Origin of the sequence: Psychrobacter sp. UBA3962, from assembly GCF_002385225.1 — a bacterium.
GTDB lineage: Bacteria > Pseudomonadota > Gammaproteobacteria > Pseudomonadales > Moraxellaceae > Psychrobacter.
The window spans coordinates 57672-115342 of the sequence record NZ_DGDC01000010.1; the positions used below are offsets into that span (position 1 = coordinate 57672).

General features: G+C 42.7%; 49 protein-coding genes and 2 tRNA genes (2 of these 51 cut by a window edge). 22 read left to right on the forward strand and 29 right to left on the reverse strand.

From position 1 onward, the window contains the following. Positions 1 to 664, reverse strand: the beginning of a protein-coding gene (locus tag B3S92_RS02365; protein WP_296202336.1) for a cryptochrome/photolyase family protein. Its footprint begins 923 nt before the window's first position; 664 of the gene's 1587 nt are visible here — the first part of the coding sequence; the start codon lies at positions 662 to 664; its stop codon lies beyond the left edge, outside the window. A 161-nt stretch (positions 665 to 825) separates the two neighbouring features. Here B3S92_RS02365 and B3S92_RS02370 point away from each other — a divergent pair, with 161 nt between their 5' ends. From B3S92_RS02370 to B3S92_RS02420, 11 genes are all read left to right on the forward strand, one after another. Continuing rightward, positions 826 to 1476 carry a phosphoribosylanthranilate isomerase gene (locus tag B3S92_RS02370; protein WP_296202338.1) on the forward strand — a complete coding sequence of 217 codons (651 nt, stop codon included), beginning with the start codon at positions 826 to 828 and terminating at the stop codon, positions 1474 to 1476. Between the two features lie 111 nt (positions 1477 to 1587). After that, positions 1588 to 2835, forward strand: coding sequence for a tryptophan synthase subunit beta (gene trpB / locus B3S92_RS02375; protein WP_296202340.1), 1248 nt, complete (start codon positions 1588 to 1590; stop codon positions 2833 to 2835). Between the two features lie 108 nt (positions 2836 to 2943). Beyond that, entirely contained in the window at positions 2944 to 3768 is an 825-nt protein-coding gene (gene trpA, locus B3S92_RS02380) for a tryptophan synthase subunit alpha (RefSeq protein WP_296202343.1), read from the forward strand. Between the two features lie 141 nt (positions 3769 to 3909). After that, positions 3910 to 4782, forward strand: a complete 873-nt coding sequence (gene accD / locus B3S92_RS02385) for an acetyl-CoA carboxylase, carboxyltransferase subunit beta (protein ID WP_296202629.1) — start codon at positions 3910 to 3912, stop codon at positions 4780 to 4782. A gap of 66 nt (positions 4783 to 4848) precedes the next feature. After that, a complete protein-coding gene (gene folC, locus B3S92_RS02390; RefSeq protein WP_414706984.1) occupies positions 4849 to 6177 on the forward strand; it encodes a bifunctional tetrahydrofolate synthase/dihydrofolate synthase in 1329 nt (442 codons plus the stop codon). Positions 6178 to 6603: 426 nt separating this feature from the next. Beyond that, entirely contained in the window at positions 6604 to 8154 is a 1551-nt protein-coding gene (locus B3S92_RS02395; RefSeq protein WP_296202349.1) for a TolC family protein, read from the forward strand. A 70-nt stretch (positions 8155 to 8224) separates the two neighbouring features. After that, positions 8225 to 10864 carry a type I secretion system permease/ATPase gene (locus tag B3S92_RS02400; RefSeq protein WP_296202351.1) on the forward strand — a complete coding sequence of 880 codons (2640 nt, stop codon included), beginning with the start codon at positions 8225 to 8227 and terminating at the stop codon, positions 10862 to 10864. Between the two features lie 2 nt (positions 10865 to 10866). Then, positions 10867 to 12036 carry an HlyD family type I secretion periplasmic adaptor subunit gene (locus tag B3S92_RS02405; RefSeq protein ID WP_296202353.1) on the forward strand — a complete coding sequence of 390 codons (1170 nt, stop codon included), beginning with the start codon at positions 10867 to 10869 and terminating at the stop codon, positions 12034 to 12036. 207 nt (positions 12037 to 12243) lie between these two features. Continuing rightward, a tRNA-Val gene (locus B3S92_RS02410) sits at positions 12244 to 12319 on the forward strand. Between the two features lie 56 nt (positions 12320 to 12375). Next, positions 12376 to 12452, forward strand: a tRNA-Asp gene (locus tag B3S92_RS02415). A 324-nt stretch (positions 12453 to 12776) separates the two neighbouring features. Beyond that, positions 12777 to 14204 (forward strand): aldehyde dehydrogenase family protein, encoded by a 1428-nt coding sequence (locus tag B3S92_RS02420; RefSeq protein ID WP_296202355.1) that lies wholly within the window; start codon positions 12777 to 12779, stop codon positions 14202 to 14204. 155 nt (positions 14205 to 14359) lie between these two features. On the opposite strand, the gene B3S92_RS02425 is transcribed toward B3S92_RS02420, so the two are convergent. Further along, positions 14360 to 14872, reverse strand: a complete 513-nt coding sequence (locus B3S92_RS02425; protein ID WP_296202358.1) for an Rrf2 family transcriptional regulator — start codon at positions 14870 to 14872, stop codon at positions 14360 to 14362. A 141-nt stretch (positions 14873 to 15013) separates the two neighbouring features. Between B3S92_RS02425 and B3S92_RS02430 the strand changes: the two genes are divergently transcribed. Next, complete coding sequence (locus B3S92_RS02430) at positions 15014 to 15454, forward strand: CopD family protein (protein ID WP_296202360.1); 441 nt, start codon at positions 15014 to 15016, stop codon at positions 15452 to 15454. 51 nt (positions 15455 to 15505) lie between these two features. On the opposite strand, the gene B3S92_RS02435 is transcribed toward B3S92_RS02430, so the two are convergent. Continuing rightward, on the reverse strand, positions 15506 to 16738 hold the full coding sequence (locus B3S92_RS02435) for an NnrS family protein (RefSeq protein ID WP_296202363.1): 1233 nt from the start codon (positions 16736 to 16738) through the stop codon (positions 15506 to 15508). Between the two features lie 528 nt (positions 16739 to 17266). Between B3S92_RS02435 and B3S92_RS02440 the strand changes: the two genes are divergently transcribed. Next, on the forward strand, positions 17267 to 18034 hold the full coding sequence (locus B3S92_RS02440; RefSeq protein ID WP_414706985.1) for a HesA/MoeB/ThiF family protein: 768 nt from the start codon (positions 17267 to 17269) through the stop codon (positions 18032 to 18034). A gap of 44 nt (positions 18035 to 18078) precedes the next feature. On the opposite strand, the gene B3S92_RS02445 is transcribed toward B3S92_RS02440, so the two are convergent. Both B3S92_RS02445 and aroQ read right to left on the reverse strand, forming a co-directional pair. Further along, positions 18079 to 19377, reverse strand: a complete 1299-nt coding sequence (locus B3S92_RS02445) for an AarF/ABC1/UbiB kinase family protein (RefSeq protein WP_296202366.1) — start codon at positions 19375 to 19377, stop codon at positions 18079 to 18081. A gap of 165 nt (positions 19378 to 19542) precedes the next feature. Further along, the gene (aroQ, locus tag B3S92_RS02450; RefSeq protein WP_296202368.1) at positions 19543 to 20028 is read right to left on the reverse strand and encodes a type II 3-dehydroquinate dehydratase; all 486 of its coding nucleotides are present in this window, start codon (positions 20026 to 20028) and stop codon (positions 19543 to 19545) included. Between the two features lie 468 nt (positions 20029 to 20496). On the opposite strand from aroQ, the gene B3S92_RS02455 reads away from it, so the two are divergent. Together B3S92_RS02455 and B3S92_RS02460 are read left to right on the forward strand one after the other, a co-directional pair. Further along, on the forward strand, positions 20497 to 20712 hold the full coding sequence (locus B3S92_RS02455) for a cold-shock protein (RefSeq protein WP_037032066.1): 216 nt from the start codon (positions 20497 to 20499) through the stop codon (positions 20710 to 20712). 314 nt (positions 20713 to 21026) lie between these two features. Further along, positions 21027 to 22178, forward strand: coding sequence for a DEAD/DEAH box helicase (locus B3S92_RS02460; RefSeq protein WP_296202370.1), 1152 nt, complete (start codon positions 21027 to 21029; stop codon positions 22176 to 22178). Between the two features lie 141 nt (positions 22179 to 22319). Here B3S92_RS02460 and B3S92_RS02465 read toward each other — a convergent pair whose 3' ends face one another. From B3S92_RS02465 to ilvA, 7 genes are all read right to left on the reverse strand, one after another. Next, the gene (locus B3S92_RS02465) at positions 22320 to 23162 is read right to left on the reverse strand and encodes a sulfite exporter TauE/SafE family protein (protein WP_296202373.1); all 843 of its coding nucleotides are present in this window, start codon (positions 23160 to 23162) and stop codon (positions 22320 to 22322) included. Positions 23163 to 23223: 61 nt separating this feature from the next. Continuing rightward, positions 23224 to 23505, reverse strand: a complete 282-nt coding sequence (gene ccoS, locus B3S92_RS02470; RefSeq protein ID WP_296202376.1) for a cbb3-type cytochrome oxidase assembly protein CcoS — start codon at positions 23503 to 23505, stop codon at positions 23224 to 23226. Between the two features lie 170 nt (positions 23506 to 23675). Further along, positions 23676 to 24629 carry a YdcF family protein gene (locus B3S92_RS02475; RefSeq protein WP_296202379.1) on the reverse strand — a complete coding sequence of 318 codons (954 nt, stop codon included), beginning with the start codon at positions 24627 to 24629 and terminating at the stop codon, positions 23676 to 23678. Positions 24630 to 24650: 21 nt separating this feature from the next. Then, on the reverse strand, positions 24651 to 25805 hold the full coding sequence (murB, locus tag B3S92_RS02480; protein ID WP_296202382.1) for a UDP-N-acetylmuramate dehydrogenase: 1155 nt from the start codon (positions 25803 to 25805) through the stop codon (positions 24651 to 24653). Between the two features lie 116 nt (positions 25806 to 25921). Next, the gene (locus tag B3S92_RS02485) at positions 25922 to 26422 is read right to left on the reverse strand and encodes a low molecular weight protein-tyrosine-phosphatase (protein ID WP_296202385.1); all 501 of its coding nucleotides are present in this window, start codon (positions 26420 to 26422) and stop codon (positions 25922 to 25924) included. Positions 26423 to 26701: 279 nt separating this feature from the next. Then, positions 26702 to 27130 (reverse strand): RNA-binding S4 domain-containing protein, encoded by a 429-nt coding sequence (locus B3S92_RS02490; RefSeq protein ID WP_296202388.1) that lies wholly within the window; start codon positions 27128 to 27130, stop codon positions 26702 to 26704. Positions 27131 to 27221: 91 nt separating this feature from the next. Continuing rightward, positions 27222 to 28775, reverse strand: a complete 1554-nt coding sequence (gene ilvA / locus B3S92_RS02495) for a threonine ammonia-lyase, biosynthetic (RefSeq protein ID WP_296202390.1) — start codon at positions 28773 to 28775, stop codon at positions 27222 to 27224. 343 nt (positions 28776 to 29118) lie between these two features. Between ilvA and rpiA the strand changes: the two genes are divergently transcribed. Beyond that, on the forward strand, positions 29119 to 29778 hold the full coding sequence (rpiA, locus tag B3S92_RS02500) for a ribose-5-phosphate isomerase RpiA (RefSeq protein WP_296202392.1): 660 nt from the start codon (positions 29119 to 29121) through the stop codon (positions 29776 to 29778). Between the two features lie 155 nt (positions 29779 to 29933). Then, on the forward strand, positions 29934 to 30767 hold the full coding sequence (locus tag B3S92_RS02505; protein WP_296202394.1) for an alpha/beta fold hydrolase: 834 nt from the start codon (positions 29934 to 29936) through the stop codon (positions 30765 to 30767). 122 nt (positions 30768 to 30889) lie between these two features. Here the strand turns inward: B3S92_RS02505 and argF are convergent, their stop codons facing one another. The 6 genes from argF to B3S92_RS02535 all read right to left on the reverse strand — a co-directional run bounded on the left by argF (position 30890) and on the right by B3S92_RS02535 (position 38055). After that, positions 30890 to 31810 carry an ornithine carbamoyltransferase gene (gene argF, locus B3S92_RS02510; RefSeq protein WP_296202396.1) on the reverse strand — a complete coding sequence of 307 codons (921 nt, stop codon included), beginning with the start codon at positions 31808 to 31810 and terminating at the stop codon, positions 30890 to 30892. A 201-nt stretch (positions 31811 to 32011) separates the two neighbouring features. Beyond that, complete coding sequence (gene alr, locus B3S92_RS02515) at positions 32012 to 33157, reverse strand: alanine racemase (RefSeq protein WP_296202399.1); 1146 nt, start codon at positions 33155 to 33157, stop codon at positions 32012 to 32014. A gap of 167 nt (positions 33158 to 33324) precedes the next feature. Further along, positions 33325 to 34968 carry an ABC1 kinase family protein gene (locus B3S92_RS02520; protein WP_296202401.1) on the reverse strand — a complete coding sequence of 548 codons (1644 nt, stop codon included), beginning with the start codon at positions 34966 to 34968 and terminating at the stop codon, positions 33325 to 33327. Positions 34969 to 35243: 275 nt separating this feature from the next. Beyond that, positions 35244 to 35954, reverse strand: a complete 711-nt coding sequence (locus tag B3S92_RS02525; protein WP_296202403.1) for a ubiquinone biosynthesis accessory factor UbiJ — start codon at positions 35952 to 35954, stop codon at positions 35244 to 35246. 75 nt (positions 35955 to 36029) lie between these two features. Then, positions 36030 to 37112 (reverse strand): bifunctional demethylmenaquinone methyltransferase/2-methoxy-6-polyprenyl-1,4-benzoquinol methylase UbiE, encoded by a 1083-nt coding sequence (gene ubiE / locus B3S92_RS02530; protein ID WP_296202404.1) that lies wholly within the window; start codon positions 37110 to 37112, stop codon positions 36030 to 36032. A 262-nt stretch (positions 37113 to 37374) separates the two neighbouring features. Further along, positions 37375 to 38055, reverse strand: a complete 681-nt coding sequence (locus B3S92_RS02535) for an FFLEELY motif protein (RefSeq protein ID WP_296202406.1) — start codon at positions 38053 to 38055, stop codon at positions 37375 to 37377. A 372-nt stretch (positions 38056 to 38427) separates the two neighbouring features. Here B3S92_RS02535 and B3S92_RS02540 point away from each other — a divergent pair, with 372 nt between their 5' ends. Together B3S92_RS02540 and B3S92_RS02545 are read left to right on the forward strand one after the other, a co-directional pair. Then, a complete protein-coding gene (locus B3S92_RS02540) occupies positions 38428 to 40089 on the forward strand; it encodes an ATPase (RefSeq protein ID WP_296202409.1) in 1662 nt (553 codons plus the stop codon). 236 nt (positions 40090 to 40325) lie between these two features. Further along, positions 40326 to 41939, forward strand: a complete 1614-nt coding sequence (locus tag B3S92_RS02545; RefSeq protein WP_296202410.1) for an inorganic phosphate transporter — start codon at positions 40326 to 40328, stop codon at positions 41937 to 41939. Between the two features lie 81 nt (positions 41940 to 42020). Here B3S92_RS02545 and B3S92_RS02550 read toward each other — a convergent pair whose 3' ends face one another. Beyond that, positions 42021 to 42536, reverse strand: a complete 516-nt coding sequence (locus B3S92_RS02550) for a hypothetical protein (RefSeq protein WP_296202411.1) — start codon at positions 42534 to 42536, stop codon at positions 42021 to 42023. A 365-nt stretch (positions 42537 to 42901) separates the two neighbouring features. Between B3S92_RS02550 and recJ the strand changes: the two genes are divergently transcribed. Continuing rightward, positions 42902 to 44713, forward strand: a complete 1812-nt coding sequence (recJ, locus tag B3S92_RS02555) for a single-stranded-DNA-specific exonuclease RecJ (protein ID WP_296202414.1) — start codon at positions 42902 to 42904, stop codon at positions 44711 to 44713. Between the two features lie 131 nt (positions 44714 to 44844). Here the strand turns inward: recJ and B3S92_RS02560 are convergent, their stop codons facing one another. From B3S92_RS02560 to mrdA, 10 genes are all read right to left on the reverse strand, one after another. Further along, positions 44845 to 45480 carry a trimeric intracellular cation channel family protein gene (locus B3S92_RS02560; protein WP_296202417.1) on the reverse strand — a complete coding sequence of 212 codons (636 nt, stop codon included), beginning with the start codon at positions 45478 to 45480 and terminating at the stop codon, positions 44845 to 44847. A 190-nt stretch (positions 45481 to 45670) separates the two neighbouring features. Further along, positions 45671 to 46114, reverse strand: a complete 444-nt coding sequence (locus tag B3S92_RS02565; protein WP_296202419.1) for a ClpXP protease specificity-enhancing factor — start codon at positions 46112 to 46114, stop codon at positions 45671 to 45673. Between the two features lie 28 nt (positions 46115 to 46142). Further along, entirely contained in the window at positions 46143 to 46757 is a 615-nt protein-coding gene (locus tag B3S92_RS02570) for a glutathione S-transferase N-terminal domain-containing protein (RefSeq protein WP_077450953.1), read from the reverse strand. Positions 46758 to 46911: 154 nt separating this feature from the next. Beyond that, positions 46912 to 47631: a cytochrome c1 gene (locus B3S92_RS02575; protein ID WP_296202423.1), complete on the reverse strand. Its 720-nt coding sequence runs from the start codon at positions 47629 to 47631 to the stop codon at positions 46912 to 46914. Beyond that, complete coding sequence (locus tag B3S92_RS02580; protein WP_208608047.1) at positions 47631 to 48836, reverse strand: cytochrome b; 1206 nt, start codon at positions 48834 to 48836, stop codon at positions 47631 to 47633. The genes B3S92_RS02575 and B3S92_RS02580 overlap by 1 nt, the downstream gene beginning before the upstream one ends. A gap of 23 nt (positions 48837 to 48859) precedes the next feature. Then, on the reverse strand, positions 48860 to 49444 hold the full coding sequence (gene petA, locus B3S92_RS02585; RefSeq protein WP_028859265.1) for a ubiquinol-cytochrome c reductase iron-sulfur subunit: 585 nt from the start codon (positions 49442 to 49444) through the stop codon (positions 48860 to 48862). 307 nt (positions 49445 to 49751) lie between these two features. After that, positions 49752 to 50138, reverse strand: coding sequence for a 30S ribosomal protein S9 (gene rpsI, locus B3S92_RS02590; RefSeq protein ID WP_028859266.1), 387 nt, complete (start codon positions 50136 to 50138; stop codon positions 49752 to 49754). Positions 50139 to 50159: 21 nt separating this feature from the next. Continuing rightward, on the reverse strand, positions 50160 to 50588 hold the full coding sequence (rplM, locus tag B3S92_RS02595) for a 50S ribosomal protein L13 (RefSeq protein ID WP_028859267.1): 429 nt from the start codon (positions 50586 to 50588) through the stop codon (positions 50160 to 50162). A 263-nt stretch (positions 50589 to 50851) separates the two neighbouring features. Further along, a complete protein-coding gene (locus B3S92_RS02600; RefSeq protein WP_296202430.1) occupies positions 50852 to 51625 on the reverse strand; it encodes an RsmD family RNA methyltransferase in 774 nt (257 codons plus the stop codon). 114 nt (positions 51626 to 51739) lie between these two features. Continuing rightward, entirely contained in the window at positions 51740 to 53728 is a 1989-nt protein-coding gene (mrdA, locus tag B3S92_RS02605; RefSeq protein ID WP_077450949.1) for a penicillin-binding protein 2, read from the reverse strand. 301 nt (positions 53729 to 54029) lie between these two features. Here mrdA and B3S92_RS02610 point away from each other — a divergent pair, with 301 nt between their 5' ends. Both B3S92_RS02610 and B3S92_RS02615 read left to right on the forward strand, forming a co-directional pair. Further along, entirely contained in the window at positions 54030 to 55358 is a 1329-nt protein-coding gene (locus B3S92_RS02610) for a DUF445 domain-containing protein (RefSeq protein WP_296202432.1), read from the forward strand. Between the two features lie 473 nt (positions 55359 to 55831). Continuing rightward, positions 55832 to 57671, forward strand: the 5' portion of a protein-coding gene (locus B3S92_RS02615) for a heme lyase CcmF/NrfE family subunit (RefSeq protein ID WP_296202435.1). 113 nt of this gene lie beyond the right edge of the window; 1840 of the gene's 1953 nt are visible here — the first part of the coding sequence; the start codon lies at positions 55832 to 55834; its stop codon lies off the right edge, out of view.

Here is a 57671-nt window from a genome sequence, read left to right on the forward strand (position 1 = left end):
TTTCTAAAAATAGCCTAAGCATTTTTTGACGCAAATCCTCAATAGAGTCTAAAATCTGCGGCAAAATATCCGAATCTGGCTCATTGTGATTAAGCTTTGCAAGCGGGTGCAAATTTACTAGGCCTTTGTCTAAAATGCTCTGCCACTTTTTATAAAACGGGGTGAACACTTTATACATAGTGTCCTCATTGGTAGTGACTGAGCCAGGCGGCAAGATACATTGATCATGATAACGATGAAAGGCGATACCTCTCTTGCTAAGCTGCTGTTCAAGTGCGCTATCTCGCGCCATTTCATTAACTTCATACTCATAGTTGCTAGCAATATGGCTAATGTTATGCTGCTGACAAAAGTTATCGATGGCGTCTACACACTGGCTATAATTAGGAGCTTGTAATAGGTGTAGCTCAATATTTAATTGAGTCAACAAAGACTCTGCTAATTTCTTTAAACTGCGAAAAATAAAATCCACTTGAGCCAAAGACATAGCGTGCTCAAGCCACTGCTCAGGGGTCACCACAAATAAGGCTTTTATATGGGGTTGATCTGCCCCTTGATTTGCCATCTCAGTTAAAGCAGAGAGTGCGGTGTTGTCCTCAAGGCGCAGATCACGTCGAAACCAAATAAGGTAGGGGGTTTGGGGAGTGGGGGCAATGGCAGGCATCGGGCATCCTTCATGGGCTTATATTCTTGATAACTATTAATATTGGCAGTTATCGGCTTTAAATGGGGTAAGTTAGTGTAAGCACTGCTAAATTTGCCAAAAAGTATGCTACGATAAGTTTGATTTGGCAGTTTGAATTTGGTAAAAGGATTACAGGGTCAATGCAGGTTAAATTTTGTGGGTTCACCCAAGCCAGTGATGTCCAGCAAGCGATTGAGCTAGGGGCTGATGCACTTGGCTTTGTATTTTATCCTCCCAGCCCTCGCGCTGTTACTGCTGAGCAAGCCAAGAGTTTGCTGCAGCAAGTACCAGCCTTTGTAAGTGTTGTGGCACTGGTGGTGAACATACAGCCTTCAGAGCTTGTCGCCTTGGCCGATAGCGTGGACTTTGATGTGATTCAGTTCCATGGGGATGAGTCTGCTGAGCAGTGTCAACAACTGGCAAGAAGTGTTAATAAACGTTGGGTGAAAGCACTTCGTATCAATCAAGATACCCATGATTTACAAAATATTCAGTCCCAAATTAAAGACTACGCTCAAGCCGGAGCAAGCAGTATCTTATTGGATGCTTATCATAAAGACGCCTATGGTGGTACTGGAGAGCGCTTTGACTGGTCATTAATACCTAAAGACAGTGCGCTGCCTATTATTCTGGCGGGAGGATTAACGCCTGATAATATTGGTGATACCTTAAAACTGCCTATTCAAGCCGTTGATGTCAGTGGTGGTATTGAGTCTGCCAAAGGCATAAAAGATGCTGGCAAGATGGCGGCCTTTATCCGCGCTGTAAAAAGCACACGATGGCGCAGTTAACTTCACATTCCAAGTACCTAACTACTGTAAAAAAGTCAGTTAACAATAAATCATTAACAAGACAGCTCATTGCATTGTTGTAATTGTTATATAAGTAGGGTAAAACCAAATATGAAAACCTTTGATAATGTACCACACAATGATGAAGTAGAAAGCATTACCGATTTCAATCAGTATCCCGACGCCAGTGGTCACTTCGGTATTCACGGTGGCCGCTTTGTCTCTGAGACGCTGATGGCTGCTCTAGAAGAGCTAGAAACTTTATATTATAAAGTGAAGCAAGACCCTAAGTTTTGGGAAGAGTACCACAATGATCTGGTGAACTATGTGGGTCGTCCAACACCCCTTTATCATGCCAAGCGTCTTAGTGATGAGATTGGCGGCGCGCAGATTTATTTTAAGCGTGAAGACTTAAACCACACCGGCGCTCATAAGGTAAACAACACCATTGGTCAGGCGCTACTGGCGAAGATGAGTGGTAAAAAACGCATCATTGCTGAAACAGGTGCTGGTCAACATGGCGTAGCGACTGCAACCATTGCCGCTCGTCTAGGCCTTGAGTGTATCATTTATATGGGTGCAGACGATGTAGAACGTCAGAAGATGAACGTTTATCGTATGCGTTTGCTTGGCGCCAAAGTGGTGGCGGTTGAGTCAGGATCACGCACTCTAAAAGACGCCATGAACGAAGCGATGCGGGATTGGGTCACCAACGTCGATACCACCTATTATATTATTGGGACCGTTGCTGGACCTCATCCTTATCCGCTACTGGTCCGTGATTTTCAGGCCATTATTGGTAAAGAAGCCCGCATTCAGCATTTAGAAAAAACTGGCAAACTGCCAGATGCGCTAGTAGCTTGTGTCGGAGGCGGCTCAAATGCCATCGGATTATTTTATGAATTCTTAAATGACAAAGACGTAAAAATCTATGGGGTGGAAGCCACCGGCGATGGTCTAGAAACAGGACGCCATTCAGCTCCTCTGGCCAAAGGTCGTGTTGGGGTATTACACGGCAACCGTACTTATTTAATGGCTGATGATGAAGGTCAAATTTTAGAAACGCATTCAATCTCAGCGGGTCTAGATTATCCAGGCGTGGGCCCTGAGCACAGTTTCTTAAAAGATATTAAGCGTGTTGAGTATGTGGGCTGTACCGATAAGCAAGCTTTGCAAGCCTTCCATGAAGTGACTCGTAAAGAGGGTATTATCCCTGCATTAGAGTCGGCTCATGCTGTGTATTATGGTTTAGAATTGGCTAAAACTATGACACCAGATCAGAGTATTATTGTCAACATGTCAGGACGTGGAGATAAAGACCTGCATTCTGTCATGAAAGCTGAGGGTATTGAGCTTTAAACCTTATCTATCTTAAGAGGCAGTTTTTAAGAGCTTAAAGGTTTTAAAGACTGTCAACCCCCTTCAGTTTTACTAAGTATCGACCCGTTTATTTATTAAGGGAATATCATGACCCGAATTGAAACCGCATTTGAAAACTTAAAACAACAAAATAAAAAAGCCCTTATACCATATGTAATGGCAGGCGATCCCTCTCCAGACAGCTTTGTGGGCCTGATGCACGACTTGGTGACCCATGGAGCGGATATGATTGAAGTGGGACTGCCATTTTCAGACCCGATGGCCGATGGACCGACAGTTGCATTGGCAGGCGAGCGCGCTCTGGCAGGGGGCACCAGCATCCATCAAGCTTTACAAATGGTAAAAAAATTCCGAGAAACTGACAGCACTACGCCGGTGATTTTAATGGGGTATTTAAATCCTATTGAGATTATTGGCTATGATGAATTTATTAGATTGTGTGACGACTGCGGTGTAGATGGGGTGTTAGTAGTGGATTTACCGCCTGCTGAATCGGGGGACTTCGTACAGCGTCTGGCACAGCATAATATGAATAAGATTTTCTTATTATCGCCCACGACCTTACCTGAACGTCGTAAGCAAGTTATGACCCATTGTGGCGGTTATATTTATTATGTTTCGCTAAAAGGGGTTACCGGCTCTGCAAGTCTAGATACAGCAGCGGTTGGAGAACAGGTTCAGGCCATTAAAAAAGAGACGGACCTACCTATTTGTGTGGGCTTTGGTATTCGTGATGGTCAGTCAGCAGCTGCCATTGGGAAGCATGCTGATGGGGTAATCGTGGGTAGTGAGTTGGTGAAGAACTTTACAGGTTTAGACAGTAACTCCAGTGCTGATGAGATTTCAGCTGCTCAAGCCAAAATTATGGATAAAATGGATGAGCTACGCCAAGCTTTAGATCAATTGGCTTAGCCCAAAAGCTTGCTGTAAATACTTTTTTATTAATATTAATTTGATGTACTTATGACAAATAATAGTAAACCGACCAAGACTCAGCCCAATAAAAAAGCGGTTGACGCTACCATGGACTGTGGATCACAGTCTGATAAGAAGATGGCTAACACAGAGCCTAAATGTGAGACTTGGCTGTCGCGTCCTGTCCCCAGAGTGAAGCGTCACACGCTACCGCAATTGACAGCGGTAGAGACTGAGCCTTCTACTCAGTGTCCGCAGTGTCATTCTATGACCACCAATACGGCTTTGATTTTTAACAGTTATGTCTGCCCTCATTGCGATCATCACTTAGCCATGACCGCTCGTGAGCGTTTGGCTGATTTTTTGGATCAGATCGAGCAAGAGCTGGGTCAGCAGTTTCATACTGGTGACCCTTTAAGTTTTGTAGACAGTAAGCCTTATCCGCAGCGCATGCAGCAAATGCAACAAAAAACCGGTGAAAGTGAAGCCTTGATTGTGTTTAAAGGTAAGCTGCGCGAGATGGATGTGGTGGCTTGTGCCTTCGACTTCCGCTTTATGGGTGGGTCAATGGGATCCGTGGTTGGTGATCGTTTTGTTGAGGCCGCAGAAGTAGCTCTTGAACAAAAAATACCGTTAATCTGTTTTGCGGCCTCTGGTGGCGCCCGTATGCAAGAAGGGGTGCTGTCGCTTATGCAGATGGCTAGAACTGCAGCCGCTATTGAACGATTGCGTCTGGCAGGGGTGCCTTATATTGTGGTGCTGACCAATCCTGTTTATGGGGGAGTGACTGCCTCTTTGGCTATGCTAGGCGATATCCACCTTGCTGAGCCGAAAGCCATGATTGGCTTTGCCGGTAAACGGGTCATTGAGCAGACGGTTAGACAGACTTTAGAGGAGCCTTTTCAGCGGGCAGAGTACTTATTAGAGCATGGGATGATCGACCAAGTGGTTCACCGTCACCAGCTAAATGATACCGTGCATCGTTTATTAGCTAAGCTGATGCAAAGCTAAGCTGAATCGACTTGGTTTTTTTATGTAGGTTAACTGGTTTTTATTTTTTTGCTGAGAGGCATCGTGATTAATACTCCTTCAACCCCCACAACAGTTGTCAATCCCCCCAACCAATCCAGTCCTTTATCGGACTGGATTTATTACATGCAGCAGATACATGTCTCAGCAATAGACATGGGTTTGTCTCGGGTGCTGCCTGTGGCCAATCATTTAGGCCTGATACAGTCTGCCAAAGATGATGCTTATGTGTTCACTGTCGCAGGCACCAATGGCAAAGGCTCTACCACCGCAGTTATTAGTGAAATTTGCCAACAAGCCGGCTATAACACCGCCCTTTATCAGTCGCCACACCTGATAGACTTTAATGAAAGGGTGCGTATTAATGGACAACCTGTGGGAGACCAAGTATTAATTGAGGCTTTTTATGAGGTCGAACAAGCTCGTTTAGCTTGTGACTTAACGCTATCATTTTTTGAGATGACCACCTTGGCTGCAATGCTTATTTTTGCGCAAGCAGACTGTGATGTTTGGGTTCTAGAGGTGGGGCTAGGCGGCCGCTTGGATGTGGTCAATATCATTAATCCTGATTTGGCTGTTATCACCAATATTGGCATTGATCATGTTGATTGGCTTGGCGATACTAGAGAGAAGATTGGCTTTGAGAAGGCCGGTATTCTACGAGAGGGCATACCCTTAATCTATGGTGAGCCAGATATGCCGCAGTCTGTGATGGATAAGATCCAACAGCTGGGCTGCCCTTATTATCAGGTAGGTAAAGATTATGACTTTACCGAACAAGATGAAGTTTGGCAATTTAGTAGCGCTAGCATAAGCATGCAACTGCCTAAGCCCAAATTGTCTTTGATTAATAGTAATAATGCGGTAGCTGCTGTACTGGCTAGTGAGCTGACCATCACCCCTGAGCATATTAAATCTGGACTGCAAGCCGTTAAGTTAGCAGGACGTTTTGATGCCAGAGAGATTGCACAGCGTCAATGGTTGTTTGATGTGGCGCATAATGAGCGCGGTATGACCTTCTTACTGAGTCAGTTCCAGCCTATGTGGCAACAGCACAAAGCAGACCATCCGGCAGCCGAGCTACATATCGTATTCTCTATGCTGGCAGATAAAGACATCGACCAGGTGGTGGAGTTGCTGGTCGACTCAAAGTTACCTATTAAGACCTGGCATGTGGCAATGATTGATCACCCTAGAGCAGCAGAAGTAGAGCAATTAATTGCAGTGCTACAAAAAAACAATCAACAAAATATTGTTAGCTATGAAAATTTAGCCATTATTGGTGAGAAAGTGATAGCAGCGACTGGTACTGAAGATCCTATCTTAGTTTGCGGCTCATTTCACACCATAGGTGAAGTGCTACAGCCACTAATTTAGAGGCAGTCTATTATTGAATGGTTTATGATTTCTGATATAAGATTTTTAATACTGATTTAATAACGAATATTGATAACTATTTGGTTTACATAAAGGCAAGGGATCATGGGTCTCTTGCTTTTTTTGTCTGCTTTACTATCTAGTTTTTATCCTGAGTACAGGCTATTTTTAATAAATAATATAAAATAAACATTATCTCTATTTGTTAGAAATATTATACTCAATGTTAGATTTAATTGTTACTCATTATTGAATATTAATCGATATATGTCGTGATAATGTAGTAGTATTGCAATATAATCCTTTATAATACTAGTGATTTTAGTCTCAATAGCTAATAAATAGATGGGTGTTAAGCCTAAATGATTATGTTACACCTGGGTGCCTTTGCAGCGCTTTATCCTTCATAGAATAAGTAAACACATTATGATGTTAAGCTCTAATAAAAATAAATTGCTACTGGTTTTGTCCTTATTACTCGGTTGTAGTCTACCGAGCCAGGCCAATACGGTGGTCACTGACGTCCAGATTAACTCTTTAATTGCTCAGGCGATAGAAACCCATCCCTTAGTGGGTTCAGCGAGAGCCGAACAACAAGCCACTATGGAAGGCATAAATGCGGCTAAGCTAAACCTGTTGCCGACTCCTAGCATTTCAACAAGCTATGGCAACAATGATGATATCGTCTCAGAGGTGGGTATTCGTCAACCTTTATGGACCGGCGGTAGATTAACTGCCAACGTCAACCAAGCCATATTTGATGATAAAGCTGCCATTGAAAACATCTATGCCCAACAAAACCAAGTAGCTAAAACCACTATTGAAGCTTGGCAGACCTATATTAATGCAGTCGCCCAACAGCGTGTTTATTTAGAAACCATCACTCAGTTACGTAAATTTGAAGAAATGATGCAGCGCCGAGTCAATCAAGGGGTGTCGGCCCGTATTGAGTTGGATCTAGTTACCAACCGTATTTTGCAAGAAACCAATGCTTATGAAGCCGCCAAAGAGCAGCAACATATTGCTGAGGCCCGACTGCAACAAATCACAGGGCGGGCATTACCTCGGGGCAGTGAACACAATGTTCCGCAGCTAAGTGCTTTGGTAGATCAAGTAAAAAGAGCTTCTATGGGCTTTGAGAAAATGGCTTTTAATGAAGCCAGTTTTTACAACCCGACTGTAGTGAAAGAGGCGTTCCAGATTGAATCTGCTAAGCAAGAAGTCAAGGCTCAAAGTGCCAGTAAATACCCTGTTGTTTATGCTGAATATAGGCACGAGTATGACCATGATACTAATGAAGATGATGGTCAGTTTTATGTGGGCTTAGATTATCAGCCTGGCGCTGGGTTCTCGAATTTGGCATTAACTCGGGCTTCTGAAGCACGCGTCAACAGCTTAATTCAAAATAAAGAAGCCGCTCAGCGTCAGGTGATGGAGAACATCCAGATTCAGTATCAGCAATTTGCCAGTGCCAAAAGTCGTGAATTGTCTTTGGTGTCTGCAGTAGCCGGGGCGCAAATTGTTCTTGACTCTTATCAACGTCAGTTTATCGCGGGCCGCAAGTCGTGGTTAGAAGTGTTAAACGCGGTTCGCGAGTTAAGCGACTATCAAGTGAATTTGGTACAGACTCGCTCCGATATTCTAGGCTCATTTTATAAACTTCAGGTGGATTTTAGCCTGATGCCTTGGCAAGTTTATGCTCATAATCGTCAGCCTGTAAGAATGTTTAATGTTCAAGACCCGGTAAAAGAGTGGGTTAATAATCAACAGAACAAGGCACAAAGTAAACAGTTTGGATATGGGCAGTCGCCTAAGACACAAGATGAGTATATTGAAGTCAACTTACCAGCCTATCTTGAGCAACAGCTCGATCAGGGTGCTTATATTATGATTGATGAGCAAGGCAATCCTACCAGTATTACTGTGGAAAAATCTGAGCTGAAAAATACTGATGATAACCAAGCTTATAGTAAATAAAAAATAAATCAGCAAAACAATCACACAATCTGCTGCCTGCGATTATAAAAATATTTAATAAGTGATAATTATGAGTACTAACCAATATCGATCAGATAATTTAGAGACAGACAACACAGGGTCACACCATGAGTTGGTGCCTAGCTCTCCTGAAGTGTCTATATCGCAATCCTTAGCTGATGCCTTACGTCATCTTTTGAGTCAGCAAGGTTATCCAGTAGATAATATTCGCCTACAAGATGTGATTAGAAAGCATAATAATCCCAAAGCTGAAGAGCAAGGCCGAGGTATAAATACTCTAGGTGGGTTTGTAGGGGTGCTAAGAGGCTTAGGGATTGAGGAGTCACCAGAGATTCTTCAACAGCCAGATGCTGCATTTTTACCTCTGCTGGCTTATCACGCCCACTATGGTTGGGGGGTAATCGATGGCAAAAGTCCGCAAGGGGCTTGGAACTTGCGTCAAGAAGCCCAAACTCGCCCAGTTACCTTAGATGACTTAAAACTGGTGATGCGTCTGCGTTTAAAAGAAGACCATATCAAGAAGAAAAACGCCACCTTTACCGAGCTACTAAGAAAAGACTTGTTTAATTATAAAGGGGTGGTAGTAGAAGCGGTAATCGCCTCTTTCTTAATTAACTTCTTAGCTTTAGCAGTTTCTTTGTTCTCGATGCAGGTCTATGACCGAGTTATTCCTACTCGCAGTGAATACACCTTAATTATTCTAGCCAGTGGGGTGGCTTTAATTATTATCTTCGAAGCTTTTATGAAGTTCGCTCGATCCAAAATCATGGATAAGGTAGTAGTAGGGCTAGATCAGTATTTATCACGTGAAGTATTTCAGCGTTTGTTAAAAGTGCGTATTGATCAGATGCCAGGGTCGGTAGGTTCTATGGCTGCTCAGTTAAGAGGGTATGAGCAGGTACGTAGCTTCTTTACGGCCAGTACCTTATTTGGTCTGGTCGATTTACCAATGACCATTATCTTCATTACTTTGATCGCTTATATTGCCTCACCTTTAGTGGCTTTAGTGCCTATTATCGCCGCCATTATTGCCATAGCTATGGGTTTAAGTGCTCGTAAAAAGATTGATGCCATTGCTGCTGAAGGAGCCTCTGCCTCTTATTATAAAACAGGTTTGTTGGTAGAAACGGTAGAAGGGGTTGAGACCATTAAAGCCGGCGCGGGCAGTTGGAAGTTTTTATCGCGTTGGCTTGATGTGATGAATGTCACTATTAAAAATGACCTGGATATGAAGCATGCTAATGATAACTTGAGTTATTTTGCACAAATGCTACAGCAGGCCAGTTATGTGGGTATTGTAATCACCGGCTCATTCGTAGTGATGAGAGGGGATATGACTATGGGTGGCTTGATTGCTTCCTCTATTCTAGGCGGACGAGTATTGGCCCCAGTGATGTCTATTCCCAACTTGTTGGTACAGTATTCTCATGCCAAAGCCGCCAAAGGTATGATCGAGTCTATCTTTGCTCTTGAGCAAGACAACCATGGCGTGAACTACCCTTTATCACCGACTAAGATTAAGGGTCATTATCAGGTCGATGACATGGTATTTAACTATACAGGTAATGATCGTCCTGCAGTTACTATCAAAAAACTGGTTATTCAGCCCGGTGAGCGGATAGCCATTTTGGGTCCTATTGGCTCTGGTAAATCAACACTACTAAAACTACTTTCTGGACTGTATGCACCAACTTCTGGTCGTATCCTAATAGATGGGTTAGACATTCAACAAATCAGTCGTGAGTCGTTAAGTGAGCAAATAGGGTACTTACAGCAAGATCACCGTTTGTTTCAAGGTACCTTGCGTGAAAACTTACTTATCGGCATGCCAGCGCCCAATGATGATGTGCTGCATGATGCCCTCCAAAAAACAGGTCTTATTAACCTAGTTTCGAACCACTCAAGCGGTCTGGATTTACCCATTAGTGAGGGGGGACGCGGCTTATCAGGCGGACAAAAACAACTGGTGGCTTTTACCCGATTGCTATTAACCAAACCTTCGGTATTCCTGATAGATGAACCTACGGCTTCGATGGATAACCGTCAGGAGCAGCGCTGTATACAAGTATTACGAAATGAGCTGCAACACGGTCAAACTTTGGTGGTTTCCACTCATAAGACAGCTTTATTAGATTTGGTAGATCGCATTATTATTATGGATAACCATCAAATTGTCATGGATGGGGCCAAAGAGGCGGTTCTTAAACAGCTTATGCAGAATGAGCAAGCCAAGCGACAAGGTGGTCCAACTAGAGTAACTCAGCAGGACGCCACAAGAGCGGCAATTAAAGCCTCACCACAGGCGCCAAAACCTCAGGGTCCACAGCATCCACAAGCACCGAATGATAACCCTAGTGATGGAACTAGAGGACAAGGTGACCAAAATGAACTGAGTTCTAACGGACAGCCACAGTCAGCTACACAAAACCTAGATGATAGCGCACAAAGTAAGATTCAAGGTAATGATCAAGGCGAAGTTGCAGGTATTGCAAAATCGAAGATTATCATTAAGCCACCTTCAGAAAGAAGCAGTACAGACTCTCAGGCAACTGACTCTATCAACGGTAACAATAGGGGTGCGAGGGAAACTCAGGCTTCTACAAATGATACTGCAGCCTCTCAACCGCAGCCATCAACTGAGGCTAAGCACAACACCATTATTATTAACCCCACATCTGAAGAGAAATAGGCATGTCTGAATATCAATATACTCCCACTAAGCCAAAAATTGGCCGTGCTCGTCTCACAATCTGGATTGCCCTTATAGGCATCACGATACTTCTAGTGTGGGCCTACTTTGCCAAGATTGACCAAGTAACCCGTGCGAAAGCCACGGTGATTGCTAGTGCTCGAACTCAGCAGATACAGGCGTCTGATGGGGGCATCCTTACTGAAATTTTAGTTTCAGAAGGGGATGAGGTGAAAAAAGGTCAGCTTTTAGTGGTGCTAGAAGAGGAGCGAGCAAAAGCAGCTTATGACAGCTCTGCCACTAAATCTGCTGCGTTGGAGGCTCAGCTGGCCCGATTGAATGCTGAAATCTTTGATCGTCCTTTAACCTTTCCTGATAGTGTGCGTAAGTATCCTGAATATGTAGAAAACCAAACTCAGCTGTATAATCGTCGTAGACAGGCCATTAATGAAGAGGTTTCCTCGTTAGAAAAAATGCTGGTTCTGGCAAAAAGAGAGCTGGATATGAACGAGCCATTGTTACAGTATGGGGATGTGAGTCAAGCCGATGTGATTAAGCTACGTCGCCAAGTCGCTGAAATTGAGGCTCAGATTAACAACAAGCGTAATAAATACTTCGAAGAAGCACAGGCAGAAATGACCAAAGCTCAAGAAGAGCTTGATAGTGAGCTTGAGCAACTGCGTGACCGAACCCAGGTGCTTGAAGAAAAACGCTTATTGTCTCCTCAAGATGGTAAGGTGAATAACATTAATATCACAACCATTGGCGGTGTTGTTAAGCCGGGCGAAGTGATTATGGAATTACTACCTACCAGCAGTGATCTTATTGTCGAAGCCAAAGTAAGCCCAGGTGATATTGCTTATGTGAAAGAGGGTCAGACCGCCTCCGTTAAATTAGATGCTTATGACTTCTCTATATTTGGGGCGATGAATGGCAAGGTGACCTATATCAGTCCAGATACCTTAATGGAGCAAACCCCAAAAGGGGAAGAGCCTTATTACCGCGTTCTTATTCAAATTGGTAAGGCAGAGTTTGCCGGCCGAGCTGATGAAATCGTTATCAAGCCGGGTATGACTGCCAGTGTTGATATTAAGGCTATGGAGCGTAGCGTTCTGTCTTACTTAACCAAGCCGATCACTAAGACCTTATCTGAAGGCTTAGGGGAGCGCTAATAACACTCATCCCCCTGCCTTAGATTTTTAGAGGTAGAAATAAAGAAGATAGGTAGCTAGGTAGGGTTTAGCAAGTGGGATGCTCTGAATAACTGGGTGTTAAACCTGCTTTTGGGGAAGTTTTTGAAATAAATTCAATTTTTTGCAAAAAAGGTTTGACACACAGTTTTAAATGTATATAATACACACCCACAGAGCGAGAGCTTAGGGTGATTAGCTCAGTTGGTAGAGCGTCTGCCTTACACGCAGAATGTCGGCAGTTCGAGCCTGTCATCACCCACCATATTTTGATACAACCACTTCTTTTAGAAAGTGGCTAAACATTCTAAAGCGACCTAAGCAGCGGTAGTTCAGTTGGTTAGAATACCGGCCTGTCACGCCGGGGGTCGCGGGTTCGAGTCCCGTCCGCTGCGCCATATTTAAAACTTAGTCTGCTTATTTAATTAAGCGCACAGTTTCAACCTCAAGTATTAATTTACTTGAGGTTTTTTTGTGTCTTCTGATTCTGCCCGCTGCATTATAGATTCTGTTTTTTCAGTGCAGTGCGTGCTAAACATCTCTTATAAAATCAACAACAAAAAGCAATGGTATCCGCACTACGCATTATCTATGCTATTAACTGTGTTCTATTATGACGAGTGTAGAAATAAGGCTTCTCTAAACCAAGTCTAAACCAAGAAAATTTTTAAAAATTAAATCAATAAAATATCTAATACAACAAACAAAATAATAGGTGACCTATGCAGCATTTTTATCCTCTATATTTAGCCAATAAAGCCCATGAAGGCGCAGATGAGGCGTTAGAAGTAGTCAATAAGTATGATCAACAAATCGTGGCTGAAGTGGCCCGTGCCGATGAAGAGCTGTTAGAACAAGCCATTGCTGCAGGGGTCAAAGCCATTCCGGCCATGCAGGCCTTAAAACCTTATCAAAAGCAGCGCATTTTGCTGGACTGTGTGGCCAAATTTAACGAAAGGTTTGATGAGTTTACGGAAGCATTAATTGCTGAAGGGGGTAAGCCAGAAGGGGCTGCTAAAGCAGAAGTTAAACGTTTAATTGCCACTTTCCAGTTTGCCGCTGATGCGGTAACCACCTTGTCTGAAGGCGAGGTTATTCCGTTAGAGGTCACAGAAGCTGGTGCAGGGTATCGCGGCTTTAGTAAAAGAGTGCCTATTGGGCTGTGCGGCTTTGTATCCCCCTTCAATTTTCCCTTAAACTTAGTGGCTCATAAAATAGCCCCAGCCATTGCTGCAGGGTGTCCTTTTATTCTAAAACCGGCAAGCTATACGCCTATTGGCGCTCTCTTAATTGCTGAAATATTGGCCGAAACAGATTTGCCTGAAGGGGCTTTCTCAATCCTACCTATGTCATCAAAGGTTGCCGATAAATTAGTCACTGATGAGCGTATCAAACTATTGTCGTTCACGGGTTCTGATAAAGTGGGCTGGGATATGAAAGCACGGGCCGGTAAGAAAAAGGTAGTACTAGAGCTAGGTGGGAATGCAGCGGTGATGATTGAGCCAGATGCAGATTTAGAAACCGCTCTGCCTAGAGTGATTACCGGCGGATATAGTCAAGCAGGTCAGGTATGTATCAGCGTGCAGCGGGTACTTATTCATAAAGATATTTACTCACAGGTCAAAGACAAACTTGTGACCTTGGCCAAAGAAGTCAAAGCCGGCAATCCTAGCGATGCTGATGTGGTGATCGGTCCTATGATTGATAAAGCAGAGTTAGAGCGTATTGATCAATGGATTAAAGAGGCAGTACGAGATGGGGCTACGCTGTTGTGTGGCGGGGAGGCTGAAGGCCTTGTTATGAATGCCACCATTCTTGAGAATGTGAGTCATGAGTCTAAGCTATATAAGGACGAAGCTTTTGGTCCTGTCATGATTTTAGAAGCTTATGATGATTTTGATAAAGGAATCGAGCTTGCCAATGACAGCCGCTTTGGGTTACAAGTCGGGGTATATACTTCTAGTATCAAAAAAGCCATGCAGGCTTGGGATACTATTGAAGCGGGTGGGGTAATTATTAATGATGTGCCTACATTCCGCGTTGATAATATGCCGTATGGCGGTGTAAAAGACTCTGGCTTTGGCCGTGAAGGGGTAAAATACGCTATCGAAGATATGACGGAAATACGTTTGATGGTAGTAAAAGACTAGGGGTAGCTTATACCTAAAGATATATTTACAGTCATCAGTGAGTCATTATTTTGTCAGTAAGTGATATATAAGCAACTGATATAAATAACTGATTTATAAACAATAAAAAAGCAGCCTTATTCTATGATAAGGCTGCTTTTTTTAGTAAAGAGTTTTTAATGCGACGATTTTTGAAACTTAAGAATTTGCCATAACTCTTCTTCATTGGCGACTATATCGGCAAGGGTATAGCTGTCCATAACTTGCAAAAAGGCTTGAGTCGCCTGATAAAATACTGACTTTAATTTACAAACCGGAGTTATTTCGCATATTTCAGCCGGTTTTTTAGGGGTTTTGAGAGGTTGGGGCTCAGTGCTCTTGCCCGTTAATTTTGTGGTGACTTGAGCAAAGCAGGGCACCAATTGAAAGTCAGGCTCTGTTTGACGAATGACTTCGCCAAGAATGATGTCTTCAGCAGGCTTTGCCAAACGGATACCGCCATTTTTACCGCGAATACTTTCAATATAACCAATTTGAGCCAGTTGATGAATGATTTTAGTCAAATGACTGCGAGAGATTTGATAGCTATTGGCAATGTCGGTTATCGTTGCCAACGTTTCACGCTCAGGAATGACCGCAAGATACATCAAGGTACGTAGCGCGTAATCACTATAGTTGGTAAGGCGCATATATTTTACCCCTTAGATAAAAATGAAATACAATAAAAATTGAAGGTTTTAATAGCTTTATTTATTTTGGCTTTGGTCAATACTGTTATAATTGTTGTTAATACGCTTTTGGCGTGAGGCAACAGATAGGTAGTGATGGTTATGCTAAATTATATATTGATAGCTCATTTATTAGGAGCGACAATTTGGACTGGAGGGCATTTAATATTATCTCTGGTGGTGCTGCCAAAAGCCTTAAAAGCTCAAGAGATGACAGGTTTAATGGCTTTTGAAGAGCAGTTTGAAAAAATAGGAATGCCGGCCTTAGTGTTGCAAATTATAACAGGGCTATGGATGGCCTACAGGCTGCTACCTGATGTTAGTTTATGGTTTGGTTTTGACAATGATTTAAGTGTATTAATCACTACAAAATTAATCCTATTGGCGGCTACAGTTTTGGTTGCATTGCACGCCAGATTTAGAGTTATCCCCACTTTGTCAGTCGCTAGATTGGGCTTCTTTGCCCTACATATTATGGCCGTTACGCTATTGTCTGTGAGCTTTGTTGTCGTCGGCTCGTTATTTAGAACAGGGCTAAGTTAATTATAACAAATTGACTCAGTCTTTATAATTAACTTGCCCCTGTAAATAAAATTAACCAAATAAACCATCGCCTCTGGGTTTGGCAAGTATGGCCAAATAACTGAAGCAAAATAAGACAAAGCAGCCTATCCAAGCACTTTGAGCCAGCATAATCCACATCAAGTAAGCGTCAGGGGCAATCAGGGGCATGACTACTCTAAAGACAAAAGCCAGCGCCATCAAAGCGAACATAAAGTTTAGAGTTTTTGGTGGGGAATGAATGCTGCGACCGGTATGTCCTAAAGAAACTCTAGCCATCATCGCTACGGTCATCATGCCCACACCGGATAAGGCTAAAGCGTGGACAGCAATGCTGTGATTAAAGGCGAGCCAAGGTTGAAGGGCGAACAAAAAGAAGCTAATACACATGCCTAAAAAGGCTACGAACAGCGACCAAAGTAAGGGTTTTTGCCACAATCTAGGGTGATACCAACCGATGAGTCGTAGAAAATTGACTAGAGCCACGATAAAGGCACTAGTGCTTACTAAATAAGGGTTGGGATAAAAGACATCAGCAATCATAAATATTAAAAATGAGCCAAGACTTAACACATCTAAGGTTCTACTGTTTTTGACATTAACTTCTTGATTGCTATCGAAGCTAAGTCCTCGCTCAATAAAGAAGGGGACCACTCGGCGACCAATGGTGAGCACTATTCCCATAACCAAATATAGCCCCAAATAAACCCCAATACGTAAATAGTCCTGATCTGCTGTAAAAATCCCCCAATAACACAAGCCATTACCTATCGTCAGTAACACCAGCTTAGAGATAATGCCCATCTGTTTGTATTGCTTAACGGCCATGACCGCTTTGATGATCACCCAAGCAGTTAGCCCCATAAATAGCAAGTCAAATATGATTGCTATAGCCAGCCACACAGGAAAGGCAGTTAACCCTAGGCCTAATGCTGCCCAAGCTATACGGGCAAGTAGCCAACAGCCAAAGATGGCCCCTAAACGATAACCATAGGGCATCATCATTCCTGTCCAAGTCTTAACTGCGGTTAATAAAAATCCAGCAATAATGGCCATGGCATACCCATAAAGCATCTCATGCGCATGCCAATAAAAAGGATTAATTTGGGTGGCATTAATTTGGGTGTGGCCGAGAAAGATAAACATCCACAGCGCCATGATAAGGATAGCAAAAATAGCGCCACCGCTAAAAAATATGCGGAAGCCCAAATTTAAAATAGGATGCGGGGAATAAAGGGGTTTATTTGGGGGCTGAATCTGTAACATATAGCGCCTCTAATAAGGTAATAAATGAACACGCTAAAATAGGAAATATAGGTATGAATGAGCTTTAAAACATACATATAAAATGAATGTTATTATTATACCCAGTTCGTAGCCATATTGATAGCGTATTGATTTACCTTTATGAGCACCAATAATAAATAAGGACAGCAATAAAAAACCCCTAGATGATGTTAGTCAAATAGGGGGTGGAGAAAGCGAAATTACGATTTTAGTTATTATTGTTATAAGACAAGGTTGAAGTTCATATCTTAACAGTTAATCCTTATAAATCAAAGGGTTATAACAAGGATTGATAATAAGTAACTGGTAGATATTATAAGCTAAAATCATTACAAAGTAAATGATAGTAATTATCATTAATAGATGGTTGAGCAAATTTTGTCTCTCTATCTTAGCAGAGTAATTTGTTATCATAGCCACAATCTAACGGCTATAAAAAAGAGTTTATAAAAGGATAAGTCTGTGTCAAACCAAGTGTACGATGTCACTCTTAGCGATAATGAGTTAATGCGTTATTCGCGTCAGATACTGCTACCCAGCTGGGATATCTCCTCTCAAGAGCGATTAAAATCCAGCACCGTGGTTATGTTGGGGGCAGGGGGGCTGGGCTGTCCGGTGTCAGAGACTTTGGCTCGCGCAGGAGTTGGCGCAATCCATCTTATTGATGACGATATCATTGAGCCGAGTAATCTACAGCGTCAAACCTTATTTACGGTAGAGGATGTTGGTCAAGGTAAAGCCAAAACAGCATATGAGGCGCTATTAAAAATCAACTCATTTGTGAAGGTAAGCTATGCTCATCAACGCTTGACTGCTGAAAATGCCGCCTCGTTGTTATTGGTCGATAAGGCCAAAGCCAGCAATGCCCCTTTTTTACTGCTGGACTGTACCGATAACTTCGCAGCCAGAGAGTTACTGAATCAGGTCAGTGTGACCCACAATATTCCTTTATTGTCAGCCTCTGCCATTGGTATGTCTGGGCAATTGGCGTTATATGAGCCCAGCAAGCAAAATGGCTGTTATCACTGTGTATTTGGTGAGGCGCTAGAGTCTGAGGCAAATGACAGTAGCCAGACTCAGACTTGTGCAAATTCAGGCGTGCTGGCAAGTACCACTACGATTATGGGTAACCTTCAGGCCAATGCTGCACTGCAGTACTTGGGTCGAGGGCAGAATCCATTACAAGGTCAGTTACTGATTTGGGACGGCAGCGCCATGACCCAGCATAAACTGCGTTATCGACAAGATAAGAAATGCCGAGTTTGTGCCAGCTAACTTAAGGTCTTATTAAAACATTAGCTTAAGGTTCAGTATCAGGTTTAAAACTGAATATACTCTTTCACTAAGGGGCTAAGGTCAATCTCAACCCCTAAGTTAACCAGGTTCCAGTATTGTCCAGACACTGTACGATCTACCATCATCGTCGACGCTGAGGGCTGAAATTGCTTAAAGTATTTTAGCCCTTGTTTGGCTTGGCCTATCACTTCATGGTGAATATTACTATTGCCAAAGTCAAAGGGCCCAGTGTGGTAAGGAGCGATGGATAGAGGGGTTAATCCTATTTGCAGCCACTTTTCGTAAAAGCTACCCGGCACCAATACTTCATCCTCTCGGCGGATGCCCAACGTCACCAAATCTTGCTCCAGTGCGGTAACGTCTCCTTTTAAAGCATGCAGGGCAAAGCGTCTAAATAATTGAACTTCAGCATCACTGTAGGTTCGAATACCGCCGAAGTCATAGGCAATAACGCTACCATCGGGACGAAAAGCGAAGTTACCTGGGTGAGGATCACAATGCATACGATACAACTCAAACAGTTGACCGGCACTAAAGTGAAACAGGCGAGTCGCAATCTTTTGCTTTATCTCATTATCCCAAGTGGCGGCAACACTTAACGGCTCACCTAACTCCTCAGTGAGGGTTAAAATACGTTTGGTAGAGTGGCTTTTAATGACCTTGGGAATGATTAACCCAGGGTCATCGGCATGAAAAGCACCAAATATGGCTAAGTTTTGAGCCTCTTTTAGGTAATCTAGTTCGTCTTTTAGACTGTCACGTATTTCGGCAAATATCTGGTCTTGTAATTCGCGGCTCATGCTTAACACGCCAGTCATCTTTAGCGCCATTCTGACTTGTTTTAAGTCACTGTCGCAGTTTTTATCGACATCTGGATACTGAACCTTGACTACCACGGCCTGACCACTAGGCAGGACTGCTTTGTGCACTTGTCCGATAGAAGCGGCTGCGAACGGCTGCTCTTCAAACTCAAGGTAGGCCTCCTCAATAGGCATACCAAGCTCGCGCTCTACTTGCGATTTAATTTGGGAGTAAGGCATAGGCGGAGCATTATTTTGTAGCTTCTCTAAAGCCGCGGCAACTTCAGGCGGAAATACCTCTTTGTACTGCGAGGCGATTTGACCCACTTTCATGACCGCCCCTTTCATCTCGCCCAAAGTTTCGGCGATTTGAATGCCCACATCTTGTAGCATTTGTGAGCGTGCTTCTGCTCGCTTATTCTCATCAGTTGAAAGGCTTTTGATAGAGTTCTTTGCTGCTTTACCCGCGATGCTTGCCGTCATGCCGGCAAGTTTCATAAAACGTTTGCTTGAGGATGCCATAATATATTGCCTTAACCCTTAATCGGGGTCTTAAAAGGGGGACAAGTGTTCAAAAAATACCAAAACAATAGTCATTATTATAGGTCATTTGCTGACCCATATCGTTAGTGTAGCGTTGGCTAATTATTACTTATTTAGAAGTGACTTAGACAGCTATAGAAGTGCTTATGCCTTATATAAGCTCTCTATAAAATAGTTTAGCGCCATATCATAGCCTAAGTGACCCAAGCCGCATATCACACCCACTGCTTTATCACTGAAATAAGAGTGCTCTCTAAACGGCTCACGACTGTGGATGTTGGAGAGATGCACCTCTACAAAAGGCTTCTTGATGGCCAATAAAGCATCGCGCAGAGCGACTGAAGTATGAGTAAAGGCTGCGGGGTTAATGATAACTGCATCAATTTTATCTTCGCTATCTGCCAATAAGCCATGATGTTGCACAGCATCTACCAGATCACCTTCATGGTTGGATTGGATGCTAATTAGCTCAATATGGTGTTTTTCAGCAGTGTTATTTAGACGCTGCTCAATATCTTGCAGGGTGGTATACCCATAAATTTCAGGCTCACGTAATCCCAATAAATTTAAATTGGGGCCGTTAATTAATAAAATTCTACGATAAACAGGCTTTGATATAGGCTGGGTCATAATAAACTCGATAAAAATAGCGGTTATAAAGTCAAACTTTATCTTTAGCTTAAAAATTTGGTCTGCGTAATAATTATAATACTATACCGAGTTTTATATCATTAATATTGACTAAGTACAGATATTTAAAGGTATTAGTCACTAAAAGATGAAAAAAAAGGTTAAAAAAATAGCAAGATAGTGTGAAAGTTATGTTAAAACACTTTGTGTTAATAAAATGGCGTGCTATGATTAGTTTTAGATAACAAACATGTCTGTAATGTAACAGAAATAGAAATATGCGGTTTTAATATTTTTATAAGTTAACAACTGACTCTAAAGTTGTGAGCATTATAAGGTCTATGTTGGTTACTAGTGGCCAATAGCCACTTCTTATACCCAGTATAGGCATTTTAGGCCTTGAGCCTACATGCTTTATTAATTGGGGTTTAATTGAAGTTTTGTTAATTAAGTTTTAGGAAGTAGATTATGTCAGCTCGTGAGCAAGGTACTGTTAAGTGGTTTAATGATGCAAAAGGATTTGGCTTTATTCAACGTGAAAGCGGTGAGGATATCTTCGTTCATTTCCGCGCTATTCAAGGTGACGGCTATCGTTCACTTCAGGACGGCCAAAAAGTAGAGTTTGTGGTTACTGAAGGTGAAAAAGGCTTACAAGCTGAAGAAGTTACTAAAATAGACGCTTAATATAAATTCAATATTTCAGAGGTTGATAAATCTTATTAGCCTGCCTGTTTATTGATCCAAAAGTCAATGTGTCAAATCTTAATAGCATTACTGCTAAATTGGATTTGATATGTTGGCTTTTTTTATTGAACGCGAATAATTATCCTTATCTAACTTAGGCATTGGTGATGGCAATGACCTATAATAGCTTAAAAATAGGCCATAGCTAAAATAGAGTTATTTAAAGAGGGTCTAGCGTTTTGCTGACACCGGCTAAGCAATCACCAAAGTAGCGTACTAATAACCATAAATGACGTAAACACTAAGGAAGTTTAATGGATGATTTTATTAAATTTAACGATTTGGATTTAAGTGACAGTGTCCTAAAGTCGGTCGAAGAGTTAGGCTTCACTCAGTTGACGCCGATCCAAGCCCAGATTCTACCGCACACGTTAGCGGGACAAGATGCCATTGGTCAAGCACAAACTGGCACCGGGAAAACAGCCACTTTTCTTATTACCATCATAGAAGCTTTATTAAAGCGCCCCTTCCAGCCCGATGAAAAGCGATACTTGGGAGAGCCAAGAGCATTAATTTTGGCACCGACTCGCGAGCTTGCCAATCAAATCTTTGAGGATGCCATTGCTTTGACCAAACATACCCAGTTACATAGTGTTTGTGTGATGGGCGGGATAGATTATGAGCAACAGACAGCAGCTTTGGACCAAGAATTTACCGATATCTTGATTGCAACACCAGGCCGTCTGATTGACCTGATCCATAGAGGTCATGTCTTTTTGGACCGCATCGAAGCTTTTGTATTAGATGAAGCGGACCGTATGCTGGATATGGGTTTTATTCCTGATATTAAGCGATTGATGCGTTACATGCCGCCCAATACCGATAGACAAAGTTTATTATTCTCAGCAACTTTTAACCAAGATGTTATGAATTTAGCTTATAAATGGCTATTGAATCCGGTTTTTGTTGAGATTGAGCCTGAGCATAAGACCAGTGATTTGGTCGAGCAACACTTCTACCTGTTAACAGAGGCTGATAAATATCAGGCTTTGACCCGTATTTTGGCCTCTGAACAGGCAGATAAAGTCATTGTTTTTGCGAACCGAAAAGATCAGGTTAAGCGCTTGTATAACCGATTGGGAGAAGAGCACAACGTGGTCATGCTTTCCGGTGATGTCGATCAAAGTAAGCGTGAACGTTACTTGGATAAATTCAAAAACGGCAATGCCAAGGTGCTGGTGGCGACAGATGTGGCGGGACGCGGTATTCACGTGGATGATGTTAGCCATGTGGTGAACTACACCTTGCCCGATCAGCCTGATGATTATGTACACCGTATAGGGCGTACCGGACGTGCCGGCCAAAAAGGAGTTAGCATTAGCTTCGTAAGTGAAGATGATGCCTTTAATTTACCGGCAATTGAAGCTCATTTAGATACCAAGCTGAAACTTGAGCAGCTAGATTAATTGGCTACGGCTGTAATTAAAAATATAAAACACTAAATGCAAATAGGGCTACTGATTTCAGTAGCCCTATTTGTTATGTGTTATTTTCTATGTACTACTAGTTATGGGGTGTTTATACAAGCTATGAGAGGAGAGGCTATTTTATTGAGAATGATGCTGCATAGGCATCTCTTCTGCTGAATGCATGTCGTGGCCGGCCATATCTTCATTACCCATAGAATGCTGATCGTGAGCGCCGTGTTCAGCAGGAGCAGACATTGAGCTGTCGTGCATTTGATGCCCCCCATGCGCTCCGTGGTCGCCATGACCGCCCATATGTTTCATTGCCATAGGGAGAGCAATCACTGCCAATCCCGATAGAATCATAATGATTCCGTTTAATTGACGTAATTTATAGCGGCCAATTTGTTTGTGTAACCAGCCTACGGTTTCTTGGGTAGCGACTAACATAGGAACTGTCCCTAAGCCGAAGACGAACATCAATAAAGCGCCAGTAGCAACATTATTACCGACAACGGCCATAAGCAGGGCACCATATACCAAACCACAAGGTAGGAAACCCCATAATAAGCCAGCGGCTAGAGCTCTTGGAAAAGTGTTTAAGGGAAAAACTTTTTGACGTAAGGGAGACAGTTTTTTCCAAACGCCCATGCCCACTTTTTCAAGTTTGTTTAAAAAGGGCATGCCCAGCATAGATAAGCCAATGAATACCAATACCAAGCCCAGTAAAATACGAGGCGTTGAGTTACCCATAAGGATTGGGGCTAAAACGGTGGTGCCGATAATGCCCGCAATAACCCCTAAAATTGAATAACTAATCAGTCGGCCAAAATGGTAAGTGGCAATAAGTCCTCGTTTTTTTAGAGGGCTTACCTCTTGCATCGATAAACCAAAAGCGGTAACCAAGCCACCACACATCCCTAAGCAGTGTGGAGAACCAAAAAAGCCCATAGCAAATGCTGCTAACAATAAAGGAGTTGTCATAAAAAAATTATCCGTAAGGTTTGGTTTTTAGAGCAAATTGAAGGCTCACAGTTGGCAACTATTATTTGCCCTCCGCTGATTCATCTTTACTATCAGCTTGTGAGATATTGCTAGTATTCGATTGATTATTGACCTTTGGAGGCGGTATATCGGCTTTAGGCGTAGTAGGGTTAGGGTTACCACCCAGAGCTTGCCTACGTTCCTGGCGGTCATCTAAAATAACGCGCTGCGATTCATTATCCAAATCCTCAAATTGATTGGATCTAACGGCATAGCGAACCGCCCAAATACCAATCACAAATAGCATAAGGCTTAACGGAATAAGTAAATACATACTGACCATATTAGGCATCCATTTTTTAAGCGTACGATTAATTGAATAAAAATATCAGCAGATCATAAAAAGCAGAGTCGTTAATTTTAAAAAAATATAATATACCTTTATATATATTATAATGCTTTTTAGTAAAAAAAACTAAAAAAAAAGTGTCTAATCAATCCAAAAAAGGCTGACTAGAATGTCTTAACATCTTCCGGCTTTCGACTGCGCAATAAGGTCTCAAAGCTGACATCACTGGCTTGACGACAATTATCTTGTGGCACAAACACATCACGAGCATACGCGGCCAACTCATATAAAGTACGACGAGAATGCTGAGCATTATTTCTAGGCTCAAGCCAGCCTTTCTGCATAGGGAGAGGCGCGGGAATTGGTAAGGCGTGAATGCCATTTAAGGCAAACTGTCGGCGGGCACGCGTCATGTGATAGGCATCTGTAATTAAATATACATCTTGTAAATGCAGACGTTTGGCAGTGAATCGGGCATTTTCGCAAGTGTTCATACTGGCATTTTCAGTGATGACATTCTCAATATTGTAATTATATAACCAATCTTTCATCCAAGGGGCATCCACTCCGGTCAGTATTATCGGCAATGGGTTGTTGCGCTGATATTGGATGACAGTCTGCATCCGGCTTAACGTATAGTCATTAAGCACAATGTCTGGTTTTTGCAAAGAAGAGCCTTGAGCTTGCTGTATGGGCTCATCAGTTTGTGGTTTGGGTTGATAGCTCGCTGAAATGCTAGACTTTATTTGCCGAGCATTCTCAGTCTTATTATTTTTATCTGGGTTTTGTTGATCCTGATAGGTATCCGCTTCAGTAAGACCACCGCCTAACACAACATAGGCTGTAGGCTGATGATTAAAGGGAATACTTAAAGATAAAGTCGTATCAGGTTGCTTATTATCGACGGCATCCTTCATCGCAGTAGGGGAAGTTAACACCGGTTTTGAGTGCTGTGCGACCTTAGGTATCGGTAAATGATTAAGCACCCACAATCCCACAGTAGAAAAAACTGGGGTATAAAACCCAACCAGAGTCATTAATCCTAGTAATAAAAATACCAAAGAGGACTTTATTACGATATTGACCATGGGGGCTATCGGAGTGGGCGACTTAGTCATCGAAGGTGACACCAAGATATATTAATAATGGGCTTCATTATTTACCCAGACAGGCTCACGCTCTAAGGCAATACCAAACTGATCTTGAATGGTCTGCTGGATAAGCTGCTGTGTGGCTAAAATATCGTGCTGAGAGGCCGGTGTGTTACTGTCTGCTGCGCTATGATTAACCAATACTAAAGCTTGTTTGTCATGGGTTAAAATGGGGGCGATACCTTTGCCTTTTAGGCCAGCGTTGTCTATCAACCAGCCTGCGGCGACTTTGGTCTGTTCATCCCCCACAGGGTAGCCCACGATGTTAGGGTACTCATTTGATAAGGCAATAAACTGACTATTAGCAATAATGGGGTTTTTAAAAAAGCTGCCACAGTTGGGGAGCTGCTTTGGGTCGGGAAGCTTCGATTGACGGATTTCGATAATGGCCTGCATTACATCTTTAGCAGTAATCTCTGAGCGTGAGTCAGCCTCTGCTTTAGTCATTGCCAAGGTAGAGACATCGCCGTAGTTCGCGGTAACCTTCAAGGCATCTTTATGCAGCTTAAAACCTACTCGGGTGATCAGCCACTGGCCTGCTTGCTGTTTAAAGATACTGTCGCGATAGTTAAACTGACAGTCGCTTTTGTTAAACTCATGCCAAATCTGGGTGGGTAAATGAAAGGCTTTAACATGGGTCATGTAATCTTCTAATTGTACCCCATAGGCGCCAATGTTCTGTACCGGAGAAGCCCCAACCAGCCCTGGGATTAACGCTAAATTCTCTAAACCATACCAACCTTGATTGACAGTATAAACCACTAGCTCGTGCCAACTTTCACCACCCATGACTTCAATGGTAATGCTGTCAGTATCTTCGGCTAAAACCTCGATACCTTTATAAGTAGGATGCAGTACGCTGGCGTGTAGTATTTCAGGCAAAATGACGTTACTGCCCCCAGAAAGCACAAATATCGGGGTACCAAGCCTATCAAGCTCTGCCACCGTAGGTTCGATATCAGACTCTAAGTTCAGGGTAATCAGCCTATCTGCCTGACAAGACAGACGCATGGTATTGTACTCAATTAAGTCTGCAGCCACTGTGGTTAGGTTGTTCAATGCAAAGCCCTCAGCAGTTCTCTGTGCTGATGAGAGGTTAGCAGTATTGGCTTGGGTGCTGTGGATTTGAGATGAGGGGCTCATAGGCGATTTGGAACTCAATTAAATAAGCTTAATATTATAGCAGTGACCCTATCAAATAAATATGACAGGGTCACTAGGGGATTAGGGGTTAATAACAATCAATTAAAAACCGGCAATTATAGTTGCCAAGTATCTATCCAAGCATCTACAGACGACTCAAGTCTTTTAATAACCTCTTCAAAACCATCCTCACCGCCATAGTAAGGGTCAGGCACATCTTGGTTGAGGTAGCTGGCATCTACTTCACTCATTAATGCCAAGCGAGCTAAGTCCTCAGCGCCAGCTTTTTGTGCGGCAATCTCACGAATTTGTTGCAAGTCTTTTAGATTTTGAGAGTCCATTGCCAAAATTAAATCAAAATCCAAGAAGTCTTGGGGACTTACTTGACGAGCGACCAGTTTGCTAATGTTATAACCATGTTGTTTGGCGTGGCTTTGAGCACGAGGGTCAGGGTGCTTACCGATATGCCAATCGCCAGTACCTGCCGAATCAATTTTTAGGGTTAACCCTGCAATGGCGGTACGCTGTCTCATGATGCCTTCTGCTGTAGGAGAACGGCAGATGTTGCCAAGACAAACTAGTAGAACTGACTTAGGTGTCGTATCTGACATAGGCATAAGATAACCTTTAATAATTATTTTAATGAAGTAGGAGAAAAGAGGGTATTAGTAGCTTTTTGTGCTAAAACAAATTGCTGATAGACTCACTAAAGGTAAGTCGCTCAAATAAAAATAGCCCTCTTAAAGTGAAGGCTATTCTAACAAGGTTAGGGGGTAAACGATAGTAGAAGACGGCTACGCAGAGGTCAGCATTTATCGGTAAATAGCTACGGTTGAAGCGGACATTAAGATCATAAGTTACGCTTATAAGTTAAGTAAAGCCGATTAACAACGTTCTTAATCAGCTTGGTATTTAAAACGCTGTAAATCACGGCGTTGTTTTTTATTAGGCTTGGTGTCTGGACGAGCCAAATTGGCCAGTTTTCGTTGTTCTGCAAAGTATTCGCGTCTTTTGATGCTCTCTTCTGTCTCTTCATACAAAGTTTGAGCCACAGTAGCATTGCCTCGTTGGACTGACAGATCTTTCACCACCACTGTTTTTTCGGTCATGGCAGTGGCAGAGCCTTGACGAATAGTAAGCTCATCACCAATGCTAATCTCTTTACTGGTTTTGACTCGGCTTCCAGCAAAATGTACTTTACCGCCTTCAATGGCTTGCTTGGCTAGGCTACGGGTGCGATAGAATCGGGCTGCCCATAACCATTTGTCCAAGCGAACCTTTTGTAGAGAGTTGCTATTGTTATCAGTATCTTTTGATTTTGCCATAATTGCCCTATAAATTTTAACCACTCAAGTAGCTGGTTTTTATGAGTATCTTCATTATTTATGGGGGTATAAGTCAGCAAGTTCAATTAAGCTACTTCAAAAACAGCTGATACCCCACGTTGTCAGTTACCGGGGTACAGTCATAGCCAATCTCTTGTAGCATATCTTGTACCGCAAGTGAGCTGGTGGCTGTGGCCTGGATGCCCACCAATACTCTGCCATCGGCCGCCCCATGGTTTCGATAGTGGAATAGGGTGATGTTGTAATCTGTGCCCAATCTTTCTAAGAAGTTAAGTAAAGCACCAGGACGTTCTGGGAAGCTGACTTTAAACAGCTGCTCATCTGTTAATCCGGCATGACCGCCAATTAAGTAGCGAATATGAGATTTTGAAATATCATCATCGGTTAGATCATGAGCGTCATAGCCGGCTTCATGTAAGGAATTTGCAATAGTGTGGCGCTCTTTATCACCTTCTTTTAAGGCAATACCCACAAAAATACTGGCAGGTTCTAAAGAGTCCGGTGAGGTGCGACTGCGTGCGCGATAGTTAAACTCAGTGATATTACGACCTTTTAGATCACGACAGAACTCTAAGAAAGCACCGGTACGCTCAGGAATAGTAACGGCAAATACCGCTTCTTTTTTCTCACCAATTTCAGTACGCTCTGCAATATAACGCAAACGGTCAAAGTTCATGTTGGCACCAGAGATTATGGCCACACAGTTTTTGCCGCTAATTTTGTTTTGGCTTAAGTATTTCTTCATCCCTGCCAGCGCTAGAGCTCCTGAAGGCTCTACAATGCTGCGTCTTTCTTCGAACACATCTTTGACCGCTGCACAGACTTCATCATTGGTACAGGTCACTACTTCTTGTTCGATAAGTTTGCCTGAGTTATCGCTTTTTTGTAAATTGAACACCTCATAAGGCAATTCACCAATTTGTGCTACTGCAGTACCATCAACAAATAAGCTGACTTGAGACAGCTTAACTCGATCTCCCGCTTCAATGGCTGCTTTTAAGCTGGCTGCCCCTTCAGGTTCAACAGCAATGACTTTGACATGAGGGGCTACATCGCCTAAGAAGGCGGCGACACCAGCCAGTAGACCGCCGCCCCCTACTGGGACAAACACATAGTCTACATCTCGCCACTGTTGATTAATCTCCAAAGCCACAGTGCCTTGCCCGGCAATAACCAGCTCATCGTCATAAGGAGGAATATAGGTTAAACCCTCTTTGATTGAGCGCTCAATGGCATACTGGTTTGAGACATCAAAGCTGTCGCCGTATAAATCCACATTACCGCCCAAAGCTTTGACTGCTTTAACCTTAATGTCTGGGGTAGTGGTGGGCATAACGATAATATTTTTAAGGCCTAACTTGTCAGCAGAGAAAGCTACCCCTTGAGCATGGTTACCAGCGGAGGCACAAATGACACCCCGAGATTTTTGCTCTTCAGATAGCTGACTAATTCGGTTATAGGCGCCTCGTAACTTAAATGAAAAGACAGGCTGTAAATCTTCTCGCTTCAAACGAATGTCGTTGTTAAAACGAGCAGATAACTTTGGTGCAAAATCTAAAGGCGTCTGAATAGCGACGTCATATACGGTAGCCTGGAGAATGTTACGAACCCATTTTGATAGCATAGAAAGTCCTAAAAATTTATTTACCGATGGTCTGGTGAATGGTTTTTGCCCATGAACGGTGACTCATAATTGGTAACGGAGTCGATGTCTTTATTTTTGTAACTGTTAAGCCTATGCTGTTTTTTTTAATCGTGCAAGTTTTAGCAGTGAAATTATTGATGATATTAGTTTATTTTATAAATAACTTTTTTTAAGTGATTAAAAAGACAGCTTTTGAAACTAAAGATGGCGAAAAATAAGGGCGGATTTGGTATTATGGCAGCTGCATAATTAACGACTAATGTTGGTTGTTTAAACCATTTGATTTTATACCTTATTAATTGCATACATAAAAAGGGCAGCTATGAGTCAGCAACTAAAGCTTAAACAAGAAGTCGCAAAAGCCGCACTGGCCTCAATTGACGACGGAATGATCCTGGGTGTGGGCACAGGCAGTACTGTGAACTGCTTGATTGAATTATTGCCGCAAGTGAATTTAAAAGGGGCTGTGGCCAGCTCTAAAGTAACCCAAGATAAGTTAGAAGCTTTGGGAATAGAGGTGATGGACCTAAATTATGTGGGCGAGCTGGACCTTTATATTGATGGCGCTGATGAGGTTAATCCTAATTTGCAGTTAATTAAAGGGGGCGGTGGTGCCTTAACTCGTGAAAAAATTGTGGCAGCCGCCTCAAAACAATTCTTATGTTTGGTCGATGAAAGCAAATGGGTCACGCAGCTAGGCCGTGAGTTCCCAGTACCTATCGAAGTTTTACCACAAGCGCGTTCTTATGTGGCTCGTGAATTGGTAAAATTGGGTGGTGAGCCGGTGTATCGTGAAGGCTTTGTGACTGATTATGGAAACCTGATCTTAGATACTTATAATCTTGAAATCACCAGTGCCAGCGAGATGGAGCAAACTCTAAATAATATCGTTGGGGTAGTGTGTAATGGTATTTTTGCCGCCAATCAAGCAGATAAGCTGTTAATTGCTAAATCAACAGGGGTAGAGCTGTTACAGCGTTAATATAAAATACTATTCTACTGCTAGTGGGTTTATGGTTAAATAAAGAAGTAATAGCAATTTGTCGTTAGTTTTAGATTGTTTTTGATCTCGTATTGAGAACGACAAATTTATTTTTGCCACTTATTTATTAACCGACTGACAAGGACGTCAAACCCATGCCTATCCTCTCCCTTAATGGCGCTGAAATTTATTACGAAGACAGTGCTCCTGAACAAGCCAACCTACCCCCAGAGCAACAAAAACCTGTGATGCTATTTGCACATGGGCTATTATGGGGCGCCCATCTTTATGACAAACAAGTCGAGTATTTCAAACCAGGCTATCGCTGTATTGCCTTCGATTTTCGAGGACAAGGTAAATCTGAAATCACCAAGTCTGGTTATGATATGGACAGCTTAGCAGACGATGCCATTGCTTTATTAGAAACATTACAGATTAAAAAATGCCATTTCGTTGGCCTATCTATGGGCGGTTATGTCGCACAGCGCGTAGCGTTAAAGCGTCCAGATTTATTGCAGTCTTTGATTTTGCTAGACACCGCAGCGGAAGCTGAAAGCCCAGAAAAGAAAGCGGGTTATGAAAAGCTGCTAAAGGCGATTCACTGGTTAGGCGTTAAACGGATCAGTAAAAAGGTGATGCCCATTATGTTTGGGGACACCTTTTTAAACGATAAGTCGCGTAAGCAAGAATATAAAACTTGGCTTGAGCACCTGAAGCGAAACGATAAAAAAGGGGCGGCTAGAGCCACCATTGGAGTTATAGAGCGTGATGAGGTATTAAGCCGTTTGCCTGAAATTACCTTACCAACCTTGATTGTGGTGGGGGATGAAGACAAACCTACCCCTTATGAAGAAGCACAGAAAATGCATTTTGCTATTAGCGGCTCGAAGCTGGCAGTGATTAAGCACTCGGGGCACAGTACCCCAGTCGAGCAGCCAGAGCAATTAAATGAGGTGATAAGCACCTTCTTAACGCAGGTTACTGCTTAACTGGACATGCTGTATATGAATGTTGTGTCTTGAAGTTAAATCTTAAATTAATAAAAAGGCTAAGTCATTTAAATGACTTAGCCTTTTTTCTATTATTCACGATAATTTATATTAGTGCTCAGTTAGCTTAGTTTAATTTTGTCTTTTAATAAAAATTCCATTAAAGCTTTTTGGGCATGCAATCTGTTTTCTGCCTCATCCCAGACCACAGAGCGTGGATCATCAAGTAAATCATGTGAGATTTCCTCCCCACGGTGTGCGGGCAAGCAGTGCATGAATAAAACTTCAGGGTCTGCTTTGTCTAGCAAAGAAGGCGTTACTTGGTAAGGCGCGAAACGACGGGCGCGCGTGTTCTGCTCGCTCTCTTGACCCATACTGGCCCAGACATCGGTAACGATTAGGTGAGCGTCTTTAGCCGCCTCCTGAACGTCTTCTACTAAGCTCACACAGTGTTTGAACTTTTCCATTAAATCTGGGTTAGGTTCAAAGCCGTAAGGGGCAGCAACTCTAAGCTCAAAGCCAAATTGATGGGCAGCGGCCATAAATGAAGAGCACATATTGTTACCATCACCTACCCAAGTAACGATTTTATCTTTGATGCTACCACGGTGCTCATAATAGGTCTGCATGTCCGCCAATAATTGGCAGGGATGGAAATCATCTGTTAAAGCATTAATGATAGGCACTGAAGAATACTCGGCAAACCTTTCTACTTTTTCATGCTCAAAGGTACGAATCATAATGAGATCGACCATGCTTGAAATTACCCTAGCCGAATCTTCAATAGGTTCGCCACGACCCAGCTGCGTGTCTTTAGGCGATAAAAAGATAGCGTGTCCCCCAAACTGTCCCATACCGGTTTCAAACGAGATACGAGTGCGGGTAGAGGATTTTTCAAATATCATGCCTAACGTACGACCTACAAAGGGTTGGTACACTTCGCCAGCATGTTGCATCTTTCGAAGCTCACTTGCACGCCTAATTAAGGCTTCAAGCTCGGTTGGAGATAAATCGAGTAGAGTTAAAAAATGACGCACGCTCATGTGGCTCTCTTTAAATAACAGTTAATTTAGGTAGAAGATTCCAAAAAATAATTGACTAAACTGTCAGTATAGCGAACTTTTTGGCTATGTGAAAATAGTTCGCTATTATTTATATAAATGCAGTTAATCTAAATGCAATTAATTTCAATGTAGTTAATATAAATGCAGTTGCTCTCAATAGTCATCATTTGTTAGTGAGGGCTAAATTACCACACGAGTAGGGCGCTGTGTCACTCGGCACAATAATTCATAACCTAAAGTATGAGCAGAGTTGGCAATCTCATCAACGCTAGGTTCTGCTTTTTCTGGGTCCCCCCATAAGACAACCTTGTAGCCCACTGTAGGGTTAGGCACTTCGGTTAAATCGATGGCAATCATGTCCATGGCCACCCGTCCAATGACTGGACATTTATAACTTACTGTTGCCTCAGATTCGGTGCTATCACTGGCCATCTGCTTCACAGTAACCCAGGCTGAGCCATCAACCACTCGAGGATAGCCGTCACCATAGCCAATACTAACAATACCTTTAACTATAGGGCGGTTGGCGACAAAACGGCTGCCATAGCCTACTGGCGCGCCAGCCGCAATGTTATGAATCGCCATTAAGCTGGCTGCAAAAGTCATGACGGGCTTTAATTGTAAATCCTGAGCACTAATGCCCTCTAAAGGGGTGCTGCCATAAAGCATAATGCCAGGACGTACCCAGTCAAAATGGCACTCAGGAAAGTTAAGGATACCGGCTGAGTTGCATAAAGAGGCTTTGATATTGCTATCTACTTGCTCTCTTAATTCGGTTAAGGCCCCAGTAAATATTTTAATTTGATTGGCGTTAGAGGGATGGTCAGGGCGATCAGCATTGGCAAAGTGGCTGGTTAGGATAAGATTATATCCGGCATCAACCAAGGTTTTTGCTACGGCTACAATCTCTTCGGGTTCAAAACCTAAGCGGTTCATGCCTGTATTTAATTTAAGCCACACAGTTCGGCAAGCAGAGTCAGCGGCAGGTAATTGATCTAGAGCCCACTGTACTTGCTTTTGATGATGAATAATACTTTGACAGTCAGCCTCAATAGACTCTGCCCATTCTTGTTGACTAAATACCCCTTCGATCAGCACTATGCCTTTTTGCCAGCCCAAACTGCGAATCTGCTTCGCTTCATCAAAGCAGGCTACACCTAGAGCATCTGCTAGCTGCAAATTTGCAATACAGTGCTTGACCCCATGACCGTAAGCATCTGCTTTTACCATTGCCAAAACTTTGGTTTTTTCAGGGATTTTTTTTATGACTTGGCTTAAGTTATGGGTTAAAGCGGCAGAGTTTATAGTAATTGAGGCATTACGCATGGTTAACACTCACTAAGATATCTAAAGAATGGAAATAACTAATATAGGCTGACAGCTTGGCTAACTATAATCATCAGTTTGACTAGCGTTATTGGCGGTCAGCCTAAATGTAAATGGCAATTTAATGATTTATTCATCTTTTTTATAGCTGGGGACTCGACTGACATCTAGCCTAAGATACGCCATAGCACAAACAAAATGGCTAGGATATAAAATATAGGCGACAGCCAAGCGATAACCTGGGTGGCTATGGCCACACTAATGACGAAGCCGGCTAAGGCAATCCAGTCTTTACGTCTGTCATTTAGCATGTCAGCACGAATTTGCTGTATTTCTCGTAGCTGCTGATCTTGTCTTGCCCCTTGTGAAGCCATGCTTTGTAACCCTTGATCCAATAGCTTAGGAACCTGAGCGGTTGACAGCAATAGTTCAGGTAACTGTTCACGCAACTCACGCATATTGCGGGCAGGATCAAGCTGCTCTTTTACCCACCCGGTCAAAATGGGCTTGGCCAAAGACCAAATATCAAGATCAGGATATAAGTCGCGACCTAGACCTTCAACGTGAACCAAAGTTTTTAGGAGTAGCATAAGCTGAGGGGGAATGCTCATATGATGGCGACGAGCGATGTCTAAGATCTGCATCAACACCCCCGCGAAGTCTATTTCATTAATGGGTTTTAAGACCATAGGCGAAACAGTCCGGCGCATGTCACGGGTTAAGGCATGCTTATCGGTATTGGGCGGTATCCAGCCCGCTCGGCTCACAATATCTACCAAGTTGCTGAAGTTGTTGTTCATCACCGCCAGTAACATACGCGCCACTATCATCTGATCTTCTTTTGATAATTCGCCCATGATGGCGCAATCAAGGCCAATGTATCTAGGGTAGAAGCGATATGGCTCTGGGGTATCTGCTGGCAAGGTCTCAACGAAGACATTTCCTGGATGCATGTCTGCATGGAAGAAGTTGTCGCGGAAAACCTGAGTAAAGAAGATGGTTAGCCCTTTTTCTGCTAGAGCAGCACGGTCGTAATCTAACTCATCGAAGACTTGAGTCTGCGAGATGGGCACACCCACAATACGCTCCATCACCATCACGCTTTTTGAAGCCGCATAAACCTCGGGCACATACATCATCGCAGAGCCTAAGAAGTTATTACGCATCTTAGTGGTATTGTCCGCCTCAAAGGTTAAGTCCAGCTCATTGAGCATAATCTGACGATAATCTTCTACCACTTCGATAATACGCACCGCACGTGCCGCTTCAATGCGAGCAGAAGCCCACTGTGCCAGGTCACGTAGTAGCTCAAAGTCAGAGACAATACGCTCACGAATATCGGGCCTGACCACTTTGACCACCACTTCACGGCCATCATGCAAGGCAGCGGTATGCACTTGGGCAATAGAAGCTGCGGCTAAAGGCTTGGTATCAAAACGTGAAAACAACTCATTAATTGATTTGCCTAGACCAAATTTTGGGTCTTCGATTTGGGCAATGGCAATATTGACATCGAAGGGTTTCACTCGGTCCTGAAGCTGAACCAATTGCTCGATAATCTCAGGGGGAACGAGGTCGCGACGAGTAGATAGCAGTTGACCCAGTTTAAGAAATAACGTTCCCATTTCTTCTAGCGCAAGCTTCACCCCATTTGGCTGATGTTTCTTGCCCCAAGCAGCAGGGTGAGATTTAATCATACGTGCCACAGATTGTAGCTGGGGAGCTTCTTCTAGGGGAAGGTGGGTATCGAGGCGGTGAAGAGCGGCGATGCGCCAAAGCTCAAGTAGTCTTTTGCGATGAGATAACAGCATGTGGAGCAACCCATATCAGGAGTATAAACAAAGCCATGACTCACTACGGAGCCTTAATCAGCTTAAATAATTGGTTTTAATGATACCACGGGAGAAGTATTTTAAGAATGGCTGAAGCCGCTTAGAGGAGACAAAGTGAATGAAATTATCAGTAAAATAGCCTCATAAAAAAGTCTCATAAAAAAAGCCACCTTAAATTTAAGATGGCTCAGTTAAGCAGAGAGCTAAAGCTCTGCCTTAGACTTGTATACTATGGTTGATAACCTGGGTCTGCTTTAAGACTGATTGTCCCCTTTGAGGCGAGCCTGCTCCGCTTTAATCATCGCCAGTCGGGCCTCTTCGCGCTGAACATCAGCACGCAGTTTAAGAAGCTGTTGTTTTAAATCATTAGCCTCTTGTTCCTCCACTGGGTCAGGAGGTTGATTGCCAGCTACCTCATTGGCCCAATCAGCGACATCATTAAACGCATGCTTAGCAGTATGACGCACATTGCCTTTTAAGGATTTAATTAAAAGGTTCAGCTGCATTGCAAGAGGTTTGCCAATTAACGGCTCAAGCTGACCGGCAATATCTGGATTGAAGCCCGAAATAAGCTGTTTGACTTGCATCAATACTCGATAGTCGCCTTCAATGGGCAGATTACCACTGGCATCACGCATTAGATTCAATAGCTCGGCAGGGTTGTCTACTTTAATGGTACAGTCTGGCAGGATGCTACCAATAGACACATATTCTTGCCAGGCTTGATCTCGGTCAGAAGCTACGGTACCTGGTGTTTCAAACACACTATGCTCAACTTTAGACACAGGCTCAAATCTGATGTGATCCTCATTGAAGTGCACATCAATGCTAAATTCAGGCATGGCCATAGTTAAGCGTAAAACTTTACCTGATAGAGGAGCGAGCCCAGACTTGGTGATTTCATCGCTCAAAATAGCAAAGTTTATAAGTTTTTCTATGCCGGTTAATAGGAGAACTGTAATCATAAATCACTGCCTAAAAAATTGTTGAGTCTGCTCACTGTGAAAGAAGAGTCAGGGCCGTCTTATATAGTGCTGTTCTTATTTTTTAAAGCCACGGTGAACGGCCACGATACCTGCGGTTAGGTTGTGGTAATCACAGTTTACAAAGCCTGCATTTTCCATCATGTTTTTCAGGGTTTGCTGGTCAGGGTGCATGCGAATAGATTCTGCCAAATACTGATAGCTTTCTGAATCATTGGCCACAATCTTGCCCATTAAAGGTAGGGCAGTAAATGAGTACAAATCATACGCTTTTGATAAAGGCTCAAAAATAGGTTTAGAGAACTCTAAGATCAATAAGCGACCACCTGGCTTTAATACACGGTACATAGCGCGTAAAGCCGCATCTTTATCAGTAACGTTACGCAGACCAAAACTTATGGTTAATAAGTCAAAGCTTTCATCTTCAAAAGGGGCTAGAGTTTCGGCATTTGCCAACACGAAGTCAACGTTGTTACAGCCCGCATTGATTAAGCGCTCGCGGCCTACATCTAGCATCGCTGCGTTGATGTCTGATAAGACCACTCTACCGTTACGACCCACTTCACGGCTAAATGCCTTGGCTAAATCTCCCGTACCGCCTGCAATGTCTAACACATGCTGACCTGCGCGCACGCCTGAAAGGCTGATTGTGTAGCGCTTCCATAAACGGTGGATACCAAAAGACATCAAGTCGTTCATGATGTCATATTTCTTGGCCACAGAGGTGAATACATCAGCTACCTTGGCTTGTTTCTCCGCTTTTTTAACTTTCTTATAGCCAAAGTGGGTTTCTTCTAAACCATCGGTATCAGGAGTGTGGGGGTTGTTGATATCATCTTTGGGGTTAAAGCGAGGTAGATCATGCTGACCGGTGAAGTTTTCAAAGTGTTGAGTAGGCTGGGTGCTATTTGACTCGGTTTGAGCAGCATAAGGACGGGTAGTCTGCTGACCTTGTGGCGTACCTGCTGGTAATTGATTGACATCGCTAAACTGGTCATTTAGCACGGTTTGCTTGGCAGAATTAGATTGTAAAGACTGCTGCACTTGGGCATTGGTTTGATGATTGTGATCAATGGTGTCTTGGACCAATTTATTTTGTAGGCTTGCAGTGTCGTTATTTTGATTATTGGACTGGCTCATTAGGGATCCTGATTTTAGTATTTATTAATTAAAATTATGTGGGTAAAAATAATGTTGGGAGGTCAGCAACTGAGTGTAGAGTAATTTAAGACTATTGATTTTAATCTACTAAGGCTTTATTACTTTCTAGACCCAGTTTTTACACTCAATGGCTAACCGCAAATAAAGGGGGTTGATGGCTGTTATCATACATCAAATAGGCAGTAGCTGCTTATATAGCGACTAATCTAAATAGGCAGCCGTACCTTAATAGGTGGATTGGTTAGGCACCCTGATGCACTTCGTCGATAATAGCCAGCTCACGCTCACAGAAAGGGTCAATAAAGCTACCAACACTTTTTAGAGGCTTCATGGCTGAAAAACCAGCGTCGATAAAGTCATATAAAGGCTGAAGGTTACGTTTGTAAGCCTGTTTTTTTACCAGTTTAAAAGACTTTTGTACGATAAATGAGTTCAAGTATTTATCACTGCGGTAGCACACCTGTTTTAAATCTTCGATTTGCTGACGACGAGCAGCTTCATCATTAACAGCCAAATAAGCTTTTTTCATATTGGCTTCATTGACCTCAAGGTCATTTTCTATCAGCCACTGAGCCAATTTAAGGTCCAGTTTGGTAGAAGTAATGGCCGTTTCCACCCCTAAAGTACCCGTTTCTAAAGCATTAGAAGGGGCTAGTTTCTCAACCTTTTGCGCTTTTGGCACAATCTTTTCAAGCTGGCTGACGATTTGATTTAAGCTATCACCACCATATAAATGGGTCAAAAAGTAGTCTGCCATAGGTTTGTTTTTTGGTTGAGAAAAAAGATCGGCATGGGTATTGCGGATACGGTCTTTTTGCCAGCTTTGAACTTCTGCTAACTTTGCTGCAAGCTTAGGGTCATTGTGATGGGGCAGTTCCCAAAATTGTTTTAACTCAACACTTAAATCGGATAAGGCAGACATAGGTAAACTCCTGAGTAGTTTTAGTAAAATATTTTATATGACAATATTCTTAAAAAGGTTCAATAAAAAACAGACAAAATAAAATCAATTAACCAAGACTATGCCGGTTAATTTGGTATGAGTTAAATATGAATTATGTAGCAAGCGATATTCGTTGTCATAAATCTGTGGCATTGTATTAATCTGTAGCATTGCATTTAGTATATGCATTATAGTGACATCAATACAATTTAGCCTTATTTTATCAAACCTGATTTTAATTGTGATAATACTATATGTAAGCGCTACATAATATCAAAGCCTACCCTAAATTATAGGTAAAAGCCTGGATAAACCTTTTGACAGGTAGAGATTTATTTTAAAGGATAAAAAATGTCTAAAGATAATAAAAATGAAAACAAAGAACTGCGTATTACTGCGGATCCTTTGAGTAAATTCCATATGGATGAGGAGCAGCTGCGTTTAGAATTGGTCAAGGCTCAATATGCACTGCGTGAGACCCGTCAGCAAGGGCAAGCCACTGGTTTGTTGGTCTTAGTCAATGGCATGGAGTACTCAGGCAAAGGGGCAGCCGTGACTCAGTTACGCCAGTGGGTAGATCCAAGATTATTAAATGTGGAAGCGACCATAGGCACTGTGCCCAGTAAATATGAGCCTATATGGCAGGCACACGTGGCGAAGCTGCCGCGTCATGGCAATATCACTGCTTATTTTGGTAACTGGTATGCCGATCTTATTGAAGGCGCACTGCTATTGATGAAGCAGGAGAAATCAAAGGATAAAGAGGATGAGTTTGAAGCGTGGGAAGTCTATTTGCGCCATCAATTGAACTTGTTGGCCGAGTTTGAAATGGACTTAATGAATAACCATACCAAGTTATTAAAATGTTGGTTCCATATAGATGAGGACACCTTAAAGCATCGTATCAAAGATGATAAAGACGATCCTGAATGGTTGTATCACATGGATTGGCAGGATAAAAAGAAGGTTAAACGTTTTAATAAGATTGCCAAAGTAATTTTAAGCCAACAGCAAGACTGGATTATTCTTGATGGCAGTGAGCCGCAAGAGATTACCGAAAATAAATCTAAAAAAGAGTATAAAGATCAAGGCTATTCTGAAGAGGCCAACCTGCAGTTTTGCCATGAAGTACTGCATGCCACTCAGAGTGCGCTGTTAAGCAGTCAGCAAAATGACAGCAAACATCCTTTGGTATCTGAGATTACTCGCAATATCAATGCCGCCTTTTCTTGGGCTGATATTCCCGATAAGCTGACCGATATTGATGATCCAGACATGGGTAAAACTAATTATCAAAAAGCGTTGGCAAAAAAACAAAATCGATTGGCTGAGCTGTTACGAGCTCGTGCCGACTATAAAGGCAAAGAGGGGGATGGGGAGCCCACCAATCATCATGTGATATTTGCCTTTGAAGGGATGGATGCAGCTGGTAAGGGAGGGGCTATTAAACGGCTAGTTGCTCCCTTAGACCCTCGTGAGTATCAAATTTATAATATTTCTGCCCCCAACCGTATGGAACAGCAACACCCTTATTTATGGCGGTTTTGGAGGCGTCTGCCAGAGTTTTCTCCAACCTTAAAAGAGGAGCGTTTAAGCCGTATCGCAATTTTTGATAGGACTTGGTATGGCCGGGTACTGGTAGAAAGAGTTGAGGGGTTTGCTAGTGAAGCCGCTTGGCAACGTGCTTATGAAGAGATTAACCGTATGGAGCGTGACTTGGCGGAGAAGGGCACTATTATTATTAAATATTGGCTGGCCATAGATAAGCAAGAGCAGTTAGAGCGCTTTGAGGAAAGAAAAGAGACTCCGCACAAACAGTTTAAACTGACCGAAGATGATTGGCGCAATCGTGACAAATGGCACGAGTATGTACAAGCGGCCGCTGATATGCTGGCACGAACCAATACCAAGCAGGCGCCTTGGCATGTTGTCGCTACTAATGACAAGCGAACTGCACGATTGGCCGTACTGGATCACGCCATTGCACAGCTTGAAAAAGTGATTAAAATTTGAGGTTAGAAAAACAGATGTTTCAAGTTCAATCTGACAAGGGTATAATATACGCAATTTATTTATAATGGGCGTTAATGCCTATCAAATAATGTTGATAACCTTGCGTTAAAATACAGCTTAAGTCCTATACGGCGTAGGGTTGATAACTGTCTTGATCAAACGGACTTGTTTTAATTCATTGAAGCCCCGATCTCTCGGGGTTTTACATTTTCACCTCCGATTGGCTCAGAAATATCATGCTTCCAAAGTCAACTACACCTAGTGGTGCCCATTTTAAGGGATCAGCAAAGGCTAACCTTACTTTTGGTCTTTTTCTTTTTGCTTTTACGGCTTACTTTATCTGGTGGGGTCTAGATTATACTAACCATCAGCAAACGACGCTGTTTATCGTTGCCACTTTATTTGGCATCTTTATGGCCTTCAATATCGGTGGTAACGATGTCGCCAACTCATTTGGTACCTCCGTAGGCGCGGGGACACTAACTATTCCCCAAGCTTTAGCAGTTGCTGCTATTTTTGAGGTATCCGGAGCGGTTATTGCCGGTGGTGAAGTAACTGACACCATTCGTAAAGGCATTGTGGACTTAGATGTCTTAGGTCCAGCGGTTACCCCCAACTTATTTATCTATGTGATGTTGTCAGCCCTGATTGCTGCTGCGTTTTGGCTATTGTTTGCCACCAAGAAAGGACTGCCTGTCTCTACGACCCATTCAATTATTGGGGGTGTGGTCGGTAGTTCTGTGATAATGGGTATTCAGATTGGGGGTACCGAGACCGCTTTATCAACAGTACAGTGGGATCAGGTGGGGCAAATTGCCATCTCTTGGGTTATTTCTCCTTTATTAGGCGGTTTTTTGGCCTACTTCTTATATGGTCAAATTAAGTCAAATATCTTAGCTTACAATGACCGAGTAGAGGAGCGGGTTAAAGAGTTAAAAGCGGCGAAAAAAGCACTCAAAAAACGCCATAAAGAGTGGTTAAATGAGCTGGCTGAATCGTTACAGATTTCCTATACCTCAAAAATGGTCCGTGACCAAGAAATCTTTAAGGATGAAGACACAGAACGTGACGACTTAGAAACCGATTATTACCAAGAGCTTTATGATATTGAGCGTGAAAGAGCCAGTATTGATACCTTAAAAGCCTTGCGTCATTGGGTTCCTTTAATTGCAGCTTTTGGTGGTGTGGTAATGACCGCCATGGTTGTGTTTAAAGGCTTAAGTAATGTGCAGATGACCCTGACCTCATTACATGGTTTCTTATTAATGATCATGGTGGGCGCGCTGATTTGGCTGACCACTTATATCTACACTAAGAGCATTAAAGGTAAGCAAAAAGAGGACTTAACTCGAGCTACTTTTATTCTATTTAGCTGGATGCAGGTCTTTACTGCTGCTGGTTTCGCATTTAGTCATGGTGCTAACGACATTGCCAACGCGGTGGGTCCTTTTGCAGCGATTATGGACGTTATTCGTACCAATGCTATTGCCAGTGAAGCGGCGGTACCTGCTCCGGTTATGATCACCTTTGGTGTGGCACTGATTGTGGGTCTATGGTTCATTGGTAAAGAAGTAATTCAAACTGTGGGAACCAACTTAGCCCAAATGCATCCCGCTTCTGGATTCTCAGCTGAGCTATCAGCTGCAGCGGTGGTAATGGGGGCTTCTATGTTAGGTCTGCCAGTATCTAGTACACACGTATTAGTAGGGGCAGTACTGGGCATTGGTATGGTCAATAAAAATACCAACTGGGGTCTAATGAAGCCGATTGGTCTGGCTTGGGTAGTTACTCTGCCAGCAGCAGCTACCATGTCTATGATCAGTTACCTGATTTTGACCAGCATTTTCTAAGGCAGTAAATAGACTGTTATATTGAATGAAATAAAGCCCCCATAATATGGGGGCTTTGTTTATTACTGCGGGCCAAAAAGATTAAACGTTTTGGCCATTTTGTTTTTGTTGAATGTTTTTAGCCAGCTTATAGCACTGGTCAATGTGGTCATTGGCAATTTTTTTGAAGATCATATAGCCCATAGTAGCAGCAACCATTTGACCGCCCAGTGGGATAAACTTAGTCACTTGCTTGGCCACAATACGTCCACCATAACCCTGTACGGTTTTCTTCACAACACCACGAGTAGCCATTAAGCCGGCAAAGTCTACCGCACGGTTTTTCATTTCGTTCCAATGAATCTCTTTAGCGTTTAAATCGATAGCAGATTCAGGCTCAGAGATTAGACCAAAACGGGCACTGATTTCTGGAAGTAATTGGGTTAAGATGCCAGCATCGATTGCAATATCAACAAAAGGTACTGGAATAATGGCAGCGCCGGCTGAATATTTAGCGCGTTTTTTGACCAGTTTTTGACATTCTTTTTTGATCTTTTCTAGATTTAAATTAGGATCAATGGTTTCTGGGAGTTTTTCAGCGGCTGGAAGAGTTATCATGAAGCATCCTTATAGAGCTTGTTTAAAATAGTAAAGCTTGTTTCAGAAACTGCTACTAAGACGAAATATATATAAAGACCTACCTAATAGTATAATGAAGTCATTTATTGCCTTAGAAAAGGTCACAGTTCAATTAATAAGCTATTGGTTTATAGTGCAAATTTGCATTTATAGGGTCAATTTTAAAGAATCCACAGTTTGACACAAGTGTGCGTTTGTTTCTACAACGCCTAAGCACGTAAGTTTTGTAAAAAATTATAATTTTAATTTAAAAATTATGCTACTGCCCTAATTGTCTTTTATTAAATTAATTTTTTCTCTCTCCGCTAACCTATTTCCCTTAATGAGTTAAATATTTAAAAATTATGTTGAATTTGACCCCAAGATTTACTGGAACCCTGCCTGCTGATTTGCCTGAAGGTTTACAGACTTTATATCAATACTCTCCGACTTTAACCCGCTTGTTTTTGGCCCGAGGGGTAACCAGCAGTGAGGCTCTAGATTATGGATTGGCCACCTTACTGCCTGCTGATGGCCTAAAAGATATTGACGAAGCCGTCCAGATTCTAGACGCCGCTATTGAAAGTCAACAGCGCATATTAATCGTAGGCGATTTTGATTGTGACGGGGCAACCAGTACCGCGTTAATGATGCGAGTCTTAGGGGAGATGGGAGCTCAAGTAGATTTTGTGGTGCCAGACAGATTTAAGTACGGCTATGGATTAACTCCTGAAATAGTGCAGTTAGGCATTGAGGAATATAATCCTGACGTTATTGTCACTGTGGATAATGGCATCTCAAGTCATGAGGGAGTGGATAAGGCGATAGAAAATGGTATTACGGTGGTGATTACTGATCACCATTTAACCACTAAGCACAACCCTGCGGCACACGCTGTGGTTAATCCCAATCAACTGCAATGTGAGTTTGATAGTAAGGCTTTGGTAGGGGTAGGGGTCGCCTTTTATTTACTGGGTCGGCTGTCTAAATATCGACGTGATGCAGGGCGTTCAAGTGCCCAAGTTAGCCGCTATTTAGATTTAGTGGCTTTAGGCACTGTAGCCGATGTTGGGGTACTAGATCACAACAACAGAACTCTAGTGGCTCATGGTTTAGCGGCCATACGCGAAGGTCGTTGCTCATTGGGTATTCTAGCGTTGCTTGAGCTTGCTGGCCGTGATCCACAAAAGATGAGCGTACAAGACTTCGGCTTCGTCATTGGGCCTCGTGTCAATGCAGCTGGGCGTATGGACAATATGCGTATTGGTATCGAATGCTTGATGGCGGACAATATGCAAGAGGCAAAACGCTTAGCTTTTGAGTTAGATAAGCTCAATAAAGAGCGCCGCTTTGTAGAGGGCGGAATGCGTGAGCAAGCCGATGATATTTTACGGCAATTACAGTCCTCTGAGCAGAAGCAGACTGCGGCTACTGAGGCAAAAGACGCTGACCCCGAGGATACTAAGACAAAGCCAAGTGATTTACGCAGCTTGATTTTATATCAAGACGATTGGCATCAAGGGGTTATTGGAATCGTGGCTGGCCGTCTAAAGGAAACGCACTATCGACCAGCGATCGTATTTGCGCCCGCTGATGAGGCCAAAGTGGGGCCGGAAGATGCGATAAAAGGGTCGGCCCGATCTATTCCAGGGATTCATATCCGAGATGCTATTGAGAGCATTGCAGAAAGCCATCCTGAGCTGATTACTCATTTTGGCGGTCATGCTATGGCAGCAGGGCTTACCCTCAAAAAGAAGGATTTTGGAGCCTTTTCTGAAGCGTTTGAGCAGTTAATGCAAAAATTGGAAGCCTCAGTATTTGAACAAGAACAATTTACCGATGGGGAGCTGATAGCCGAAGACTTTAGTTTACAGTTTGTTGAGGCATTGACCCACAGTCATATCTGGGGTCATGGTTTTGTGGCCCCACAATTTGATGGGGTTTTTGAAGTATTAGATAGCCGAATTTTGAAAGACAAGCATTTAAAGCTATCTTTAAAGTATCCTGGAGTGCTGTATCCGGTAGACGCTATTTGGTTTAACTACGATACCGATAAGTGGGACTATAGAGCCAAAGAGGTGCATGTGCTGTTTGAGCTAAATATTAATGAATGGAACGGCAATCAAAACATCCAAATGATAGTTAAAGATTTAGCGGTAACGCAGATAGTGCCTTAAATGCCCTAGCTCACCTAGTTGATTGAGTGGGGCTAATAGGATCATAGCTCATAAGATTTTACCAAATAAGTAGCAACCACAAATAAAGAGCCTAAGCGGTGACGTTTAGGCTCTTTTTATTCTATAAGCTACTAATCTACTAAGCGGATAGACGGTAAGTGCCAGTCGAAAATCAGTGCCAATATACGAATGAAGAAAATAATACCCAGCGTTAACAGGTCATTAATACCGGGTTCGATTCCAATGGCTTGCATCACAAAATAACAGCATGAGCCAATCACACTAGCGGTAATATAAATTTCTCTTTGCAGCACCAAAGGAATTTCATTACAGATAATATCTCGAACCATGCCACCGACAATAGCTGTACATACCGCCATTAAAACTGCAATTGCTGGTGCAACCCCTTGTGAAAGGGCTACTTTTAGACCAATAACACTAAAAGCGGCAAGACCAATGGCATCAAAGAACTTTAATGCGGTGTCGATTTTATGATAAAGATGAAAGAATATCTGAAGCACTAAGGAGGTAATGGTAATTACAATGATGTAATTTAAGTCTGTCATCCAAAACAAGGGATGGCGGTCGATTATCACATCACGAATGGTACCGCCACCGATGGCATTGGCCATAGAGACCAAGATACAGCCTGCAATATCAAATCCTTTATGCTGTGCAAGTAGGGTGCCAGCAATGGCACAGGCAACAACCCCGACCATATCAAATAGATAGATTAACAGGTCTGGAGTAATGTAATAACTGGGCATGTTTCATCACACAATAAGTTAATGGGGGGGGTTATTCGTCATAACCTGACAATTATTTATTGGCGCAAATAAAAGGCCTCTAAAAAGAGACCTCGCTATTATCAATGGTTTTGTGCTATTTGGATAGCTTAACTTATAGCAGCTAATGGTTTTAAGTAGTAGCTAATGGTTTGAAAGGTTAGTTAGCTACTTATTTTAGGATTTTTAACCCTGCTTTTTTAGCCCGCTCTATGGTATCTGCTTTAGAAGCCGGAGTAGACTTATTATTAGAAGGTTCAGGGTCTTCAGGGGTATAGTCGTCATACTCTGCAGGGTCAAATGGCATGGCGATAGACTGATTTTCTTTGGCAAAGAGCGCCATCACAGCCTGCATAGGTATCCACAGCTCACGAGAAACTCCCCCAAATCGGGCATTAAAATTGATGTAGTTATTATCAATATTCATATTACCCGTGGCTTGGCTGGCAATATTTAATACGATTTGACCATTTTGGACGTGCTCGGTGGGTATCACTAAATTATCTTGGGTGGCATCAACAAGCAAATAGGGGGTCAGCGAATTGTCTTCTAGCCATTCATAAAAAGCTCTAATCATATAAGGGCGAGTAGGGGTCAATTTTAATTCTTCTGTCATGGTAACCTCGGTTATATTTTAAATTTATTTATGCCATGGTTTGTATAAAGCTGTCCCGCTCAAACAGTCGCTTTTGGTACTCAAGCAGCGGTCGACATAAATGAGTAGGCAGCTCTATCTGCATCTCATCCAAACGATATAGCATAGCTCCTAGCAGCACATCACACCAGCCAAATTCATCCGACATAAAATAATTAGTTTGACCAAATATTGGCGACAAAGTCACTAAGGCATCAGACAGCTTTTGATTTGCAATTTTAGCTTGTTGCGGGTTAATGCTGTCTTTATGGGTTAATAAAATACGCCCCAACTTTAACCAGTCATTTTGGATACGCCAAGCCAGTTGACGCTGTAGTGCTTTTTGCTTGGGGGTATCGGGCAATAGCTTGTGACCATGGAATCTGTCTTCTAGATACTCAAAAATAACATTAAGCTCATATAAGCTAAAGTCACGATGTACCAAAACCGGAATGGTATTGTAAGGATTTAACTGACGCAAATCTTCTGGTCGTTCACTATCAAGGAGCGATAAATAGTACTTTACTTTTTTTTCTGCTAACAACAGTCGGACCACATGGCTATCGTACCCATCATCAGCATACAGCACAATCTGGCTGTCAGGAATGTCTTTAGGATCAATCATAGACTACATAAAGCAATGAATAGAGTAGCATAGTAACCAAACTGCCTAGGTTAATCAATTGCAGAATCTTTACCAAATTTAAGGCATAAAAAAAGACGATAGATTTCTATCGTCTTTTTTCTCAGTTCTCTAGGTTATTAAAAGCTAGGAGAGATTATTTAACGTCTTTCCAGAACTCTTTGTTTAATAGATAAACTGGGATTAATAAAATTAATAAGAAGATAATCACGAAGAAACCATAACGCTTACGGTCTTCACGAACAGGCTCTGCCATCCAAGCCATGAAGTTGACTAGGTCACCCACACGGCTACGATACTCTTCTTCGCCTAACTCATTTTGTAAGTTGATTAGAACGTGAGGCATCGCTGCGTTCTGTAGTACCAAGTTGTTGGCACCCCAAGGACGACTTGGATCTTCGTAGAAGCTTAGTAGGTAGGTATAAACCCAATCATCACTACGTAAGCGAGTTTCTAGCGATAAATCTGGTGGTGGTGCACCGAACCAACCGGCTTGAATGTCTGGATCAACACCGTTATCAATATGATCACCAATCTGATCAGAGGTCACCAATAAGTATTTTTCAACCAGTTCAGGTGGAATCTCTAAATCTTGAGCAATACGAGAATGACGCACGTATTTCGCAGTGTGACAGCCAGCACAGTAGTTCATGAACATGGTAGCACCACGTTGTAATGACCCTTTGTTAGCAAAGTCGATTGGTGCAGTACTACAAGCTAGGTGTTCTTCAACCCCATCAGCGTTAGTGAAGGTACCACAGCTCTCACCACCTGCCGCTTGGGCAGATGTGGTGGCAGCTAGTGTTAGAGCAACACCAAGTCCGAAGCCGGTCAATGATTTAGTTAAAGCACTCATTAGTGACCTCCAGTAACGCGTTCAGGTGGCTGCTTACATGTCTCAATTGATGTGTAAATTGGCATCAATAAGAAATATAAGAAGTACAAGATAGTAAAGATACGACCTAGGATAGTGTTAACTGGAGTAGCAGGAGCCACACCTAAGTAACCTAATACTAAGAAGCTAACCACGAAGATACCTAGAGCAATCTTAGATAAGATACCTTTGTAACGAATAGACTTCACAGGTGAACGGTCTAACCAAGGTAGTAAGAATAGCATAGCAATCGCGCCACCCATGGCAATAACACCACCTAACTTATCTGGAACCGCACGTAAGATTGCATAGAATGGGGTGTAGTACCAAACTGGTGCAATGTGTGGTGGGGTTTTCAGAGCGTTTGCCGCTTCAAAGTTTGGTTTTTCTAAGAAGAAACCACCGCCTTCTGGGAAGAAGAAGATCACAGCAAAGAAGATAATGAAGAATACCACGATGCCAACCATGTCATGCACAGTGTAGTAAGGGTGGAATGGAACGCCGTCTAAAGGCACACCGTTTTTATCTTTAAGCTTTTTGATATCAACGCCATCAGGGTTGTTTGAACCCACGTGGTGTAGGGCTACTAAGTGAATAAATACTAAGCCAACTAATACCAGAGGAATTGCCACAACGTGAAGGGCGAAGAAACGGTTTAGGGTAATACCAGAGATTAGGTAGTCACCACGAACCCATTCAGCAAGGCCATCACCGATAACAGGAATAGCTGCAGGTAAGTTAAGAATAACCTGAGCACCCCAGAATGACATGTTACCCCAAGGTAATAGATAACCGAAGAAGCCTTCCGCCATTAGACATAGGTAGATACCCATACCAATTAACCAGATAAGCTCACGAGGCTTCTTATACGAGCCATAGAGCATACCGCGGAACATGTGTAGGTAGACTACTACGAAGAAGGCAGAAGCACCCGTAGAGTGCATATAGCGAATCAACCAACCGCCTTTTACATCACGCATGATGTATTCAACAGAGGCAAACGCGCCTTCAGCACTTGGGTTAAACATCATGGTTAGCCAAATACCAGTTACTAACTGGTTGACCAACACAATCATCGATAACACACCGAAGAAGTACCAAAAGTTAAAGTTTTTTGGCGCGTAGTACTTTGACATATGATATTCATAGGTCTCAGTAGCAGGGAAGCGGGCATCAACCCAACTCATCATTTTTTTACCAAAACTCATGATTACGCCTCCCCAACAGTTAAGATAGGACCATCTACGCTGTATTCTGGTACTGGTAAGTTAGTCGGAGCAGGAACACCACTGTAAACACGGCCAGCTAGGTCGTATTTTGAGCCATGGCAAGGGCAGAAGAATCCGCCGAACCAGCTATTACCACCTAAATCAGCAGCACCTACTTCTGGACGGTAGTTAGGGGCACACCCTAGATGGGTACAAACACCTTCCACAACTAAAACGCTAGGCTCACGTGAGCGAGTAGCGTTCTTGGCATATTCAGGCTGTACTGAAGCATCCGAATTGGGATCACTTAGCTGAGGAGTTACCTTCTCTAAGTTAGCCACCATCTCTTCGGTACGCTTAACGACAAAAATTGGCTTACCGCGATATTTAACCACAATCATTTGGCCATCTTCGATAGCACTAATGTCTTGTGTAACGGCAGCACCTGCAGCTTCGGCCTTCGCACTTGGATACCAAGAGCGCACGAATGGTGTGGCCACCGAAGCAACCCCAACTGCGCCTATAGCAGCAGTTGAAGCGATCAGAACTCTACGGCGTTTTATGTTGACGCCTTCGGCATGGCTCATTAAAAACTTCCTCCAGATAAAAGTCATGAAAAGACGAGGCTTAGTATATAAGGTACTCGCTACTTTTCATACTGGTATGTAAAACCCAATGCAATAAGAAGACAATAACGTTTAATTCCATAATGCTATTTGTCATTAATAATAAATGTTGGGTTACATTGGCTTTGCCTAATATTACTAATTGTGTCTATTCTAAGCTATTTTAGTAATAAAATAAATTCGCATCTGTAAAAATAAAAAAACCCTTGAGTCAACAAGGGTTTTTTTAATATTAAATAAGCAAATACAACACTGCCTATCAAATAAATTAACGCTTAGAGAATTGAGGACGTTTACGCGCTTTGCGTAGACCCAATTTCTTACGTTCAACTTGACGTGAGTCACGAGTAACGAAACCAGCTTCTTTAAGAGCAGGCTTAAGAGTTTCGTCAGACTCGATTAGCGCGCGAGTGATACCATGACGGATAGCACCGGCTTGACCATTGATACCACCACCTTTAACAGTAGCGTAGATATCATATGACTCAGCTGAATCAAGTAATTCTAGTGGCTGACGAACAACCATGCGTGAAGTTTCACGACCGAAGTATTCATCAAGTGGTTTGCCGTTGATAACGATATTACCAGTACCTTTTGATAAAAAGACACGGGCAGTTGACGTTTTACGACGACCAGTTCCGTAATTGCGTTCCATAACTTACTCCTGATTATGCGATTAGATGTCTAGTTCTTTAGGCTGCTGGGCGGCATGTGGATGCTCAGTACCAGCGTATAGCTTCAACTTCTTAATGGTAGCATAACCAAGAGGGCCTTTAGGTAACATACCTTTTACGGCTTTCAAAAGAACTTCTTCTGGCTTATGAGCGATTAACTTAGTGAAGTTAGTCTCTTTGATACCGCCAGGGTAGCCACTGTGACGATAGTATTTTTTGTCTTGGGCTTTCTTACCAGTTACAGCAATCTTGTCTGCATTGATAACAACGATATAATCGCCAGTATCTACGTGCGGAGTGAAAGATGGCTTATGCTTACCGCGAAGGCGATGAGCGATTTGAGTGGCAAGGCGACCTAAAGTTTTACCTTCAGCATCGACGATATACCAATCGTGAGTAACCTCAGCGGGCTTTGCACTTTGTGTTTTCATGATTAAACCTTAAGTTATCAAGTGAAGCAGTTATCTGTGAAACAGCTAAACTGCTTCACTGTCGTTGAGAGTGTTGGGGGAAACGGGGCTCTCAAAAAACAGACGCACATTGTAGTCATTGGCTACAAAAAAAGCAATATAAGATTGTAAATAGAAGGCTTTATTTCTCTAAAAGCTACTTTAGCCAAGCTAAAAACTTATTGATTGCACAAATTATAGTCTATTTTGAGGGCCACAAGCGATATATTTCCTGAATAGGGCGGTTAGATTTGCTCTATTTGAATCAGACTTGCAAAAACTTGACCCATCTTAGTTTGTTTTAACACATTATAGTTATAGGGCAGCTGCGCAAGAGTTTGAGTTAATTCTCTCTTATCTTCTATATAGAACAAAGTTTGGGAGTTAACCAGTTGATGCCCGATTAGTAAATCTAGCATAGGTACCCAGAGGTCAAGATCATAAGGAGGGTCCACATAGACGATATGATAGCAAAGTTTATCGGTAGGGGAGTTTGCTGCCCCTTTATCAGAACTGCTGTCAGCATTGCTATCAGAATTATTATCAGAGCTGTGCAGGTTACTAATAGGTTTTAGTCTGGGCAGTGTGGAAATTAGCTCTAAGGCATTCCCTAAGGATACTCGAAAGCTATCGTTTGGTAATTTAAGTTTTTCTGCCGTTTGCGAGATGAGACTGGCTTGATTTGGCTGAAGCTCAATAAAGTCGACCCAACTTGCTCCACGCGATAAAGCTTCAAAGCCTAAGGCGCCACTCCCGGCACAGAGGTCTAACACATGGGCGTCATGAAGATCAAACTGGATCCAGTTAAACAGAGTCTCTCTTAACCGATCAGGGCTAGGTCGTAAGCCGTCAGCATCTATAAAGGGGACTAATTGACGGCGAAACTGACCCCCAATGATGCGAACTTGACCGGTTGCTTTAGCGTTGCTTCTAGTAGCAGCCTGACGAGAGCCAGCAGGCTTTTTTGTAGAGTATCTTGCTTCAGCAGCTCTATGTGGACGGTTTCGTTTGGCGTTCATTGCCTTGACCTTTAAATACAGTTTTCACGTGCTTTTAGACACGTTTTGATTTCATTAAAGTCTTATGTCTATATGCTTTAAGAGCTTTGAGTGACATAAGTCAGTGTTTAGGGGCTAAGTGGTTGGTTTTGTTTCAGGCTTATTGGCCTCAGCTTGTTTTGCCTTTTCTTCTAAAGCTTCTTTTGCTTCACGCTCAGCGTCTAACTGCGCCTTGGCTGCTGCTTTCTCTGCTCTGATGATCTCTAACTCCTCTGCACTAGGAGGATTAATAGGGTCATTGGGTCGACGCAGCATCCAGTAATCAAATAAAGCTCGTCCAATAGGAGCCGCTGTTGAGCTACCGCCACCGCCGTTTTCTACTAAGACAGCGACCGCAATTTGTGGATCCTCAACGGGAGCAAAGCCTGTAAACCAAGCATGGTCCCAGTGACGCTTATCTAAGGCTGCTTTATTATAGCTTTTACCTTGAGCAATAGATTTAACCTGGGCAGTCCCGGTTTTACCAGCAATCCGGTAGCGGTTGGTATAGATGCCTCTACCGGTCCCTCGTTTAATGGTTTCTTCCATAGCATCACGCATCTTTAACCAGTCAGCCTCAGTCCCATTAAAATCAATCGTACCAGTAGGTCTATCGATAGGATGCACTTCCGCTGCGCCTTCTGAGCGTTTCAACATATGGGGGGTTAGCTTTTTGCCGAGGTTGGCTGTCATGGCTGTAGCATTGGCTACTTGTAAAGGGGTGGCTAAGAAGTAGCCTTGACCAATACTGACTGAGATGGTCTCACCAGGGAGCCAAGCTTTGTCATAAGTATCCATTTTCCATTGGGGTGACGGCATTACCCCTGCTTTCTCATTGGGTAAGTCAATTCCTGTAGGGCTACCAAATCCGAAACGAACCATCCAATCATGTAAGCGTTGGATACCCATTTGATACGACAGCTTATAATAGTAGGTATCGACCGACATCACGATGGATTTGGTAAGGTTAACTGTACCATGGCCGCCTTTTTTCCAGTCACGGAAGCGGTGGCTATCTCCTGGTAAAGTAAAGTAGCCTGGATCATAAATGGTATCATTCCAGCCCATTAGCCCATAATGAATCACACCCAGTCCTTCAAAGGGTTTAATGGTAGATGCAGGAGGATACATACCTTGCAAAGCCCGGTTATAAAGAGGCTGATCAGGATCGTCGCGTAGGGCGCCATAATCCTTGAACGAGATACCTGAAATAAAAGGGTTGGGATCAAAACTTGGGTTACTTACAAACGCCAGTACATCGCCGTTTTGGGGGTCAATAGCAACAATAGCTCCTCTACGACCATTTAGCTGATCTTGGGCTACTTTTTGCAGTCCATAATCTAAGCTAAGGTAGATGTCATTACCAGGCACAGGCGGTGTGTTGTCCAGCTTACGTAAAATATCACCATGAACGTTGGTTTCTACCGCTTGGTGGCCTGCTTTACCTAACAATAAGTCCTCATAGTATTTTTCGATACCAATTTTGCCAATGAGGTCTGTCCCCGCATAACGCTCTTTATCAATTTCTTTAGATTCTTTGTCATTAATACGGCCCACATAGCCAATCACATGAGCAAATAATTCGTCATGAGGATAGCTGCGAGTGAGCTTACTTTGAATGCTTACCCCTTTAAAAAAAGGCTTTCGCTCACTAAATTGAGCCATCTGTTGATCATTAATGCCAATTTTAATGGTGACGGGATCATTTTTACTTTGTTCTATACGAGCCAAAATATCGGTAACCTCTTCATCCGTTAGATCGAAAATGGGCATCAACAACTCAAGGGTGCGTTTTGGATCTTGCACCTCATCAGGGCTAAGCATGGCCGTAAATACCGGTTTGTTATCCGCCAATAAATGACCGTTTCTATCGTAAATGTAGCCGCGAGAAGGAGGGTCTGAGATTAGCTTAACCCGGTTATTCTCAGCTTGAGTGGTATATTTTTCGTGAGAATATACTTGTAAATACCAATAGCGAGCCATTAGTCCTGAGAGACCTAAGAATATAAATAGCGCAGCAAATAAAATGCGGTTTAAAAAACTGCGATTTTCTTGGCGAGTATCTGAAGAGAGGGGTTGTTTCATTAAATTTATATACTTAGCAGGATGAAAAAGGAAATAGAGCTTGAAGGGGAGGTGGTTAATCAAAGTAACCAGTGGCAGCAATTATATCATAACAAATCAAAGCTCATTCTATTGCTCAATGATTTTTAGTGCAGGGAAAACTGTTGCAGTTTGGGTTCATATCACGCTATTATCAGGACTCACTAGGACGGGTGAGTTGATTTAAGTAAATCTATAGCTTGTGTGTTAGAATTTTGCACACTGACATTACAATAACATGGAAATAGGTTCCTTTAACCTAAGTATAAGTGATATATCCAACATGTTTTCTTCTATCTGGCAAGTCTTAAGCGCGCATCCTGAATTTTTTGCAATGTTAACCATTCCATTTGTAACGGCATTCGTTACGTGGGCGCACGTTTGGATGGCTTTGAAAATGTTGTTTTACCCTATTAAATTTTGGGGTATAAAAATTCCAAACTTGCCTTATGACTGGCAGGGTATTGGCTGGCAAGGTATTGTGCCGCGCAAAGCCGGGAAAATATCGGGTGTTATTGTTGATCAAACCTTATCAAAGCTTGGGTCACTTGATGAGTTCTTCAAGGCGATGGAGCCTGAAGAGATGGCCGACTTTATTACTAAAACCGTCGATGCCAATCTTGAGCACCTTATTGACGAGATTATGAATGAGCGCTCCGCTTCGTTGTGGAGTAACTTACCTTACGCTGTAAAGCGCCGTATTTATAGTTATGCCCATGAGCAGCTGCCTTCTATTATGCGCGAGCTGGTGGTTGATCTGACCTATAATGTCGAAGAATTAGTCGATATGCGCCAAATGATCGTGCGCACCATGGAAAATGACCGTCGTTTAATGGTCAATATGTTCTTAAAGGTAGGTCAAAAAGAAATCAACTTCATTTGGCACATTAGTGCGCTGATTGGGTTTATCTTTGGTATCGTGCAAATGTTTATTTATTTGCTGGTGCCTCAACACTGGACGGTTCCTTTCTTTGCAGCGATTTGGGGTTTTTTAACCAACTGGATTGCCATTTGGATGGTGTTTAACCCAGTTGATCCCAAGCCTATCAAATATATTCGTTTATTTAAGCGGGTAAAAGGTTTCCCCTTTATTGTGCCCGTGTTACCTCGAATAGACACCTATTACTGGCAAGGGGGCTTTATGAAGCGTCAGCCAGAAGTTTCTGAAGTCTTTGCTGCTATCGTGGTAGAAGAGCTGGTGACGTTAGAGAACATCATGAATGAAATGATGTATGGGCCAAAAGCGGCAGAAACCCGTAATCTAATGAAAAATCACTTGTATGGTATCCTAGAGTCTCCAGTGGTTAGCACCACTTTAAGATTAGGCTTAGGCAGACGTGAATTTGGTCAGTTGAAAAATACCATTATTGATAAATCAATTGATGCCACCATGGTGCCTATCCGTGATCCTGAGTTGAATAAAAGTCGAGCCGAGAAGATTTATGGCTTATTCTGTGAGCGTATTAAGGCACTGACTTCGCACGAGTTCCAAAACTTATTACGTCCCGCCTTTAGAGAAGATGAAACGACCTTGATTATCCTAGGCGGAGTCACCGGTTTCTTAGCAGGTTGGTTGCATTTAATTTTAGTATTTTTCCCAGTGAGCGGATAAAGTGCTAAAATATGTGCTTAGCTGAAGCTATCTATATGGCCATCGACACTATACAATATAACTATATATAAAATATTATAGGGATATATCAACTGTGATGTGCAAATAAAGGTAAAGCCACTCTATAGTTTGAGTGGCTTTGTTCGTCAAGAGATAGTAGAAAAACCTTAATAGACAATAAATAGCATCTAATCAAAGTAAGCTTGAGTCGTAAGCAGTAATAAGGTTACAGCCCTTTTGTTTTGGCCTTCTATTTTTTGAAGGGTCTGTTTTTGACAATGAATCAACACAGTAAAATTAAAGAATGATTTATCTAGCACCCACGGTAAGGTAAACATTTGATTTGAGTTTAGATCCTGTTATTTAACAAAATAGGTTTTAATAAATATTTATACGCTTACTAGAATAGGGGTTGTCTTTAATAACTCCTACCAAGCTTAAGCAACAGCATAGTAGTATTAGGGCGAGCGAATATGGTAATTACTGAGCTAGGATATTTTGCATTAGTTGCATCAATGATTTTGGCTTTATTGCAAGTGGTGCTGCCTACCATTGGTATTGCACGAAATCAGAGTCATTTGCAACGTTTGGCACCAAGTTTGGCTTGGTCACAATTCGTCGCAGTGTTGATATCTTTCTTAACACTTATGGCTGGCTTCTTCTATAACGACTTTACCTTAGTCTATGTGGCTCAGCATTCAAACTCGTTATTGCCTTGGTTCTATAAGTTATCAGCAACTTGGGGTGGTCACGAAGGCTCTTTACTATTATGGGTAACCATTTTAGCGGGCTGGTCGGCCATGGTGGCTTGGTTTAGCCGAGGCTTACCGCTGAATATGCGGGCCAGAGTATTGGTGATTTTAGGCGCTGTGCAGTTAATGATGCTGGCCATGCTTATTTTCACCTCATCGCCTTTCGAAAGAACCCTGCCTAATGTGCCTGTGGATGGGGCAGACTTAAACCCACTATTACAAGACCCCGGTCTAATTTTCCACCCTCCTATGCTGTACATGGGTTATGTCGGCATGGCGATTCCTTTTGCCTTTTGTATGGCCGCATTATGGGCCGGACGACTCGATGCAGTATGGACTCGATGGTCTCGCCCTTGGGCATTAGCTGCTTGGGGCTTCTTAACTTTAGGGATCGCTCTAGGCTCATGGTGGGCATATTATGAGTTAGGCTGGGGCGGTTGGTGGTTCTGGGATCCAGTAGAAAACGCTTCATTGATGCCTTGGCTGGCTTGTACCGCATTAATTCACTCATTGGCAGTAACTGAGAAGCGCGGTGTGTTCAAAGCATGGACCATTATGCTGTCTATCTTTGCCTTCGCTTTAAGCTTATTAGGCACTTTCTTAGTGCGCTCAGGGGTGATTACTTCTGTTCACTCTTTTGCGGCAGACCCGACTCGTGGTCTGGCTATCTTAGCTATTCTAGGTGTGGTTATTGGCTCAGGTCTCATTGTCTTTGCGTTACGTGGTTGGCGTTTAACCGTTGAAAGTAACTATGGTTTAAAGTCGCGTGAGACGCTACTGGTTATTAATAACATCGTAATATTAGTGGCCACTTTGGTGGTGCTACTAGGCACGCTGTATCCTATTATTGCTGACTTCTTTAATTTAGGTCAGGTATCGGTAGGCCCTCCGTATTTTAATGCGCTATTTGTGCCCTTAACTTGGTTGCTATTATTAACTATGGGTATGGGCTCTAATTTGCGCTGGAAACAGGACAAGCGTCCGTTGTTAGGCGTCACACTTACCATTTTAATCAGCAGTGCGTTACTAGCAGCGATCGCTACGTACTTATTTACCCAAAGTTTAAATCTACAGATTGTCGTTACCAGCTTACTGTGTCTATGGGTTCTGGGATGGATAATCTATGATATTAAAGATAAGACCAAGAACTCAGCCAGCCTTGGCTTAGGCATTAAGCGTTTAAAAGCTCATTATTGGGGCATGCAACTGGCTCATATTGGGGTGCTTATTGTTTCGCTAGGTATTGGGGTAACGAGTGCGTTAAGTGTCGAGAAAGACGTAGCAATGACCGTGGGAGATACGGTTGAAATCAAAGATTATGATTTCACTTTGGTTGACTTCGATGAGGTGCGCGGTAAAAACTATGATGCCATTCAGGCTGAGATTAAGGTAGAAAAAGACGGTAAGTTTGTCACTACTCTATATCCACAAAAACGTAATTATGTGGTGAGCAGTATGCCAATGACCGAAGCTGGGATTCAAACTACTTTCTTCCGAGATCTATATGTCGCTTTGGGTGAGCCCATCGATGAAAATGATTCTAATGGGAACTGGGCGGTAC

What these genes read in the sequence shown, in the direction of transcription:
- B3S92_RS02565 (WP_296202419.1), bottom strand. Translation starts at nt 46,114, where the DNA reads ATGACAGAAGAATTAAAATTGACCCCTACTCGCCCTTATATGATTAGA.
- B3S92_RS02405 (WP_296202353.1), top strand. Translation starts at nt 10,867, where the DNA reads ATGTCTGAATATCAATATACTCCCACTAAGCCAAAAATTGGCCGTGCT.
- B3S92_RS02430 (WP_296202360.1), top strand. Translation starts at nt 15,014, where the DNA reads ATGCTAAATTATATATTGATAGCTCATTTATTAGGAGCGACAATTTGG.
- B3S92_RS02425 (WP_296202358.1), bottom strand. Translation starts at nt 14,872, where the DNA reads ATGCGCCTTACCAACTATAGTGATTACGCGCTACGTACCTTGATGTAT.
- B3S92_RS02525 (WP_296202403.1), bottom strand. Translation starts at nt 35,954, where the DNA reads ATGATTACAGTTCTCCTATTAACCGGCATAGAAAAACTTATAAACTTT.
- B3S92_RS02395 (WP_296202349.1), top strand. Translation starts at nt 6,604, where the DNA reads ATGATGTTAAGCTCTAATAAAAATAAATTGCTACTGGTTTTGTCCTTA.
- argF (WP_296202396.1), bottom strand. Translation starts at nt 31,810, where the DNA reads ATGAGCGTGCGTCATTTTTTAACTCTACTCGATTTATCTCCAACCGAG.
- B3S92_RS02400 (WP_296202351.1), top strand. Translation starts at nt 8,225, where the DNA reads ATGAGTACTAACCAATATCGATCAGATAATTTAGAGACAGACAACACA.
- B3S92_RS02445 (WP_296202366.1), bottom strand. Translation starts at nt 19,377, where the DNA reads ATGGCATCCTCAAGCAAACGTTTTATGAAACTTGCCGGCATGACGGCA.
- alr (WP_296202399.1), bottom strand. Translation starts at nt 33,157, where the DNA reads ATGCGTAATGCCTCAATTACTATAAACTCTGCCGCTTTAACCCATAAC.
- B3S92_RS02540 (WP_296202409.1), top strand. Translation starts at nt 38,428, where the DNA reads ATGTCTAAAGATAATAAAAATGAAAACAAAGAACTGCGTATTACTGCG.
- B3S92_RS02440 (WP_414706985.1), top strand. Translation starts at nt 17,267, where the DNA reads ATGCGTTATTCGCGTCAGATACTGCTACCCAGCTGGGATATCTCCTCT.
- ubiE (WP_296202404.1), bottom strand. Translation starts at nt 37,112, where the DNA reads ATGAGCCAGTCCAATAATCAAAATAACGACACTGCAAGCCTACAAAAT.
- B3S92_RS02485 (WP_296202385.1), bottom strand. Translation starts at nt 26,422, where the DNA reads ATGCCTATGTCAGATACGACACCTAAGTCAGTTCTACTAGTTTGTCTT.
- B3S92_RS02370 (WP_296202338.1), top strand. Translation starts at nt 826, where the DNA reads ATGCAGGTTAAATTTTGTGGGTTCACCCAAGCCAGTGATGTCCAGCAA.
- B3S92_RS02545 (WP_296202410.1), top strand. Translation starts at nt 40,326, where the DNA reads ATGCTTCCAAAGTCAACTACACCTAGTGGTGCCCATTTTAAGGGATCA.
- B3S92_RS02610 (WP_296202432.1), top strand. Translation starts at nt 54,030, where the DNA reads ATGTTTTCTTCTATCTGGCAAGTCTTAAGCGCGCATCCTGAATTTTTT.
- B3S92_RS02550 (WP_296202411.1), bottom strand. Translation starts at nt 42,536, where the DNA reads ATGATAACTCTTCCAGCCGCTGAAAAACTCCCAGAAACCATTGATCCT.
- ccoS (WP_296202376.1), bottom strand. Translation starts at nt 23,505, where the DNA reads ATGGTCAGTATGTATTTACTTATTCCGTTAAGCCTTATGCTATTTGTG.
- mrdA (WP_077450949.1), bottom strand. Translation starts at nt 53,728, where the DNA reads ATGAAACAACCCCTCTCTTCAGATACTCGCCAAGAAAATCGCAGTTTT.
- ilvA (WP_296202390.1), bottom strand. Translation starts at nt 28,775, where the DNA reads ATGCTATCAAAATGGGTTCGTAACATTCTCCAGGCTACCGTATATGAC.
- B3S92_RS02465 (WP_296202373.1), bottom strand. Translation starts at nt 23,162, where the DNA reads ATGACAACTCCTTTATTGTTAGCAGCATTTGCTATGGGCTTTTTTGGT.
- accD (WP_296202629.1), top strand. Translation starts at nt 3,910, where the DNA reads ATGGCTAACACAGAGCCTAAATGTGAGACTTGGCTGTCGCGTCCTGTC.
- rpiA (WP_296202392.1), top strand. Translation starts at nt 29,119, where the DNA reads ATGAGTCAGCAACTAAAGCTTAAACAAGAAGTCGCAAAAGCCGCACTG.
- recJ (WP_296202414.1), top strand. Translation starts at nt 42,902, where the DNA reads ATGTTGAATTTGACCCCAAGATTTACTGGAACCCTGCCTGCTGATTTG.
- aroQ (WP_296202368.1), bottom strand. Translation starts at nt 20,028, where the DNA reads ATGACCCAGCCTATATCAAAGCCTGTTTATCGTAGAATTTTATTAATT.
- B3S92_RS02455 (WP_037032066.1), top strand. Translation starts at nt 20,497, where the DNA reads ATGTCAGCTCGTGAGCAAGGTACTGTTAAGTGGTTTAATGATGCAAAA.
- petA (WP_028859265.1), bottom strand. Translation starts at nt 49,444, where the DNA reads ATGAGCCATGCCGAAGGCGTCAACATAAAACGCCGTAGAGTTCTGATC.
- B3S92_RS02475 (WP_296202379.1), bottom strand. Translation starts at nt 24,629, where the DNA reads ATGACTAAGTCGCCCACTCCGATAGCCCCCATGGTCAATATCGTAATA.
- B3S92_RS02505 (WP_296202394.1), top strand. Translation starts at nt 29,934, where the DNA reads ATGCCTATCCTCTCCCTTAATGGCGCTGAAATTTATTACGAAGACAGT.
- murB (WP_296202382.1), bottom strand. Translation starts at nt 25,805, where the DNA reads ATGAGCCCCTCATCTCAAATCCACAGCACCCAAGCCAATACTGCTAAC.
- B3S92_RS02600 (WP_296202430.1), bottom strand. Translation starts at nt 51,625, where the DNA reads ATGAACGCCAAACGAAACCGTCCACATAGAGCTGCTGAAGCAAGATAC.
- B3S92_RS02580 (WP_208608047.1), bottom strand. Translation starts at nt 48,836, where the DNA reads ATGAGTTGGGTTGATGCCCGCTTCCCTGCTACTGAGACCTATGAATAT.
- B3S92_RS02420 (WP_296202355.1), top strand. Translation starts at nt 12,777, where the DNA reads ATGCAGCATTTTTATCCTCTATATTTAGCCAATAAAGCCCATGAAGGC.
- B3S92_RS02435 (WP_296202363.1), bottom strand. Translation starts at nt 16,738, where the DNA reads ATGTTACAGATTCAGCCCCCAAATAAACCCCTTTATTCCCCGCATCCT.
- B3S92_RS02575 (WP_296202423.1), bottom strand. Translation starts at nt 47,631, where the DNA reads ATGAGTGCTTTAACTAAATCATTGACCGGCTTCGGACTTGGTGTTGCT.
- trpA (WP_296202343.1), top strand. Translation starts at nt 2,944, where the DNA reads ATGACCCGAATTGAAACCGCATTTGAAAACTTAAAACAACAAAATAAA.
- B3S92_RS02560 (WP_296202417.1), bottom strand. Translation starts at nt 45,480, where the DNA reads ATGCCCAGTTATTACATTACTCCAGACCTGTTAATCTATCTATTTGAT.
- rplM (WP_028859267.1), bottom strand. Translation starts at nt 50,588, where the DNA reads ATGAAAACACAAAGTGCAAAGCCCGCTGAGGTTACTCACGATTGGTAT.
- B3S92_RS02535 (WP_296202406.1), bottom strand. Translation starts at nt 38,055, where the DNA reads ATGTCTGCCTTATCCGATTTAAGTGTTGAGTTAAAACAATTTTGGGAA.
- B3S92_RS02570 (WP_077450953.1), bottom strand. Translation starts at nt 46,757, where the DNA reads ATGATTGATCCTAAAGACATTCCTGACAGCCAGATTGTGCTGTATGCT.
- trpB (WP_296202340.1), top strand. Translation starts at nt 1,588, where the DNA reads ATGAAAACCTTTGATAATGTACCACACAATGATGAAGTAGAAAGCATT.
- B3S92_RS02520 (WP_296202401.1), bottom strand. Translation starts at nt 34,968, where the DNA reads ATGCTGTTATCTCATCGCAAAAGACTACTTGAGCTTTGGCGCATCGCC.
- B3S92_RS02460 (WP_296202370.1), top strand. Translation starts at nt 21,027, where the DNA reads ATGGATGATTTTATTAAATTTAACGATTTGGATTTAAGTGACAGTGTC.
- B3S92_RS02490 (WP_296202388.1), bottom strand. Translation starts at nt 27,130, where the DNA reads ATGGCAAAATCAAAAGATACTGATAACAATAGCAACTCTCTACAAAAG.
- rpsI (WP_028859266.1), bottom strand. Translation starts at nt 50,138, where the DNA reads ATGGAACGCAATTACGGAACTGGTCGTCGTAAAACGTCAACTGCCCGT.